Source organism: Pseudomonas sp. B6001 (genome assembly GCF_013386015.1).
In the GTDB taxonomy this organism is placed as follows: Bacteria; Pseudomonadota; Gammaproteobacteria; order Pseudomonadales; family Pseudomonadaceae; genus Aquipseudomonas.
Map to the genome: position 1 here is coordinate 172,297 of NZ_JACAOX010000007.1, position 49,012 is coordinate 221,308.

At 61.5% G+C, this 49,012-nt stretch carries 46 protein-coding genes (1 of these 46 cut by a window edge); 24 read left to right on the forward strand and 22 right to left on the reverse strand.

What is annotated here, in order from left to right:
- The 6 genes from ptsP to HX821_RS09880 all read right to left on the reverse strand — a co-directional run.
- Positions 1-1,159 carry the 5' end (the start) of a phosphoenolpyruvate--protein phosphotransferase gene (ptsP, locus tag HX821_RS09855; protein ID WP_177035680.1) on the reverse strand. It extends 1,349 nt beyond the left edge of the window, so the window shows 1,159 of its 2,508 coding nt (coding positions 1-1,159); it begins with the start codon at positions 1,157-1,159; the stop codon falls past the left edge of the window.
- 36 nt (positions 1,160-1,195) lie between these two features.
- Positions 1,196-2,218: an SIS domain-containing protein gene (locus HX821_RS09860; protein WP_023659131.1), complete on the reverse strand. Its 1,023-nt coding sequence runs from the start codon at positions 2,216-2,218 to the stop codon at positions 1,196-1,198.
- On the reverse strand, positions 2,199-3,305 hold the full coding sequence (gene nagA, locus HX821_RS09865; RefSeq protein WP_087695120.1) for an N-acetylglucosamine-6-phosphate deacetylase: 1,107 nt from the start codon (positions 3,303-3,305) through the stop codon (positions 2,199-2,201). Before nagA ends, HX821_RS09860 begins: the two co-directional genes overlap by 20 nt.
- A 10-nt stretch (positions 3,306-3,315) precedes the next feature.
- Complete coding sequence (locus HX821_RS09870; RefSeq protein WP_003209609.1) at positions 3,316-4,074, reverse strand: GntR family transcriptional regulator; 759 nt, start codon at positions 4,072-4,074, stop codon at positions 3,316-3,318.
- 263 nt (positions 4,075-4,337) lie between these two features.
- The gene (locus HX821_RS09875) at positions 4,338-4,841 is read right to left on the reverse strand and encodes a murein L,D-transpeptidase family protein (RefSeq protein WP_003209608.1); all 504 of its coding nucleotides are present in this window, start codon (positions 4,839-4,841) and stop codon (positions 4,338-4,340) included.
- 42 nt (positions 4,842-4,883) lie between these two features.
- The gene (locus tag HX821_RS09880) at positions 4,884-5,432 is read right to left on the reverse strand and encodes an NUDIX hydrolase (protein WP_003209606.1); all 549 of its coding nucleotides are present in this window, start codon (positions 5,430-5,432) and stop codon (positions 4,884-4,886) included.
- A gap of 146 nt (positions 5,433-5,578) precedes the next feature.
- Between HX821_RS09880 and HX821_RS09885 the strand changes: the two genes are divergently transcribed.
- The 5 genes from HX821_RS09885 to purT all read left to right on the forward strand — a co-directional run bounded on the left by HX821_RS09885 (position 5,579) and on the right by purT (position 8,840).
- Positions 5,579-6,181, forward strand: a complete 603-nt coding sequence (locus HX821_RS09885) for a CoA pyrophosphatase (protein WP_076017515.1) — start codon at positions 5,579-5,581, stop codon at positions 6,179-6,181.
- 39 nt (positions 6,182-6,220) lie between these two features.
- Positions 6,221-6,745 (forward strand): gamma carbonic anhydrase family protein, encoded by a 525-nt coding sequence (locus HX821_RS09890; protein WP_177035681.1) that lies wholly within the window; start codon positions 6,221-6,223, stop codon positions 6,743-6,745.
- The gene (locus HX821_RS09895; protein WP_087695119.1) at positions 6,742-6,957 is read left to right on the forward strand and encodes a DUF1289 domain-containing protein; all 216 of its coding nucleotides are present in this window, start codon (positions 6,742-6,744) and stop codon (positions 6,955-6,957) included. The genes HX821_RS09890 and HX821_RS09895 overlap by 4 nt, the downstream gene beginning before the upstream one ends.
- Before the next feature lie 164 nt (positions 6,958-7,121).
- A complete protein-coding gene (locus HX821_RS09900; RefSeq protein WP_003209599.1) occupies positions 7,122-7,589 on the forward strand; it encodes a hypothetical protein in 468 nt (155 codons plus the stop codon).
- A gap of 69 nt (positions 7,590-7,658) precedes the next feature.
- A complete protein-coding gene (purT, locus tag HX821_RS09905) occupies positions 7,659-8,840 on the forward strand; it encodes a formate-dependent phosphoribosylglycinamide formyltransferase (RefSeq protein ID WP_023659130.1) in 1,182 nt (393 codons plus the stop codon).
- Between the two features lie 94 nt (positions 8,841-8,934).
- On the opposite strand, the gene HX821_RS09910 is transcribed toward purT, so the two are convergent.
- The 3 genes from HX821_RS09910 to HX821_RS09920 form a co-directional block, all read right to left on the reverse strand.
- Positions 8,935-10,245, reverse strand: a complete 1,311-nt coding sequence (locus tag HX821_RS09910) for an MFS transporter (RefSeq protein ID WP_003209595.1) — start codon at positions 10,243-10,245, stop codon at positions 8,935-8,937.
- A 221-nt stretch (positions 10,246-10,466) separates the two neighbouring features.
- On the reverse strand, positions 10,467-11,705 hold the full coding sequence (locus HX821_RS09915) for a transporter associated domain-containing protein (RefSeq protein WP_008438241.1): 1,239 nt from the start codon (positions 11,703-11,705) through the stop codon (positions 10,467-10,469).
- 12 nt (positions 11,706-11,717) lie between these two features.
- Positions 11,718-12,530, reverse strand: a complete 813-nt coding sequence (locus HX821_RS09920; protein ID WP_010176828.1) for an inner membrane protein YpjD — start codon at positions 12,528-12,530, stop codon at positions 11,718-11,720.
- Between the two features lie 234 nt (positions 12,531-12,764).
- On the opposite strand from HX821_RS09920, the gene ffh reads away from it, so the two are divergent.
- The 11 genes from ffh to HX821_RS09975 all read left to right on the forward strand — a co-directional run bounded on the left by ffh (position 12,765) and on the right by HX821_RS09975 (position 26,397).
- A complete protein-coding gene (ffh, locus tag HX821_RS09925; RefSeq protein ID WP_003209589.1) occupies positions 12,765-14,141 on the forward strand; it encodes a signal recognition particle protein in 1,377 nt (458 codons plus the stop codon).
- A gap of 250 nt (positions 14,142-14,391) precedes the next feature.
- The gene (gene rpsP, locus HX821_RS09930; RefSeq protein ID WP_003209587.1) at positions 14,392-14,643 is read left to right on the forward strand and encodes a 30S ribosomal protein S16; all 252 of its coding nucleotides are present in this window, start codon (positions 14,392-14,394) and stop codon (positions 14,641-14,643) included.
- A gap of 5 nt (positions 14,644-14,648) precedes the next feature.
- The gene (gene rimM / locus HX821_RS09935) at positions 14,649-15,185 is read left to right on the forward strand and encodes a ribosome maturation factor RimM (RefSeq protein ID WP_003175898.1); all 537 of its coding nucleotides are present in this window, start codon (positions 14,649-14,651) and stop codon (positions 15,183-15,185) included.
- 43 nt (positions 15,186-15,228) lie between these two features.
- On the forward strand, positions 15,229-15,939 hold the full coding sequence (gene trmD / locus HX821_RS09940) for a tRNA (guanosine(37)-N1)-methyltransferase TrmD (RefSeq protein ID WP_256344226.1): 711 nt from the start codon (positions 15,229-15,231) through the stop codon (positions 15,937-15,939).
- 45 nt (positions 15,940-15,984) lie between these two features.
- Complete coding sequence (gene rplS, locus HX821_RS09945; protein ID WP_003175895.1) at positions 15,985-16,335, forward strand: 50S ribosomal protein L19; 351 nt, start codon at positions 15,985-15,987, stop codon at positions 16,333-16,335.
- Positions 16,336-16,697: 362 nt separating this feature from the next.
- Positions 16,698-17,594 (forward strand): site-specific tyrosine recombinase XerD, encoded by an 897-nt coding sequence (gene xerD, locus HX821_RS09950; RefSeq protein WP_003209584.1) that lies wholly within the window; start codon positions 16,698-16,700, stop codon positions 17,592-17,594.
- 154 nt (positions 17,595-17,748) lie between these two features.
- On the forward strand, positions 17,749-18,480 hold the full coding sequence (dsbC, locus tag HX821_RS09955) for a bifunctional protein-disulfide isomerase/oxidoreductase DsbC (RefSeq protein ID WP_003209582.1): 732 nt from the start codon (positions 17,749-17,751) through the stop codon (positions 18,478-18,480).
- Between the two features lie 126 nt (positions 18,481-18,606).
- Positions 18,607-19,911: a homoserine dehydrogenase gene (locus tag HX821_RS09960; protein ID WP_003209580.1), complete on the forward strand. Its 1,305-nt coding sequence runs from the start codon at positions 18,607-18,609 to the stop codon at positions 19,909-19,911.
- Between the two features lie 67 nt (positions 19,912-19,978).
- Positions 19,979-21,388, forward strand: a complete 1,410-nt coding sequence (gene thrC / locus HX821_RS09965) for a threonine synthase (protein WP_003209579.1) — start codon at positions 19,979-19,981, stop codon at positions 21,386-21,388.
- Positions 21,389-21,497: 109 nt separating this feature from the next.
- Positions 21,498-25,079, forward strand: a complete 3,582-nt coding sequence (locus HX821_RS09970; RefSeq protein WP_177035682.1) for a transporter substrate-binding domain-containing protein — start codon at positions 21,498-21,500, stop codon at positions 25,077-25,079.
- A gap of 73 nt (positions 25,080-25,152) precedes the next feature.
- A complete protein-coding gene (locus HX821_RS09975; RefSeq protein WP_102605533.1) occupies positions 25,153-26,397 on the forward strand; it encodes an EAL domain-containing protein in 1,245 nt (414 codons plus the stop codon).
- On the opposite strand, the gene HX821_RS09980 is transcribed toward HX821_RS09975, so the two are convergent.
- Both HX821_RS09980 and HX821_RS09985 read right to left on the reverse strand, forming a co-directional pair.
- Entirely contained in the window at positions 26,366-27,019 is a 654-nt protein-coding gene (locus HX821_RS09980) for a response regulator transcription factor (protein WP_003209573.1), read from the reverse strand. The two genes, HX821_RS09975 and HX821_RS09980, sit on opposite strands and share 32 nt — an antisense overlap.
- A gap of 150 nt (positions 27,020-27,169) precedes the next feature.
- The gene (locus tag HX821_RS09985; RefSeq protein WP_003209572.1) at positions 27,170-27,370 is read right to left on the reverse strand and encodes a hypothetical protein; all 201 of its coding nucleotides are present in this window, start codon (positions 27,368-27,370) and stop codon (positions 27,170-27,172) included.
- A gap of 302 nt (positions 27,371-27,672) precedes the next feature.
- On the opposite strand from HX821_RS09985, the gene HX821_RS09990 reads away from it, so the two are divergent.
- Positions 27,673-27,957 carry a DUF3509 domain-containing protein gene (locus HX821_RS09990; protein ID WP_003209570.1) on the forward strand — a complete coding sequence of 95 codons (285 nt, stop codon included), beginning with the start codon at positions 27,673-27,675 and terminating at the stop codon, positions 27,955-27,957.
- 171 nt (positions 27,958-28,128) lie between these two features.
- Here the strand turns inward: HX821_RS09990 and HX821_RS09995 are convergent, their stop codons facing one another.
- Both HX821_RS09995 and HX821_RS10000 read right to left on the reverse strand, forming a co-directional pair.
- Positions 28,129-29,007, reverse strand: coding sequence for a TIGR02285 family protein (locus HX821_RS09995; protein ID WP_134325815.1), 879 nt, complete (start codon positions 29,005-29,007; stop codon positions 28,129-28,131).
- On the reverse strand, positions 29,007-30,206 hold the full coding sequence (locus HX821_RS10000; protein ID WP_003209568.1) for a CaiB/BaiF CoA-transferase family protein: 1,200 nt from the start codon (positions 30,204-30,206) through the stop codon (positions 29,007-29,009). The genes HX821_RS09995 and HX821_RS10000 overlap by 1 nt, the downstream gene beginning before the upstream one ends.
- A 145-nt stretch (positions 30,207-30,351) precedes the next feature.
- Here HX821_RS10000 and HX821_RS10005 point away from each other — a divergent pair, with 145 nt between their 5' ends.
- The 6 genes from HX821_RS10005 (at position 30,352) to HX821_RS10030 (ending at position 35,644) form a co-directional block, all read left to right on the forward strand.
- Entirely contained in the window at positions 30,352-30,894 is a 543-nt protein-coding gene (locus HX821_RS10005) for a YaeQ family protein (RefSeq protein WP_003209567.1), read from the forward strand.
- A gap of 186 nt (positions 30,895-31,080) precedes the next feature.
- Positions 31,081-32,790: a single-stranded-DNA-specific exonuclease RecJ gene (gene recJ, locus HX821_RS10010; RefSeq protein ID WP_008438230.1), complete on the forward strand. Its 1,710-nt coding sequence runs from the start codon at positions 31,081-31,083 to the stop codon at positions 32,788-32,790.
- Positions 32,791-32,941: 151 nt separating this feature from the next.
- Positions 32,942-34,048 (forward strand): NADH:flavin oxidoreductase/NADH oxidase, encoded by a 1,107-nt coding sequence (locus HX821_RS10015; protein WP_003209564.1) that lies wholly within the window; start codon positions 32,942-32,944, stop codon positions 34,046-34,048.
- A gap of 192 nt (positions 34,049-34,240) precedes the next feature.
- On the forward strand, positions 34,241-34,741 hold the full coding sequence (locus HX821_RS10020) for an ATP-binding protein (RefSeq protein WP_177035683.1): 501 nt from the start codon (positions 34,241-34,243) through the stop codon (positions 34,739-34,741).
- Positions 34,725-35,261, forward strand: a complete 537-nt coding sequence (locus tag HX821_RS10025) for a GNAT family N-acetyltransferase (RefSeq protein ID WP_102605530.1) — start codon at positions 34,725-34,727, stop codon at positions 35,259-35,261. Before HX821_RS10020 ends, HX821_RS10025 begins: the two co-directional genes overlap by 17 nt.
- A 197-nt stretch (positions 35,262-35,458) precedes the next feature.
- On the forward strand, positions 35,459-35,644 hold the full coding sequence (locus HX821_RS10030) for a hypothetical protein (RefSeq protein WP_003209560.1): 186 nt from the start codon (positions 35,459-35,461) through the stop codon (positions 35,642-35,644).
- Positions 35,645-35,689: 45 nt separating this feature from the next.
- Here the strand turns inward: HX821_RS10030 and HX821_RS10035 are convergent, their stop codons facing one another.
- The 9 genes from HX821_RS10035 to HX821_RS10075 all read right to left on the reverse strand — a co-directional run bounded on the left by HX821_RS10035 (position 35,690) and on the right by HX821_RS10075 (position 47,988).
- Positions 35,690-37,315, reverse strand: coding sequence for a glucan biosynthesis protein D (locus tag HX821_RS10035; RefSeq protein WP_008438223.1), 1,626 nt, complete (start codon positions 37,313-37,315; stop codon positions 35,690-35,692).
- Between the two features lie 361 nt (positions 37,316-37,676).
- Complete coding sequence (locus HX821_RS10040) at positions 37,677-39,539, reverse strand: FAD/NAD(P)-binding protein (RefSeq protein ID WP_177035684.1); 1,863 nt, start codon at positions 39,537-39,539, stop codon at positions 37,677-37,679.
- Between the two features lie 174 nt (positions 39,540-39,713).
- A complete protein-coding gene (locus HX821_RS10045) occupies positions 39,714-41,138 on the reverse strand; it encodes a gamma-aminobutyraldehyde dehydrogenase (RefSeq protein ID WP_003209554.1) in 1,425 nt (474 codons plus the stop codon).
- 178 nt (positions 41,139-41,316) lie between these two features.
- A complete protein-coding gene (locus HX821_RS10050; protein WP_003209553.1) occupies positions 41,317-42,126 on the reverse strand; it encodes an ABC transporter permease in 810 nt (269 codons plus the stop codon).
- A complete protein-coding gene (locus HX821_RS10055; protein WP_177035685.1) occupies positions 42,116-43,045 on the reverse strand; it encodes an ABC transporter permease in 930 nt (309 codons plus the stop codon). Before HX821_RS10055 ends, HX821_RS10050 begins: the two co-directional genes overlap by 11 nt.
- A 1-nt stretch (position 43,046) precedes the next feature.
- Entirely contained in the window at positions 43,047-44,081 is a 1,035-nt protein-coding gene (locus HX821_RS10060) for an ABC transporter ATP-binding protein (RefSeq protein ID WP_003209551.1), read from the reverse strand.
- 180 nt (positions 44,082-44,261) lie between these two features.
- Positions 44,262-45,413 carry a putative ABC transporter substrate-binding protein YdcS gene (gene ydcS / locus HX821_RS10065; RefSeq protein ID WP_003209550.1) on the reverse strand — a complete coding sequence of 384 codons (1,152 nt, stop codon included), beginning with the start codon at positions 45,411-45,413 and terminating at the stop codon, positions 44,262-44,264.
- Between the two features lie 72 nt (positions 45,414-45,485).
- Positions 45,486-46,943, reverse strand: coding sequence for a gamma-aminobutyraldehyde dehydrogenase (locus tag HX821_RS10070; protein ID WP_003209549.1), 1,458 nt, complete (start codon positions 46,941-46,943; stop codon positions 45,486-45,488).
- A gap of 133 nt (positions 46,944-47,076) precedes the next feature.
- Entirely contained in the window at positions 47,077-47,988 is a 912-nt protein-coding gene (locus HX821_RS10075) for a LysR family transcriptional regulator (RefSeq protein ID WP_003209548.1), read from the reverse strand.
- A gap of 168 nt (positions 47,989-48,156) precedes the next feature.
- Here HX821_RS10075 and HX821_RS10080 point away from each other — a divergent pair, with 168 nt between their 5' ends.
- Positions 48,157-48,870, forward strand: coding sequence for a tellurite resistance TerB family protein (locus HX821_RS10080; RefSeq protein ID WP_177035686.1), 714 nt, complete (start codon positions 48,157-48,159; stop codon positions 48,868-48,870).
- The last annotated feature ends 142 nt before the right edge of the window (positions 48,871-49,012 follow it).

The window sequence follows — 49,012 nt, forward strand, 5'->3', positions numbered from 1 at the left end:
CGAGCAGCACCGCGCATTGGGCCTGGATCGCATCACGCCAGGCGTGAGTGGCGGCGCTGCCCTGTTCGATGGCGGCGGTGGCGGCCTCCAGCAACGTAGGGTCTTCCAGCAGGGCCAGGTGGGCGGCGAAGATCTCTTCTTCCTCCACATCCTTGCGCTGACGGGCCTGGTCCAGGGTGTGGCGGATTTCGCTACGCACCTGTTCCAGGGCGCTGTCCAGGTGCTGCAATTGTTCATCCGGCACGTTGTTGCCCGGGTCCACCGGCAGCTCGATTCCGTTCAGGCGGAACAACGGGCCGCAGACCAACCCCGGCGCGGCACACACGCCTTGCAGTACTCCGGCTTCGGTATTCGCGCGGCGTGGGGCGACGGCCACTGGAGCGTGATGCGCTTCGCCAACTTCCACCGACAGCGCAGCGATCAGTGCTTGCAGCGCCGCTTCACAATCCTTGCCACGACAGGTGACCTGCACCTCGTCCTGCTCACCAATCCCCAGGCCCATCAAGCCGATCAGGCTGTCGCACGAAGCCGACTTGCCAGCGAAATGCAGCTGCGACTGGCTGCTGAATGCCTGTGCAGTCTTGCGGATCAAGGCAGCGGGGCGCGCATGCAGGCCGCCACGATGGGTGATGCGAATAGTCGCGCTGGCTTCGGTGACCGACTCATCAATCACTTTCGCTGCACCGGCCAACCGTGCAACCACATGCAGCAGCGGCTCGCCGACCTTCACTGTTTTCAAGGTGATCGGCCGTAGCTCAAACAGCTCGCTGTTGGTCAGGATGATCAAGCTGACCAGGCTTTTGCACTGGCGCGCAATCAGGTCCAGGTCAAACTGGACCAGTGCCTGGCCCTTGCTGACCCGCGCACCTTGCTTGACCAGCAGCGCAAAGCCTTCGCCATTCAATTCCACCGTGTCGATGCCCACGTGCATCAGCAATTCAGCGCCGTTATCGGCGCGAATGGTCAGCGCATGCCCGGTGCGGGCGACGTGGATGATCACGCCATCACACGGCGCGTGCAGGCAATCGTTGAGCGGGTCGATGGCAATGCCGTCGCCCATGGCGCCACTGGCGAACACTTCGTCGGGAACGTCGCCCAGGGTCAGCACCGGCCCACTGAGGGGAGCGCTGAGGGTGAGGTCTTTATTATTGTGGGACATGGGCACGGTACTCATCAGGAAAACGCTGCAATCAACTCAGTGGGTGCGGGTCACTTTGCTCAAGTGACGCGGTTGGTCCGGGTCCATGCCCCGGGCCTCTGCCAAACCGGCGGCCATCACGTAGAAACTCTGGATCGCCAGGATCGGGTCCAGGGCCGGGTGTTCGGCGCGGCTCAGGGTCAGGTCGCGCTCGGCGATGTCATCGGGAGCGGCCAGCAGCACGCGGGCACCGCGCTGGCGCATATCGGCGGCCAGGCTCAGCAGGCCGGCTTGTTCGGCGCCGCGTGGGGCGAAGACCAGCAGCGGGTAGTTGTCATCGATCAGGGCCATCGGGCCATGGCGCACTTCGGCGCTGCTGAAGGCTTCGGCCTGGATCGCCGAGGTTTCCTTGAGCTTGAGCGCGGCTTCCTGGGCGATGGCAAAACCGGCGCCACGGCCGATCACCATCAGTTGCTGGCAGTCGCGCAGGGCGTCGATGGCCAGGCTCCAGTCTTGCCTGGCGGCTTCACGCAAACCTTCGGGCAGTGCCTTACAGGCTTGCAGCAACTCGTCTTCCTGATTCCAGTGGCCGATCAGCTGGGCGCTGGCGCTCAGGGTCGCGATAAAGCTTTTGGTGGCGGCGACGCTGCGTTCCGGCCCGGCGCACAGCGGCACATGGAATTCGCAGGCGGCTTCCAGTGGCGAGTCTTCGGCGTTGACCATCGAGATGCTCAAGGCGCCGCGCTTGCGCAACAGGCGCAGGCTGTTGACCAGGTCCGGGCTCTGTCCCGACTGGGAGAAACCGAACGCCACTTGCCCGCTGACCTTGAGCGGCGATTGCAGCATGGTCACCACCGACATCGGCAGCGACGCCACCGGAATCCCCAGGTGTTGCATGGTCAGGTAGGCGAAGTAACTGGCGGCGTGGTCCGAGCTGCCACGGGCGATGGTCATCGCCACTTGCGGTGGCTGGCGACGCAGGCGGCCGGCGACTTCCACCAGCAGCGGGTCCAGGCGTTGCAGTTGAGCCTCGACGGCCTCACAGGAGGCCAGGGCCTCTTCAAGCATTTTTGAAGTCAATGGTTTCTCCTTCGACCATTACGTCGGTGAGGTGCAGGGAGCGGTCCAGGCGCACGCAGTCGGCAAAGCTGCCGGGTTGCAGGCGACCGCGTTCTTCGAGGCCCAGGTAGTCCGCAGGAAATTGCGACAGGCGTTGTGAGGCTTCGCTGATCGGCAGGCCGATCTTCACCAGGTTGCGCAGCGCCTGGTCCATGGTCAGGGTGCTGCCGGCCAGCGTTCCATCGGCCAGGCGGACGCCGCCCAGGCACTTGGTCACGGTGTGGCTGCCCAGCTTGTATTCGCCGTCGGGCATGCCGGCGGCGGCGGTGGAATCGGTGACGCAGTACAGGCACGGGATCGAGCGCAGCGCCACGCGCATGGCACCGGGGTGCACGTGCAGCAGGTCGGGAATCAACTCGGCGTATTTGGCGTGGGCCAGGGCCGCGCCGACGATGCCGGGCTCGCGGTGATGCAGCGGGCTCATGGCGTTGTACAAGTGGGTAAAGCTGGTGGCCCCGGCGGCGAGGGCGGCGACACCTTCTTCATAGCTGCCCAGGGTGTGGCCGATCTGCATGCGCACGCCACGTTCGCTGAGGGCGCGGATCAGGCCGTCATGGCCGGCGATTTCCGGAGCAATGGTGATCACCCGGATCGGCGCCAGGCGCAGGTATTCTTCGACTTCGGCCATCAAGGCGGTGTGAGCGAAGTTCGGTTGTGCGCCGAGTTTTCCCGGATTGATGTAGGGACCTTCCAGGTGCACGCCCAGGACACGAGCGGTGCCGGTCGGGCGGCTTTCGCAATAGGTGCCGATTTCGCCGAGCACGCGGGAAATCTCATCCACCGGCGCGGTCATGGTGGTGGCCAGCAGCGAGGTGGTGCCAAACCGCACGTGGGTGCGGGTGATGGTGTGGAAGGCGTCGGTGCCTTCCATGATGTCTTTGCCGCCACCGCCGTGCACGTGCAGGTCGATAAAGCCTGGCAGCAGGTACGGCAGGTCGTTGTCAGCCGGGTTGCACGGGCTGCCTTCTACGGCAGTGACCTTGCCGTGCTGGTGCACCAGGCGGCCGCGAATCCAGCCGTGTGGCGTGAGGATATTGTCTTCGGACATGGGCAGTTCTCTAAATTCGCAGTTCAGCGGAATAGTCGTGGCGGCGCAGTTCTGCGACGAAGTCGTAGTAGTCGTTGCGGCAGTAGGTGTCGGTGATTTCAATCGGGGTGTTGTCGGCGGTGTAGCCCACCCGGGTCATCAGCAGCATGGCGGTGCCGGGGGCGATGCCCACCAGGGCTGCGAACTCGTCCGAGGCGTTGATCGCCTGGATGTGTTGCAGGGCGCGCACGATGGGTTTGCCGATGCTTTCCAGGTATTCGTAGAGCGAGTTGCCGATGGCCTGCGGGTGGGGCAGGACGGAGGCGGGCATGGCGGTCATTTCAATCGCCATCACCGTGTCGTCGGCCTTACGCAAACGCTTGAGCCGCGCGACCTTGTCGCTCGGCGACAGGCCCAGGCGGATCAGCTCTTCATGGGTCGGCGGGGTGATGTCGCGCTCCAGCCACTGGGACGTCGGTACAAACCCCTTGAGCCGGAGCATTTCGCTGAAGCCCGAGAGGCGCGACAGCGGTTGTTCCAGGCGTGGCGTGATGAAGGTTCCGGAGCCTTGGCTGCGACGGATCAGGCCTTGTTCGAACAGCACTTCCAGCGCCTTGCGGGCGGTCACCCGGGAAATGCTCAGTTGCTCGCTGAGGGCACGTTCCGACGGCAATGCCTGCTCGGATTTCCACTGGCCGGCATGAATCGCGGCTTCGAGGTTGCGGGCCAGTTGCAGGTACAGCGGCGTCGATTGTTTATCGTCGGGGCGCAGGGCCAGGATGGGGTTCATCGTGTCGGTTTCCGATGCGGTTATTGGAGTGTTGTCGCCCGGTAGTGATCGCAAGCTAATACCACTTAAATACCATGTCAATGCAGCGAAAACGGTGCAGGCGAGCGTTTACGGGCGCCTTAATAGTGCGCCAGTTCAAGTGGTATTAGAGAGGTCTTTGTGTCGGGCAGAAGCACGCAGCTTGCCGGGGTGAACTGGTATTCACCGGCAAGCGCCGTGTGGGGCGGGATTTTTTTTCGAATTATTTTACGAGCGGCAGGAAATTACGGACGAATCTCGATCATCGTGCCGTCTTTCACCAGGTTCCAGACTTCGCGCATGTCGACATTGCGCATGCCGATGCAGCCGTCGGTCCAGTCCAGGGTGTGGAACAGCTCTTCGGGGTAGTCCTCGGCGTCGGGGGTGCCGTGGATCATGATCATGCTGCCGGGCTTGACCCCTTCGCGGCGGGCGCGCGCGGAATCGCTGATATTGGGGTAGGAGATGTGCATGGCCAGGTTGAAGCGGTCGCTGGTCTTGCGCCAGTCGATCCAGTAGAAACCTTCCGGGGTGCGGCGGTCGCCTTCCATCAGCTTGGTGCCCTTGGGGTTCTTCCCCAGGGAAATGCGGTAGGTCCTGAGGGGCTTGCCGTCATTAATCAGTTGCAACTGATGGGCAGACTTGAGCACCAGGATTTTCTCGACGGGTTTGCCCCCCAGGATCACTTGGGTGGAGGCTGGCGACAGCGTGGCAAACGACAGGCAGATCAGAGCAAGCAACCAACGCATTGAAACGGTATCCCCTGAAAAGACTACGTGCCGCCTGGATTGTTATTTGGCCAACTGGGTCAGCGGCGGCACCGATTCGCTGCGCACCGGATACGACTGTTGCCGGCGGTCAGCAAAAAAGCATTCTAAGGTACGCCCGACCGTGCGGAAAGCCAGCTCGGACCAAGGGATGTCGGCTTCATCGAATAAGCGCACTTCAAGGCTTTCGGGACCGGCGGCAAAATCCAGGTCGATCAGTTCGGCCCGGTAGAAGATGTGCACCTGGCTGATGTGCGGCACGTCGATCAGGGTGTAGATGCTCAGGTTGCGCACCCGGGCGCAGGCTTCTTCCAGGGTTTCGCGCATCGCGGCCTGCTCGACGGTCTCGCCGTTCTCCATAAAGCCGGCGGGCAAGGTCCAGAAACCCAGGCGCGGCTCGATGGCGCGCCGGCACAGCAGCACCTGGTCGCCCCACACCGGTACGGTGCCCGCGACGATATTGGGGTTCTGGTAGTGAATGGTCTGACAGTGATCGCAGACATAACGCAAGCGTGCGTCGCCTTCGGGAATGCGCTGGGTGACCGGTTTACCGCACTGGCTGCAGAAGTTCATGCTGGGGTTCCTGGAGAGTGCGCCTATCTTGGCGTGACCGGGTATGGGCTGCAAGTTGTCGTTTAGCGACATGGCCAGGGTTTTGGGGTTGGGCGTGCGCAAGGTTTGGTGCATGATGCAAGGTAGCCAACAGACCGAGATGACTCATGCTGGACGAGCTACTTCGCCGGGTAAGCAATCATACGCCACGCACGCTGGAGACCGACGGTCGTTTCCCGGAAGCGGCGGTACTGGTGCCGATCACCCGCAGTGACGAACCCGAGCTGATCCTGACCTTGCGCGCCAGCGGGTTATCCACCCATGGCGGCGAAGTGGCATTCCCTGGCGGGCGCCGCGACCCGGAAGACCCGGACCTGATCTTCACCGCGCTGCGCGAAGCCGAAGAAGAAATCGGCCTGCCGCCGGGCCTGGTGGAAGTCATCGGCCCGTTGAGCCCGCTGATTTCCCTGCACGGTATCCGTGTCACGCCTTATGTAGGCGTTATCCCCGATTACGTCGAATACCTGGCCAATGACGCCGAGATCGCCGCTGTGTTCAGCGTGCCCCTGGAGTTTTTTCGCCAGGACCCGCGCGAACATACCCACCGTATCGATTACCAGGGCCGCAGTTGGTACGTGCCCAGTTACCGGTTTGGCGAATACAAGATCTGGGGCCTGACGGCGATCATGATCGTCGAGCTGATCAATCTGCTCTATGACGATGCCGACATCAGCCTGCATCGACCGCCGAAAAGCTTCATCAATACCTAAGAGCCAGATGGCCATCGTTCCTGCCGTGAGGATCCACCTATGAAATACCGCCTGGGCGACGCCCGAGTCGAAACCCATCCCAACAGCTGGGTGGCCCCCAATGCCACGCTGGTGGGCAAGGTCAAACTGGAGGAGGGCGCCAACGTCTGGTTCAACGCGGTGTTGCGCGGCGACAACGAGCTGATCCTGATCGGCAAGAACAGCAACGTGCAGGACGGCAGCGTGATGCACACCGACATGGGTTACCCGCTGATCCTCGGCACCGGCGTGACCATCGGCCATAACGCCATGTTGCATGGCTGCACCGTCGACGATTACAGCCTGATTGGCATCAATGCGGTGATTCTTAACGGGGCGAAGATCGGCAAGCACTGCATCATCGGCGCCAATTCGCTGATCGGCGAGGGCAAGGAAATTCCCGATGGTTCGTTGGTGATGGGCTCGCCGGGCAAGGTGGTGCGGGAACTGACCGACGTGCAGAAGAAAATGCTCGAGGCCAGCGCTGCGCACTATGTGCATAACGCCCAGCGGTATGCCCGTGATCTGGTTGAGCAGGAAGAATGAACCCGGTAGAACGACCCGTCGCCTCGCCGTGCGTGAGCATTTGTGCGCTGGATGACGATGATATCTGCACGGGATGCCAGCGGACGGTGGATGAAATCACCCGCTGGAGTCGCATGGACAACGCCGAGCGCCGGGTAGTGCTGGGGTTGTGCCATGAGCGGGCGAAGGCGAGTGGGCTGGTGTGGATGATTCCGGGGAAGTCCGGCGCCTGATAGACCGCTTTCGCGAGCAAGCCCGCTCCCACATTTGATTGCGTTTATCTTGGAGGAATGCGTTCAAAATGTGGGAGCGGGCTTGCTCGCGAAAGGGCCCGCCCAGACGACATATTTCCAAATGTGAAGTACCCTGTGCCCCTTGTTCACAGGTCCCTCGCCCCATGTTCTTCCTGATTGCCTACATCAGCAGCGTCGTGCTGATCAACTTCGCCTTTTCTACCGCTCCGCACCTGGATGTGATCTGGTCTGCCTGGGGCGGTCTGGTATTTGTCCTGCGGGACATGGTGCAAACCCGTTTCGGCCATGGCGCGATCATCGCCATGCTGGCGGCGCTGGTGCTGTCCTATATCACCTCCGATCCGTCCATCGCCCTGGCCAGCGCCACGGCGTTCGCGGTGTCCGAATGCATTGACTGGCTGGTGTTCAGCATCACCAAGCGCCCACTCCACGACCGCCTGTGGATAAGTTCGGCGCTGAGTATCCCCCTCGATACCTTCATCTTTTTCGGCCTGATCGGCGCCTTGACGCCCGCGGTCGCCGGCACTGCCCTGGTGTCGAAATTCGCCGGCGTTACCGTGGTGTGGCTGGCCATGGCCTGGCGTTTGCGCCGGCAGCGCGTCGCCAACTGAAGCCAATCCTTACAGTTCATGTAAAATGCCGGCCTTTCTCCCCACGATCCGCTCCCCTGAGGACCTGAGATGACCCGAATCGGAACTCCATTGTCGCCAACCGCGACCCGCGTAATGCTGTGTGGCTGCGGTGAGCTGGGCAAGGAAGTGGTAATCGAACTGCAACGCCTGGGCGTTGAAGTGATTGCCGTGGATCGCTACGCCAACGCGCCGGCCATGCAGGTTGCCCACCGCAGCCATGTGATCAACATGCTCGATGGCGCCGCCCTGCGTGCCGTGATCGAAGCCGAAAAGCCGCACTTCATCGTGCCGGAAATCGAAGCGATCGCCACCGCCACCCTCGTGGAGCTGGAAGCCGAAGGCTTCACCGTGATCCCGACCGCCCGCGCGACGTTGCTGACCATGAACCGCGAAGGCATCCGTCGCCTGGCCGCCGAAGAGCTGGACCTGCCGACCTCGCCGTACCACTTCGCCGACACCTTCGAGGACTACAGCAAGGCCGTCACCGACCTGGGCTTCCCGTGTGTGGTCAAGCCGGTGATGAGTTCGTCGGGCAAGGGCCAGAGCCTGCTGCGCAGCGCCGATGACGTGCAGAAGGCCTGGGATTACGCCCAGGAAGGCGGGCGTGCCGGCAAGGGCCGCGTGATCATCGAAGGCTTTATCGACTTCGACTACGAAATCACCCTGCTGACCGTGCGCCACATTGGCGGCACTACCTTCTGTGCGCCTGTCGGTCACCGTCAGGAGAAGGGCGACTATCAGGAATCCTGGCAGCCACAGGCCATGAGCCCGATTGCACTGGCGGAATCCGAGCGCGTTGCCAAGGCGGTAACCGAAGCGTTGGGTGGTCGTGGTCTGTTTGGCGTCGAGCTGTTTATCAAAGGCGATCAGGTGTGGTTCAGCGAAGTGTCGCCGCGCCCCCATGACACTGGCCTGGTGACCCTGATTTCCCAGGACTTGTCGCAGTTCGCCCTGCATGCGCGGGCAATTCTCGGCCTGCCGATCCCGTTGATCCGTCAGTTCGGGCCTTCGGCTTCGGCAGTGATCCTGGTGGAAGGCAAGTCGACCCAGACGGCGTTTTCCAACCTGGGTGCAGCCTTGAGCGAGCCGGATACGGCGTTGCGTCTGTTCGGCAAGCCGGAAGTGAATGGCCAGCGCCGTATGGGCGTGGCGCTGGCGCGGGATGAGTCGATTGAGGCAGCGCGGGCTAAAGCCACTCGTGCTTCGAAGGCTGTTGTTGTAGAGCTGTAACCGAGTCGCGCCCATCGCGAGCAAGCCCGCTCCCACATTTGAATGTATTCGCAAATCAAAATGTGGGAGGGGGCTTGCTCCCGAAGGCGGTTTATCAGGCGACCTTGTTCAAATCGTTATTGCGCGTCTCTTTCAGGCACAACACAGCAATCAAGCTGATCACCGCTGCCGCCGACACATACCCGCCGACATAACTCAAACCGCCCATCGCCACCAGCTTGGTCGCGAAGAACGGTGCCGCCGACGCACCCACGATCCCACCCAGGTTATACGCCGCCGAAGCACCGGTATAACGCACGCGGGTCGGGAACAGTTCCGGCAACATCGCGCCCATCGGGGCAAACGTCACGCCCATCAGGAACAGCTCCAGCGCCAGGAACAGTGCCACGGCCCAGGTTGAACCGTGGGTCAGCAACGGCTCCATGGTGAAGCCGGAAAGGATGGTCAGGATCGCACCGACAATCAGCACCGGCTTACGCCCGTAACGGTCGCTGGCCCACGCCGCCAGCGGCGTTGCCGCGCCCATGAACAGCACCGCGAAGCACAACAGCCCGAGGAAGGTTTCACGGCTGTAACCCAGCGTAGACACGCCGTAGCTCAGGGAAAACGCGGTGGTGATATAGAACAGCGCATAACACACCACCATCGAGGCCGCACCCAGCAGGACCGGCAGCCAATGCTGGCTGAACAGTTCCACCAGCGGCACCTTCACCGGCGCTTCCTTGGCCACGGCGTTCGCGAACACCGGCGTTTCATGCAGTTTGAGCCGCGCATACAGCCCCACCATTACCAGCGCCGCGCTGAGAATGAACGGAATGCGCCAGCCCCAGCTGCGGAACTGTTCGTCGCTCAGGCTCATGGCCAGGATCAGGAACAGCCCGTTGGCCGCCAGAAAGCCAATCGACGGGCCCAGTTGCGGGAACATGCCGAACCAGGCGCGTTTGCCCTTCGGGGCGTTCTCGGTGGCCAGCAACGCCGCGCCGCCCCATTCGCCGCCAAGCCCGAGGCCCTGGCCGAAGCGCAGTACGCAGAGCAGGATCGGTGCCCAGGCCCCGATGCTGTCATAACCGGGCAGCAAGCCGATCAGCGTGGTGCACACGCCCATCAGCAGCAGTGACGCCACCAACGTCGATTTACGGCCAATCCGGTCGCCAAAGTGGCCGAACAGCGCCGAACCCAACGGCCGCGCGATAAACGCGATACCGAAGGTCAGGAACGAGGCGAGCATCTGCGCCGTGCCGGAGGTTTGCGGGAAGAACACCGGGCCGATCACCAGCGCGGCGGCAGTTGCGTAGATATAGAAGTCGTAGAACTCGATGGCGGTGCCGATGATGCTCGCGGTGGCGACCCGGGCCGTCGAGTTGGTCGGGGCGGCGGTCGCCGTCTCGTTATAGGTGGTGCTCATTGAGGTATCCCTGACGGTCATTGCGCGTTTGGACGCGGATTATTATTGGTCGAACACCCATGGATCAGGGTTGTGCGCGGGGCGGCTCGGGATGGGAGCAAACACCGGTCAGACACGGTAAAGCGGTGCCTGGACGCGCTCAGTGCGGGTAGCACGCGGTCGGGCGGGGCTTGGGTAAGCCGCCCGATTATAGGAAGGGGTTTGCGGATCCAACAAGGGGCTTAAGCGGCGACCGGCACCGTGCTGGTGTGCCAGATCAGTACCTTGGCGACGCGGTTGTCCTCGGTCTCGAGGATTTCCAGGCGATAACGGCCGATTTTCAGGCACACGGCGCAGTCCGGGATGGTCTCCAGCGCTTCGGTCACCAGGCCGTTGAGGGTCTTGGGGCCGTCGCTGGGCAGGTGCCAGCCGAGGGTTTTGTTCAAGTCACGGATCGAGGCGGCGCCGTCGATCACGTAGCGGCCATCCAGTTGGGGCTGGATGTGCGGGTTGTCGAGGTGCTGCTCGTTTTCGAACTCACCGACGATTTCTTCAAGAATGTCTTCCAGGGTCACAATGCCCAGCACTTCGCCGTATTCATCCACCACCATGCCGAGGCGGCGCTGTTGCTTGTGGAAGTTCAGCAATTGCAGTTGCAGCGGTGTGCTTTCCGGGACGAAGTAGGGCTCGTGACAGGCCTCCAGCAGCGCTTCCTTGGTCAGGCTGGCGTCCGGCAGCAGGTGGCGGATCTGCCGGGTGTTGAGCACCGCCTCGACCTGGTTGATGTCGCTGTGGAACACCGGCAGCCGGGTTCGGGTGGAAACCCGCAGTTGCTCGATGATTTCCTCTACCGGGTCATCCAGGTTGATGCCGTCCACTTCGCTGCGGGGCACCAGGATGTCGTTGACGGTGATGTTGTCCAGGGCGTGGATGCCCGGCATGCCCGGCGCGCGGGTGTTGGGGATTTCGGCTTCCGGCTCGTCGTCCTGGTCCGGCTGCGGCTCGTCGCTCTTCTTGACCAGCCCGGGCTTGCGGGTGAACGGGCGCAGCAGCAACAGGCTGACACCGTTGAGCAGCCAGGCCAGTGGATAAAGGATTTTCAGCGGCACGCTCAGCAAGGTATTGCCGAAGCCAAGGATGGTTTGCGGGTGGCGAGTGGCCAGGGCGCGCGGCAGATAGTCGGCCAGCACCAGCAGCACCGCGCTGGAGATCACCCAGCCGAGCCACGGGCCGTTTTGCGCCCAGGCGTAGATCGCCAGCAGGGTGCAGAGAATCACCACCACGGCGCGGCACAGGGTGTTGCAGAGGATCAGGCTGTTGCGCGGGAAGTTCAGGCGGGCGGCGGCTTTGTCACCCTGGCGGGTGCCGGGGCGCAGGGCCAGCAAATGTTGCTGGGCGGCTTCGATGGCGGTAAACAGCGCCGACCATAAAACCAGCAAGGCTACTACCGCAAGCATCGGCCCCAAGGGCAAGTTGTCCATGTCGGCTGCCCGTCAGATATGCAGGATGTATTCGCGAACCAGCTTGCTGCCGAAATAGGCCAGCATCAGCAGGCAGAAACCGGCCAGGGTCCAGCGGATCGCCTTGTGCCCGCGCCAGCCGAGACGGTTGCGGCCCCACAGCAGCACGCTGAACACCACCCAGGCCAGGCAGGCCAGCAGGGTTTTATGCACAAGGTGCTGGGCAAACAGGTTCTCGACGAACAGCCAGCCGGAGATCAGCGACAGCGACAGCAGCGTCCAGCCGGCCCAGAGGAAGCCGAACAGCAGGCTTTCCATGGTTTGCAGCGGCGGGAAGTTCTTGATCAGCCCGGACGGGTGCTTGTGCTTGAGCTGGTGGTCTTGCAACAGCAGCAGCAAGGCCTGGAACACCGCGATGGTGAACATGCCGTAGGCGAGGATCGACAGCAGGATGTGGGCGAGGATGCCCGGCTCTTCATCAATGACCTGCACGGTGCCGGTCGGTGTGAATTGCGCCAGCAGCACCGTCAGCATCCCGAGCGGGAACAACAGCACCAGCAGGTTCTCCACCGGGATCCGGTAGCAGGCCATCAGGGTCAGCGCGATCACCGCGGCGGCAATCAGGCTGGCAGCGCTGAAGAAATCCAGGCCCAGGCCGACCGGCGTCATCAAGTGCGTGAACAGGCTGGCGGCGTGAGCCAGCAGGGCGAGGACGCCAAGGCCTACCAGCAGGCGTTTGTCGGCCTTGGCGCCTTGGGCCAGACGAGTGCCCTGATAGAGGGTCGCAGCGGCATACAAGATGGCGGCGGCGAGGCTGGGTAGCAAACTGGGTGACAAAGGGAGCATAAATCCTGTTAAGCAGGCCCGAAAGGCGCTGAGTTTGGCATACACCTGCGTAACACGAAAGACTCTCAGGCCAGACAGCGGGTGTGCATGGCGACAGTCTTCGCTATAATCCGCGACCTGCCCACGCCGCAGGCTCGCCGAGCGCTGTTTTTAATAGCGATTTACCACAGCCTGGGCCGCCATTACCTCGGTCTAACAATGCATTTCGATGAATAGGGCCTGAAAGGATCGCGCATGTTTGAAAATCTGACTGACCGTCTCTCGCAGACGCTGCGCCATGTCACCGGCAAGGCCAAGCTGACCGAGGACAATATTAAAGACACCCTGCGTGAAGTGCGCATGGCGTTGCTGGAAGCCGACGTCGCCTTGCCGGTGGTGAAGGACTTCGTCAACTCGGTCAAAGAGCGCGCGGTCGGCACCGAAGTGTCCCGCAGCCTGACGCCGGGCCAGGCCTTTGTGAAGATCGTCCAGGCCGAACTCGAAAGCCTGATGGGCGCGGCCAACGAAGATTTGAACCTCAGCGCCGTGCCGCCAGCCGTTGTGCTGATGGCCGGTCTGCAAGGTGCGGGCAAGACCACCACCGCCGGCAAACTGGCGCGCTTCCTTAAAGAGCGCAAGAAGAAGTCGGTGATGGTGGTGTCTGCCGACGTTTACCGTCCGGCGGCTATTAAACAGCTGGAAATGCTCGCGGGCGAAGTGGGCGTGACCTTCTTCCCGTCCGACCTGAGCCAGAAGCCGGTCGATATCGCCCAGGCGGCTATTAAAGAAGCCAAGCTGAAATTCATCGACGTGGTCATCGTCGATACCGCCGGTCGCCTGCACATCGACGAAGAGATGATGGGCGAGATCAAGGCGCTGCATGCCGCGATCAACCCGGTAGAAACCCTGTTCGTGGTCGATGCCATGACCGGCCAGGATGCGGCCAATACCGCCAAGGCCTTTGGTGATGCACTGCCGCTGACCGGTGTGATCCTGACCAAGGTCGACGGCGATGCCCGTGGCGGTGCCGCCTTGTCGGTACGCGCCATTACCGGCAAGCCGATCAAGTTCATCGGTATGGGCGAGAAGAGCGAAGCGCTCGAGCCGTTCCACCCTGAGCGGATCGCCTCGCGTATCCTCGGCATGGGCGACGTGCTCAGCCTGATCGAGCAAGCGGAAGCGACCCTCGACAAGGACAAGGCCGACAAGCTGGCTAAAAAGCTGAAGAAGGGCAAGGGCTTCGACCTCGAAGACTTCCGCGACCAGTTGCAACAGATGAAGAACATGGGCGGCCTCGGCGGCCTGATGGACAAGCTGCCGAACATCGGCGGCGTGAACCTGGCGCAAATGGGCAATGCCCAGGGCGCGGCAGAGAAGCAATTCAAGCAGATGGAAGCCATCATCAATTCCATGACCCCGGCCGAGCGCCGCGACCCTGAGCTGATCAGCGGTTCGCGCAAACGTCGGATCGCCATGGGTTCCGGCACCCAGGTGCAGGACATCGGTCGCTTGATCAAGCAGCACAAGCAGATGCAGAAGATGATGAAGAAATTCTCCGCAAAAGGCGGGATGGCCAAGATGATGCGCGGCATGGGCGGTATGTTGCCCGGCGGCGGCATGCCGAAAATGTAAAGAATTCGAGCAGAAGTTCGCTTCTGCTCCGACCCGCAGGGATGCGGGATCTCCAGCAAACCCGCCATTGGCGGGAGCTGACTTGCCGTTTTAACCGACGGCTCTATAGCAGATCTGAATGGCACGCTGATAGGCGCCAGAAAAAGACATTTGCAAAAGTCCGGATATTCCTTAGAATATGCGGCCTTTCGGGCACCTATGCCCGCTGTGCATTTAGATTTGCAGCACCGACTACAGGAACGATGTTCACATGCTAACAATCCGTCTTGCCCTTGGCGGCTCCAAAAAGCGCCCGTTTTACCACTTGACCGTAACTGACAGCCGCAACCCACGTGACGGCTCTCACAAGGAACAAGTTGGCTTCTTCAACCCGATCGCTCGTGGTCAAGAAGTCCGTCTGTCCGTGAACCAAGAGCGCGTAGCCTACTGGCTGAGCGTTGGTGCACAACCTTCTGAGCGCGTTGCTCAGTTGTTGAAGGATGCATCTAAGGCTGCGGCCTGAGCAATATGAACGCGACGCCAGCGGTAGCTGATGATTTGATCGTTATCGGCAAGATTTATTCTGTTCATGGCGTTCGCGGCGAAGTGAAGGTGTATTCCTTTACTGATCCGACTGAAAACCTGTTGCAGTACAAGACCTGGACGCTCAAGCGCGAAGGTAGTGTGAAACAGGTAGAGCTGGTCAGTGGACGCGGGAGCGATAAGTTCCTGGTCGCAAAGCTCAAGGGTCTTGATGATCGTGAAGAAGCTCGTCTTCTGGCCGGTTATGAGATCTGCGTGCCGCGCAACCTGTTCCCTGAATTGACCGACGGCGAGTACTACTGGTACCAGCTGGAAGGTCTGAAGGTTATTGATCAACTCGGGCAATTGCTCGGGAAAATCGATCATCTTCTGGAAACCGGCGCCAATGATGTAATGGTGGTCAAGCCTTGCGCTGGCAGCCTGGATGATCGCGAACGCCTGTTGCCCTATACCGAGCAATGCGTGTTGGCCGTCGACCTGGCAGCGGGCGAGATGAAGGTGGAATGGGACGCGGACTTCTAACGTGGCTAACCTGCGCGTTGAAGTGATCAGTTTGTTTCCCGAGATGTTTTCCGCCATCAGCGAGTACGGCATCACCAGTCGGGCGGTGAAACAGGGGCTCTTGCAGCTCACCTGTTGGAACCCGCGAGACTACACGACGGATCGACATCACACTGTGGACGATCGCCCATTTGGCGGTGGCCCGGGCATGGTGATGAAGATCAAGCCCCTGGAAGATGCGTTGGTTCAGGCCAAGGCAGCCGCCGGGGAGAAGGCGAAGGTAATTTACCTGTCCCCTCAAGGCCGTCAGCTGAATCAGTCGGCGGTACGCGAGTTGGCGAATCTGGAAGCATTAATCCTGATTGCCGGTCGCTATGAAGGCATTGACGAGCGGTTTATTGAAGCTCATGTCGATGAAGAGTGGTCGATTGGGGACTATGTCCTGTCTGGCGGCGAGCTGCCGGCGATGGTCCTGATAGATGCGGTTACACGACTGCTGCCTGGAGCTTTAGGGCATGCGGACTCCGCGGAGGAAGATTCCTTCACGGATGGTTTGCTGGATTGCCCGCACTACACCCGACCGGAGGTGTATGCGGATCAGCGTGTTCCCGACGTATTGCTAAGTGGCAATCACGCACACATCCGGCGTTGGCGTTTACAGCAGTCCCTCGGGCGGACCTATGAACGACGCGCCGATCTTCTGGAAAGCCGCTCGCTTTCTGGAGAAGAGAAGAAGCTGCTCGAGGAATACATCCTCGCGCGGGACGATAGTTAACAACGTATCGATGGTAGGTCCGACGACTTACCTTAGGAGCACAGCATGACTAACAAAATCATCCTTGCACTCGAAGCAGAGCAGATGACCAAAGAGATCCCTACCTTTGCCCCGGGCGACACCATTGTCGTTCAGGTGAAAGTGAAGGAAGGCGACCGTTCGCGTCTGCAAGCGTTCGAAGGCGTGGTAATTGCCAAGCGTAACCGTGGTGTGAACAGTGCTTTCACTGTTCGTAAAATCTCCAACGGTGTTGGCGTAGAGCGTACTTTCCAGACCTACAGCCCGCAAATCGACAGCATGGCCGTTAAACGTCGCGGTGACGTACGTAAAGCCAAGCTGTACTACCTGCGTGACCTGTCCGGTAAAGCAGCTCGCATCAAGGAAAAACTGGCTTAAGTCCAGCTTCCCGATGCAGAAAAAAGCAGCCTACGGGCTGCTTTTTTGTTGCCTGAAATTTGTCCATTTCCCCGGTATCTATTCATGACTCCCCGCCTCGAAGAAATTCAGCGTCGCACTGACCTTAAAGCCGTTTTCCGCTTTTGTGGCGAGGGAGCTTGCTCCCGTTGGGCTGCGCAGCGGCCCTGAAACCGGCAATAGAAGTCTCTCTGTTGGACCTCAATGGTCAATCAGGGCCGCTTCGCGCCCCAGCGGGAGCAAGCTCCCTTGCCACAGATTATTTGCCCGCTTTCATTGATGTGTAGCGGCCCGTGCTGCGATAGGATCTACCCGACATCGCCATTTTCCCTGCTTGAGCCCTCATGTCCGCCATCGACCACCCGCAGATAGACCGCTTCCTCGACGCCCTTTGGCTGGAAAAAGGCCTGTCGGACAACACCCGCCAGGCTTACCGCAGCGACCTCGCGTTGTTCAATGGCTGGCTGCAGGAGAAAAACCTCGAGCTGCTCGACGCCGGTCGCGAGCTGATTCTCGACCACCTGGCCTGGCGCCTGGAGCAAAACTACAAGCCTCGCTCTACTGCGCGTTTTCTCTCAGGCGTGCGTGGCTTCTATCGCTACCTGCTGCGGGAAAAGCTGATCGCTGTCGACCCAACCCTGCAAATCGACATGCCACAGTTGGGCCGGCCACTGCCCAAATCCCTGTCGGAAGCCGACGTCGAAGCCCTGCTCGCAGCTCCCGACCTGAGCGAAGCCATCGGCCAGCGCGACCGTGCCATGCTGGAAGTGCTGTATGCCTGCGGCCTGCGCGTCACCGAGTTGATCAGCCTGACCCTGGAACAGGTCAACCTGCGCCAGGGCGTATTGCGCGTAATGGGCAAGGGCAGCAAGGAGCGCCTGGTGCCCATGGGTGAAGAGGCGATCGTGTGGATCGAACGCTACATGCGCGACGCCCGAGCCGAATTGCTCAACGGTCGGCCCAGCGATGTGCTGTTTCCCAGCCAGCGCGGCGAACAGATGACCCGCCAGACCTTCTGGCATCGCATCAAGCACCAGGCCAAGGTTGCCGGCATCGGCAAGTCGCTGTCGCCCCACACCCTGCGTCACGCGTTCGCCACGCATTTGCTCAACCACGGCGCGGATTTGCGCGTGGTTCAAATGCTCCTGGGCCACAGCGACTTATCCACCACCCAGATCTACACCCACGTGGCGCGGGCACGTTTGCAGGAGATGCACGCCAAGCACCATCCCCGTGGATGAAAAACACTTCGGAAAAAGCCCAATTTCCCCGCGACTGGCTGCCCTGCGGCCCAACTGTGGTAGGCTTTGCCGGTTCGCAAAGGGGACGGCCCAAACCCGTGTTTGAAGATCGGTGTTCCTGCTCCCGTCCCTGCATCTGCCTTCAGGAGTTCCCATGCGCTTGACCCAGATTTTTGCCATCGCAGCCATTGCGTTGGTCTCAACCTTTGCCGTCGCCGACGACGCCGCAGAGAAGACAATCCGCAAGAGCCTGGAAGCCCTCCAGCTCGACACCCCGATTGAAAGCATCAACGCCAGCCCAATGGCCGGCCTGTACGAAGTCAAGCTCAAGGGCAGCCGCGTGCTGTACGCCAGTGCCGATGGCCAGTACATCGTCCAGGGCTACCTGTTCCAGCTCAAAGACGGCAAGCCGGTGAACCTCACCGAGAAAGCCGAGCGCCTGGGCGTGTCCAAGCTGATCAACGGTATTCCGGTGGCTGAAACCGTGGTTTACCCGGCCATCGGCGAAACCAAGACTCACATCACCGTGTTCACCGACACCACCTGCCCGTACTGCCACAAGCTGCATGCCGAAGTGCCTGAGCTGAACAAGCTCGGCGTTGAAGTGCGCTACGTGGCGTTCCCGCGCCAGGGCCTGGGTTCGCCGGGTGACGAGCAGTTGCAAGCCGTCTGGTGTTCGGCCGACAAGAAAGCGGCCATGGACAAGATGGTCGATGGCAAGGAAATCAAGGCCGCCAAGTGCGCCAACCCGGTTTCCAAGCAGTTCGCCCTCGGCCAGTCGATTGGTGTGAACGGTACGCCGGCCATCGTTTTGGCTGACGGCCAGGTGATTCCGGGCTACCAGCCTGCGCCGCAAGTTGCCAAACTGGCACTGAACGCAAAGTAAGCATTATCGTCGAGCCTTGACGATCATGATCCGCCGACAGTTCGGCGGGTCATTAATAGAGAGCCGCAGTTGTGCGGCTGTTTTCACGGCCGACCTTGAGTCGGCCGTTTCATGGGGAGTTCTTCAGTGAAACCGGTCAAAGTAGGCATCTGTGGGTTAGGGACCGTCGGTGGCGGCACCTTCAACGTACTTCAGCGTAACGCTGAAGAAATTTCCCGCCGTGCAGGGCGTGGGATTGAAGTGGCACAAATTGCCACGCGTACGCCAAAGCCTCAGTTCCAAACGACCGGTATTGCGATTACCAACGATGTCTTCGAAGTCGCCACCAACCCTGAAATCGATATCGTCATCGAGCTGGTAGGCGGCTACACCGTGGCCCGCGAGCTGGTGCTCAAGGCCATCGAAAACGGCAAGCATGTGGTCACTGCCAACAAGGCGCTGATTGCCGTGCACGGTAACGAAATCTTCGCCAAGGCCCGCGAGAAGGGCGTGATCGTGGCATTCGAAGCCGCCGTGGCCGGTGGTATCCCGGTGATCAAGGCGATCCGTGAAGGCCTGTCCGCCAACCGTATCAACTGGGTGGCCGGCATCATCAACGGCACCGGTAACTTCATCCTCACCGAAATGCGCGAGAAGGGCCGTACCTTCGAAGACGTGCTGGCCGAAGCCCAGGCCCTGGGTTACGCCGAAGCCGATCCGACCTTCGACGTGGAAGGCATCGACGCTGCCCACAAGCTGACCATCCTGGCGTCCATCGCCTTTGGTATCCCGCTGCAGTTCGACAAGGCCTACACCGAAGGCATCACCAAGCTGACCACCGCCGACGTGAACTATGCCGAAGCCCTGGGCTACCGCATCAAGCACCTCGGTGTGGCGCGCAGCACCCCGGCCGGTATCGAGCTGCGTGTGCACCCGACACTGATCCCGGCCGACCGCCTGATCGCCAACGTCAATGGCGTGATGAACGCCGTGATGGTCAACGGTGACGCTGCCGGTTCCACCCTGTTCTACGGCGCCGGCGCCGGCATGGAGCCGACCGCTTCGTCTGTGATCGCCGACCTGGTGGACGTGGTGCGTGCCATGACCAGCGACCCGGAAAACCGCGTACCGCACCTGGCCTTCCAGCCGGATTCGCTGTCGGCCCACCCGATCCTGCCGATCGAAGCCTGCGAAAGTGCCTACTACCTGCGCATCCAGGCCAAGGATCATCCGGGCGTGCTCGCCCAGGTGGCCAGCATCCTGTCGGAGCGCGGCATCAATATTGAATCGATCATGCAGAAGGAAGTCGAAGAACAGGACGGCCTGGTGCCCATGATCCTGCTGACTCACCGTGTGCTGGAGCAGCACATCAACGACGCCATCGCCGCGCTTGAAGCGTTGCAGGGCGTGGTTGGGCCGGTGGTGCGGATTCGCGTCGAACACCTGAACTAATCGTTTTGCGGCAAGGGCCCCACGCGTTCGGCGGCCCTTGTTCAAGCATGCTCTAGAGGAGCCAGTCATGCGTTATATCAGCACCCGCGGCCAGGCACCGGCCCTGAATTTCGAAGACGTTCTGCTGGCCGGTCTGGCCACTGACGGCGGCCTGTACGTGCCGGAAAACCTGCCACGCTTCACCCAGGAAGAAATCGCTTCGTGGGCCGGCCTGCCGTACCACGAGCTGGCGTTCCGGGTCATGCGCCCGTTCGTCACCGGCAGCATCCCGGATGCGGATTTCAAGAAGATCCTGGAAGAAACCTACGGCGTGTTTTCCCACAGCGCCATTGCCCCGTTGCGCCAACTGAACGGCAACGAATGGGTCCTGGAGCTGTTCCACGGCCCGACCCTGGCGTTCAAGGATTTCGCCCTGCAACTGCTGGGTCGCCTGCTGGACTATGTGTTGGAAAAACGCGGTGAGCGCGTGGTGATCATCGGCGCTACTTCCGGTGATACCGGCTCGGCGGCGATCGAAGGCTGCAAGCACTGCGAAAACGTCGACATCTTCATCCTGCACCCGCACAACCGCGTGTCGGAAGTGCAGCGTCGGCAGATGACCACGATCTTCGGCGAGAACATCCACAACATCGCCATCGAAGGCAACTTCGATGACTGCCAGGAAATGGTCAAGGCCAGCTTCGCCGACCAGAGCTTCCTCAAGGGCACCCGCCTGGTAGCGGTGAACTCGATCAACTGGGCGCGGATCATGGCCCAGATCGTCTACTACTTCCATGCTTCCCTGCAGTTGGGCGGCCCGGCGCGTTCGGTGTCGTTCTCGGTGCCAACCGGCAACTTCGGCGACATCTTCGCCGGTTACCTGGCACGCAACATGGGCCTGCCGATCAACCAGCTGATCGTCGCCACCAACCGCAACGACATCCTGCACCGCTTCATGAGCGGCAACCAGTACGTCAAGGAAACCCTGCACGCCACACTGTCGCCGTCGATGGACATCATGGTCTCGTCGAACTTCGAACGCCTGCTGTTCGACATGCACGGTCGCAACGGTGCTGCCCTGGCCGGCCTGATGGACAGCTTCAAGCAAGGTGGCGGTTTCAGCGTCGAGCAGGAGCGCTGGACCGAAACCCGCAAGCTGTTCGACTCCCTGGCGGTGGACGACGCAGAAACCTGCGAGACCATCGCCGAAGTCTACGCCCAGACCGGCGAGCTGCTGGACCCGCACACCGCCATTGGTGTCAAGGCCGCGCGTGAATGCCGCCGCAGCCTGGACATCCCGATGGTGATTCTCGGCACCGCGCACCCGGTCAAATTCCCGGAAGCGGTAGAGAAGGCCGGGGTTGGCAAGGCGCTGGAATTGCCGCCGCACCTCACCGACCTGTTTGAGCGTGAAGAGCGTTGCACGGTATTGGCCAATGACCTGAAAGCGGTACAGGCGTTTGTCAGCCAGCATGGCAATCGCGGCAAGCCACTCTGAGCCAACGGCTTTGCGTGGTGGATCAAGCCCGTCTTCGTGACGGGCTTTTTCATTCTGGCGAGCCATACTTGCGCGGCGACCAACAAGAATAATCAAGGAAACCCAACCGGTGTATTTATCGACCCGAGCACACGCGTGGCTGGCATGTGTGCTGCTGCTTGGCCATGGTTCGGCAAGCCTCGCGGCTGTCAGCCTGCCGTTCAAGCTGGTGCCGGCGTTCATTGCCCTGGAGCCCATGCCCCTGACGGTCAGCGAGCAGCAATGGCTGGCGGCCCATCGGCCACTGAGAGTGGGCATTTCGATTGATGACTATCAGCCGATCGATATCACCCGCGACCGCAATCGCTACCAGGGCATCAGCGCCGATTACCTGAGCCTGATCGGCGCGCGTCTGCATGCACCGATGCAAGTCCTGGGTTTTGCCGAGCGGGCGCAGGCGGTGGAGGCCCTGCGGAGCGGCGCCATCGATATTCTCACCAGTGCCAACGGTTACGAGCGTGATGTGTCGGGGTTGCGCTTTACCGAAGACTACATGCCGGACCGCTCGGTGGTGGTCGTGCGCCGGGATGACAGCACCCAGAACGAGGACCTCAAGGACAAGAAGCTGGTGTTGCTGGACGGTTACGCCAACGTCAAGAACGTCCATCAGGCGTATCCCGGCAGCCACATCATGCTGGCACCGAATCTCTACAGTGGCCTCGAAGCGCTGAAGCAAGGTGATGCCGATGCGTTTATCGGCAACGAAGTGATCGTGCGCGCCTATAAATCGCTACGGCCCTACCTGGGCTTGCAGATCAAGGTGGAAAGCCGGCTGGCGCCCATCGGCTTTGCCTTTGCCACGCGGGAGGCCGACCCGTTGTTGGGGACGCTGATGGACCGGGCGCTGGCGAGTATTGATGAGTCTGTGCGGCGGGAGATCCTTGCGCGCTGGACCACCGGACTGGGGGTGGGCATTGCCGCCGAGCGCATCGCCTTGTCGGCCCCGGAGCGGGCCTGGGTACTTCAGCATCCGCATGTGGTGGTGGCGTCCCAGCAACTGTCTCCCTATGTATTCAAGGACAAGGACGGCCAGTGGGTGGGGCTGAATGTGGACTTGCTCAACCGCATTTCACGCATGACCGGCCTGCAGTTCGTGATGGAGGAAGTGTCTTCCACGGCACAGACCCTGGGGTTGCTGGAAACGGGCAGGGCGGACATGAACACCACCCTGGCCGAGAATCAGGAGCGCAAGGCCTTTCTCGATTTCAGCCATGGGGTCGGGGGCTCAGGCTGGGTGTTTATCCAGCGCGCTGACGCACCGCCAGTGGCCAGTTTGAGCGAGCTTTCAGGCAAGGTGCTGGCGCTGCCGGCACGCCATGTCCTGGAGGGATATATTCGTCGCGAGCACCCCGGGATCAAGCTGCAATCGGTGGATAACTACGTCCAGGCCCGTGAGCTGGTAACGCAGGGTCGCGCGGCGGCGACTATCCAGAGTGAAGTGGAAGTACAGAGTTACCCGGCCGATGAGTTGCGCATCGGCCGCAGTGTCGAGGGCAAGTGGTCGGCCAACAGCCTGTCGGTGCGCAAGGATCAACCGGAACTGCTGAGCATTTTGAACAAGGCGCTGGAAGCGCTGCCGGTCGCGGAATTGAGCGCCCTGCGTTTGCGTTGGCTGGGTAGCGTACCCGTCCCGGTGCCGGCCTGGCAGCGGGTGCCGCCATGGGCCTACTGGACGGTCGCCATGGCGCTGCTGTTTGTGCTGGTGTCCCTGGCCTGGAACAGCCGGCTCAAGCGCCAGATTCGCCAGCGCCTCCAGGCCGAGCAGCGGCTCAACGACCAGTTGGCGTTCAAGCGCGCGCTGCTGGACGGCATGCCCAACCCGGTATTCGTGCGTGATCTGGAAGGACGCCTGGTGACCTGCAACACCAGCTATGAACAACAGTTGAACACCCGGCGCGAGCAGATCCAGGGCCTGACGCTGATGGAAAGCGGGCTGATGCCTGACGCTACGGCCGCGCGCCTGCATGCCGGCCACATGGAGCAATTGGCGAGCCAGCAGTCGCTGTTCGTCGACCGGCAGCTGGAGTTCAATGGCGGGGCGTTTCATGTGTATCAGTGGACGGTGCCGTTCTTCGACGCCAAGGGCCAGCTCCAGGGTTTGCTCGGTGGCTGGGTCGATATCAACGAGCGCAAGGTCCTGGAGCTCCAGCTGATGGATGCGCGGCAGGCCGCTGACGAAGCGAACTACGCAAAAAGCGCGTTTCTCTCGACCCTGAGCCACGAGATTCGCACGCCGATGACCGCCATTATCGGTCTGCTTGAGCTGGAGCAGGAGCGTGCCCAGGCTGAAGGCAAGACAGTGTCTGAAGCCCTTCGAGTGGCCCATCGCTCGGCGCGTGAGTTGATTGCCCTGATGGGTGACAGCCTCGACCTGGCCAAGATTGAAGCCGGTCATCTGCAACTGGCGCCGCAGGCCACTGACTTGAAAGGTTTCTTCGAGGGCATACAGCGCTTGTTCGAACCCATGGCGCAGAAAAAGGGCCTTCACCTGACCCTGGCATTCGACCCGAGCGCGCAAGGGTATTACTGGTTCGACCCGCTGCGCCTGCGTCAGGTTATCCATAACCTGTTGGGCAACGCGCTCAAGTTCACCTCGCGCGGCGAGGTTCGGGTCAGTGTTGCGCGCAAGCTTGACCCGGCGGGGGCCGAATATTTGCACCTGTGTGTGGAGGACAGCGGGCCGGGCATTGGCGTCGAGCAGCAGGCGCGAGTGTTCAAGCCGTTTATCCAGGTCAGCGCGCGGACGGCTGCCGAGCACGGCGGCACAGGACTGGGCTTGAGCATCTGCCAGCAACTGGTGGAATTGATGGGAGGCAGCATCACCCTGAGCAGCGTGGTGGGAGAGGGCACGGTGGTGTGCATCGACCTGTACCTGGATCGGGTCATCAGTGACGACGTGCCGGCATCTGCCGGTGTACCGCTGCTGGTCGCCGGCCGCAACCTGTCGGTGTTGGTGGTGGATGACCTGCCGGCCAATCGGCTGGTGCTGGTTCAGCAGTTGCAGTTCCTGGGTCATCAAGTAGTGGCCGTCGACTCGGCCGAAGCGGCCTTGCAGCGTTGGCACCATGAGGTGTTTGACGTCCTGGTCACCGATTGCAATATGCCGGGCATGTCCGGCTACGCCTTGAGTGAGGCCATCCGCCGGCTTGAAGCCCAGGAGCAACGGCCACGCCTGGCGCTGGTGGGGTGCACGGCGAATGCCCAGGATGACGAACAGCAGCGCTGCCGGGAGGCGGGAATGGATGAACTGCTGGTCAAGCCCGTGACCCTTGAGCACTGGACGCGTGTGCTCGCCCGCGTTGTGCCTGCACGCTCTTTCAGCATCCAGACCCTGCGCACCATGACCCAGGCCGACGGACCGATTTTGCAGCGGATGCTGCAGGAGCTGGCGAGGAGCCTTGAGCAGGAGCATAGCCTGATGGCCTCCGCCATGGCGGACCACGACCAGGTCCGGCTGGCCGCCTCGCTGCACCGCCTGAAGGGCATATGCTGCCTGGTGGATGCGTTGCCGCTGGCCAAGGCCTGTGTGGCGCTGGAAGGGTGTATTCGGGAGCAGCGCAACGCTGAGATTGAAATGCATTGGTTAGCGCTGCGCGAAGCATTGATCGAATTTCAGGTCGAGCTTGAGGCTTATCTGGACCCGTCCGAATAAGACATGTCCTATGGGGAAGGCGCGGGGTTTTTATTAGTCTGTGCACCCTCGCTTCTCCCCGGTAACGTTTTTCATGCGCTCCCTCAACGTCCTGATCCTCGAAGATAACCCGTTCCAACTGATGGCCCTGCATCAGATGCTCAACGCCAACGGCGTATTCAATGTACGCACGGCCGAAACGGTCGACGCCGCTCGCCAGTCACTGGAGAGCAAGGGCGCGGTGGACATCGCGATTTGCGATCTGTACCTGGAGCAGGGTGATGGCCTTGAGCTGATTCGGGAAATGGCCGAGCGCCGCCAGGCTCAGGTGTTGATCCTGCTGAGCAACGCCGAGCCGGATGTGCTGGAAGGCGTGGCGCACATGGCCCGACAGTTGGGGCTCAACGTGCTCGGCTGCCTGCCCAAGCCGGCGTCGGCAACGCTGATCGGGAAAGTCCTCGAGGCGTGCCGGGAGCGCTTGCGGCCCGGGCCGCCGGTGGTGTCCTGGGAGCGGGTGCGCCAGCTGCTGGACTTGAGCGAATCCGAGCAGTTGCCGCCTTCGGCGGATCTGAGCCAGGCCGCTATCGCCCGCTGCGGCGCGGTCTGGTATCAGCCCATTGTCAGCCAGGCGGGCGCGTTGCAAGGTGTTGAAGCGCTGGCCCGCTGGCAGCTTCCTGACGGCGAGTTGCTGTTGCCTGACGCGTTTCTGCCGGTGCTGGAGTTTGCCGGAATGGAAGAGGCGTTTACCTGGCACGTGCTGGAACAAGCGCTGGGCCAGGCGGCACACGTCATGCGCGAAACCGGGCAGGTGCTGCCGGTGGCGGTGAATATCCCGGGGCGGATGCTGGAGCGTCCGCACTTTCCCCAAGTGCTGCAAGGCTTGCTGCAACTTCACGGCGTGCCCGCCCGTGGCCTGACCCTGGAACTGGTGGAAACCTCGCGCCTGAACACCGACAGCGCCCACGTCACCGGCTTGCTGCGTTTGCGGATGATGGGGTGCAAGCTGTCCATCGGTGATTTCGGCGTGGGCGGCACCAGCCTGCAACGCTTGCTGGAATTGCCCTTCAGCGAATTGAAGATCCCGCCGGCGTTTGCCAGCGGCATGGCCAGGGACGATCGCAAGGCGGCAGTGGTTGCCGGCGCCATGAGCATGGCGAGGCGACTGGGTGTGGGTGTGGTGGTGACCGGGGTTGAAAGCGCCGCCGACTATCACGCGGTGAGTGAACTGGGGGCTGCGTGGTTGCAAGGCTGCTTTATCGCCGGCCCCATGGACGCCGAGGCGCTCAAGCAGTGGATCGCGTTTCAGGCTAGGCCAGCCCGTGTTCCTGCACATAGATAAACAGCGCGGCGTCGTTGCTCAGGCCCAGCTTGCGCATGGCGCTGACCTTTTGTGCACTGACGGTTTGCTTGCTGCGATGAAGATTCGCGGCGATCTCGCCTACCGTCAGGCCGCCGGCCAGCAGGCGGATGACTTCCAGTTCACGGGGTGATAGTTGATCCTGGGAGTGCACACGCTCGACGCCTGCCAGGTTCAGTGACTGACTGATGGTCTGGGCCACATAACGTCGCTGCTGGCGCACCTGACGGATTGCTTCAGGCAATTCGTCTGCGAGACTGGCCTTGCTCAGCAGGCCCATGACACCCAACTCCAGGATGGCGTGGAACAGGCCGGCGTTGTTCAGCATGGTCACCACCACGATGGGCAGGCCCGGGTGATGCCGGCGCAGTTGTTCGATCAGGCGCAAGCCGTCGGCCTGGGGCTCGGCGGGCATCATGAAGTCGGTCACCAGAATGTCGCAGGCACAACGTTGCAGCAGTTCGCCAAGGGCCTGGGGTGAGTTGGCTTCACCGACGATGGTTAGCCTCTCGTCACGTTCCAGGACTGCCCGCAGACCGATGAGGAAAATCGGGTGGTCGTCGGCGAGGACGATGCGCAATGGCTTGTCAGACGTTTCGTTCAATACAGGCTCCCGGGGTAATTCGGGGATTCTAGCCTGTTAACGCAGGAGAGGGTCTGAAGGTGCGGTTTACAAAGGTGTAAAAAACGCCGCGTCCCCGTCCGTGGGGCAGCGGCGTTTTTCGTTTCTGGCAGGCCCGGTCGGAGTGATCGTTTAGGCGAGTAGTTTCTGAGCCACTGCCATTACGGTTCCGACAGCCGTGAAGAAGCCGATGGCGATACCAACGGGATACCAGAAATTCTCTCGGGTTATCTTGTGGGATTCTGCGTTTAGCTTGCGTTGCTCGGCATAAATTCTGGATATGTCGGCGTGAATCTTCTCTAGTATTGCCTGCTCTTTTTCGTGTTCCAGCATGGTCTTCGTCCTTCGCAACGGGGCCTTTTGGTATGCGCTGTTTATCGATGTGCCGGCATGATCAGCACTCACCGAGTATAGGATTCACCCTCGGCATCAGCGCCAAAACGGCAACTCATTGAGTAAGCAGTTATGTGCTGCCGTTTTTTGCTTGTCATGTTGCAAGCGCATGCTGGACACGTCATCCCCCGGCAACCCTTGAAAGACGAAAAAGCGAACTTTCCTACGACGCAAATAGTCACTTAGGATAGATGCAGCTCCCGTTTACACGATTGTTTCCGAACTATTGAGTGGTGATCGAGATGGAAAGTATCAGCCTATTGCTCGGTGAAGCACTGAGCCCTTATCAGGTCACGCTGACCACCTCGGGTGTGCAGGGCGAATGCCTGGTGACCGTAAAGAATCCGGCCGGTGCCATCGTGGTCGAACGAGAAGTCGACCAGGCACAATTGACCGACAAGCGTGCATTGGTGGATGTGGTGGACTGTTTGCACCGCGACTTGATGATTGCCGAAGGACGCCTGGAACCCTCGGTCATGGCGGCGCTGCGCAATGCGGCCCTGACGCGGCCGATTGCCTGCGCATGAAGATTTATTTTTGTTGGGAACCTTCCTACGGCAAGGTGAGTCAGATTTTGTAACAGCGAGATCAAGCATTGTGCTCCGGTGCTTGTGGCTCGTTGTTACTGGTCTTTTTAGGCCCTTATTAACCCCGAGTTGTCTCCCCACTGCTCGGGGTTTCTTTTTGCCTGCGATTTGTCATGGGCTCGGGGCATCCTGGAAAAACGTCGGGTGGTCTTGCAGGTATTGCTCACGCATGACCGGGTCGAGCCATGAGGCGTAGGACTGTCGCAGTTGCTCCTGCGGGATCTCGCGCAGCACCTGATTGATCCGCTCGATAGCCGTGCGGCCTGAGGCGTTATCCGTGCAGGCAATCCGGGTCAGTTGATAGGGCGGGGTGCCTTTGATGGGGTAGAAGATCAGCTCTTGTGGATCAATGCCTTGTTGCAGCGCCTGGTAGCGCACTTCTGTCCAGTAACCCAGCACCGCTTCCAGCCGCCCCTTTCGTTGCATCTGCAGCAGGCTGCCGAGGGCGTCATTGCCGTAATGTGGCGCCAGTTTGTGAGCACTGGTGTGCTTCAGCGCTTCATCGATGATGGCGCCGTAGCTGCGTTCGGCGATGATGCCAAGGCGCGCATCCCGTGCATTCAAAAATGCCTCCAGGTCGAACAGTCCATCCACCACAAACGGCGCCAGCAGCGCCCGCTGACCCTGGCGGATCGTCACCCCGTTGCTCACGGCCGCGAAGGCCTGGGCGGAAAACACGATGGTTTTAGCGCGCTCCGCCGTCCACAGCAGGGACGGGTCGCAGGTAAGCGTGCCGGGGTCGCGGAGCATCTGCATGCCGCGCGCGCGGTTCACGTGGAGGATCTGATGTCGATACTCCGGCATGTGTTCGGCGAGTATCGGCAGCAGTTGGTCGAGGGCGCCCTGGCCTTTTTGCGGGCCTTCGAAAATCGTCACTGGCGGCAGGTCACGCAACAGCCAGGTCAGGGTTTCCTGGGCCTGGCTCGACAGTGGCCAAGTCCCGAGCAGTGAACCCAGGAGGCAGAGTCGAATGATGAAGCGCCGGCCCATCAGATCGCGCCGTTCTCACGCAGGCGGGCAACGGCGGCCGCGTCGTAGCCCAATTCAGCGAGCACCACGCTGTTATGCTCGCCCAACTGCGGTCCGACCCACTCACAACTGCCCGGTGTGTCCGACAGTTTGGGCACGATGCCGGGCATCTTGAAGTCCTTGCCGCCTGGGAGCTGCGCCTTGAGGAACATCTCGCGGGCGAGAAATTGCGGGTCTCCCAGCATGTCTTGCGCGCTGTAGATACGGCTGGCGGGCACTTCGGCCTTGTTCAACTGTTCCACCACTTGCTCAAGCGGCAGCGAGTTGACCCAGCGATCAATCACCCCGTACAACTCATCGCGCCGGCTGTCGCGGCCATCGTTGCTGGCCAGTGCCGGGTCGTTGGCCAGGTCGTCGCGACCAATGGCTGACATGAAGCGCTTGAAGATCGCGTCGCCATTGGCGCCGATCTGCACATGCTTGCCATCTTTGCTGGTGTGGATCGAGGAGGGCGTGATGCCGGGCATGATGTTGCCGGTGCGCTCGCGGATAAAGCCGAACACGTCGAACTCCGGGATCATGCTCTCCATCATCGCGAAGATCGCTTCATACAGCGCCACATCCACCACCTGGCCGAGCCCGCCATTCACTTCACGATGACGCAGGGCCATCAGCGCCCCGATCACGGCCCACAACGCCGCGATCGAGTCCCCGATGGAAATCCCGGTGCGCACCGGCGGGCGGTCCTCGAAACCGGTGATGTAACGCAGGCCCCCCATGGATTCGCCCACCGCGCCAAACCCTGGCTGGTCCTTCATCGGCCCGGTCTGGCCAAAGCCCGAGAGGCGTACCATCACCAGTTTCGGGTTCAGGGCGTGCAAGGTTTCCCAGCTCAGGCCGAGCTTTTCCAGCACGCCAGGGCGAAAGTTCTCAATCAAAATGTCGGCATCCGCCAACAGTTGCTTGAGGATCGCCAGGCCGTCCGGGTGTTTCAGGTTCAGGGTCAGGGATTTCTTGTTGCGCGCCTGCACAAACCACCACAGCGAGGTGCCTTCATACAGCTTGCGCCACTTGCGCAGCGGGTCGCCGCCATCCGGGGATTCGACCTTGATCACCTCGGCGCCGAACTCGGCGCAGATGCGCGACGCAAACGGGCCGGCGATCAAGGTGCCGAGTTCGATGACTTTCAGGCCGGCAAGTGGTTTGGCGGTAAACGACATGAGGAACCTTTCGGGCAGGGCAGGGATGTGAGCCTTTTAACATAGGCGAGTGGCGCAGTGATAAGGATGATGCAGCGCAGTATTCGTTGAATCACCTCGCCATCGGTTAGACTTGCCGCCTTTCCCTGTCTCTAGAAGTCCGTTCATGGCCCAGCCGTCCACGACCTACAAGTTTGAACTCAACCTCACCGACCTTGACCGTTCGGTGTACGAGAGCGTCAAGCAGACCATCGCCCGCCACCCTTCGGAAACCGAAGAGCGCATGACCGTGCGTTTGCTGGCCTACGCGCTTTTCTACAACGAGCAGCTGTCTTTCGGTCGTGGCCTGTCAGATGTAGACGAGCCGGCGCTGTGGGAAAAAAGCCTGGATGATCGCGTCCTGCACTGGATCGAAGTCGGCCAGCCGGATGCGGACCGTCTGACCTGGTGTTCCCGTCGTACCGAACGCACCACCTTGCTGGCCTATGGCAGCTTGCGCGTCTGGGAAGGCAAAGTGGTGCCGGTGGCGAAGAACCTGAAAAACGTGAGCATCGCCGCCGTACCCCAGGAAATCCTGGAAGTGCTGGCCAAGGACATGCCCCGGGTGATCAAGTGGGACGTGATGATCAGCGAAGGCACGATCTTCGTGACCGATGACCGTGGGCAGCACGAAGTCCAGCTGGAATGGCTGGCTGGCGAGCGCGGCTGAAACGTCGATAACTGATTGGACGCTGGTCGAGTGTGGGAGCTGTCGAGCTTCAGCGAGGCTGCGATGCAGGCGCTGCGGTCTGACAGGTACACCGAGGTGATCCCATCGCAGCCTCGCTGGGGCTCGACAGCTCCTGCAAGGGATCACCGCTAATTTTCAACATTAAAGAGAAGCTTCCGTCACCCCATGCGTATCGATCCTCGCCCGTTGCCCGCCGTCCTGCCATTCCTCGGTGAATTGCCACCGTTGTTGACCCGTCTCTACGCCGCACGCGGGGTGCAATCGGAAGCCGAGCTGGATAAAAGCCTGGCGCGGCTGATCCCGTATCAGCAGCTCAAGGGCATCGATGCCGCGGTGGACTTGCTGGTGACGGCCCTGGAGCAGCGCCAGCGGATCCTGATCGTGGGTGACTTCGACGCCGACGGCGCCACCGCCAGCACCGTGGGCACCCTGGGCCTGCGCTTGTTGGGCGCCGCCCATGTCGACTACCTGGTGCCCAACCGTTTCGAATACGGCTACGGCCTGACCCCGGAAATCGTCGCCGTGGCCCTGCAGCGCCAGCCACAGCTGCTGATCACCGTGGACAACGGTATCTCCAGCGTCGAAGGCGTGGCGGCCGCGAAAGCGGCGGGGCTCAAGGTGCTGGTTACCGACCACCACTTGCCGGGCGACGAACTGCCCGCAGCCGACGCCATCGTCAACCCGAACCAGCCGGGCTGTGAATTCCCCAGCAAGGCCCTGGCCGGTGTGGGCGTGATCTTCTACGTGCTGATGGCCCTGCGTGCGCGCTTGCGCAGTTTGGGTTGGTACGAGAACAAGCCGCAGCCGAATATCGGCGAACTGCTGGACCTGGTGGCCTTGGGCAGCGTGGCCGACGTGGTCCCGCTGGACGCCAACAATCGCATCCTGGTCTACCAGGGCCTGGAACGCATTCGCGCCGGTCGTGCCCGGCCGGGGATCAAGGCGATCCTCGAAGTGGCCAAGCGCGATCACGCCCGCATCACCTCCACCGACCTTGGTTTTATCCTCGGCCCGCGCCTGAACGCCGCCGGGCGCCTGGATGACATGAGCCTGGGTATCGAGTGCCTGCTCACCTCGGATTTCGCCGCCGCCCGGGAAATGGCCGCGCAACTGGACGGCATGAACCAGGACCGCAAGTCCATCGAACAAGGCATGCAGCGCGAGGCCCTGGCCCAGCTCAAGGACTTGCCGGTGGAGTCGATGCCGTATGGCTTGTGCCTGTTCGACCCGGAATGGCACCAGGGCGTGATCGGCATCCTTGCCTCGCGCATGAAAGAGCGTTACTTCCGCCCGACCATCGCCTTTGCCGACGCCGGTGACGGCCTGCTCAAGGGCTCCGGGCGCTCCGTGCCGGGTTTTCATATTCGTGACGCGCTGGCCGTGGTGGCCAGCCAGCACCCAACGCTGATCGCCAAGTACGGCGGCCACGCCATGGCGGCAGGTCTTACCTTGCCCGAGGCCAACTTCCCACTGTTCGCCGAGGCCTTTGACGCCGAAGTGCGTCGGCAACTGCGCGAAGAAGACCTGACGGGCCGGCTGCTGTCCGACGGCACCCTCGCGGTTGAAGAGTTTCACCTGGAACTGGCCCGCGCCCTGCGCAACGCCGGGCCGTGGGGCCAGCATTTCCCAGAGCCGTTGTTTCACGGGGTGTTCCAACTGGTGGAGCAGCGCGTCGTCGGCGAGCGCCATCTGAAGGTGGTGCTCAAGAGCGAGTGTGGATCGGTGAAGCTCGATGGCATTGCTTTCGGCATCGACCGCGAGATCTGGCCCAACCCCACCATTCGCTGGGTGGAACTGGCCTACAAGCTCGACGTGAACGAGTTCCGTGGCCAGGAAACCGTGCAACTGATGATCGCGCATATCGAGCCGCGCTGAACCCTGTGCAATCCTCTGTTGTCGACTAGTCTCTAAGCACTGTGTGATCGGTCTTGTGACCTTGTCTTATTTCAGCCCGCCGGGGACGGGTTTTTCGTCGACCTTTCAAACAGAACCCTGGAGCCTGCCCACTGCATAAAAGAGGTGCCCCATGAGTCTGCTGCTTGAACCCTATACCCTGCGCCAACTGACCCTGCTCAACCGCATCGCCGTGTCACCAATGTGCCAGTATTCCAGCGTCGATGGCCTGGCCAATGACTGGCACCTGGTGCACCTCGGCAGCCGTGCCGTCGGTGGCGCCGGGCTGATCTTTACCGAAGCCACCGCCGTGACTGCCGATGGCCGCATCACCGCCCAGGACCTGGGCCTGTGGAACGACGAACAGATCGAACCGCTGCAACGCATCACGCGCTTTATCAATGCCCAGGGCGCGGTGGCGGGCATTCAACTGGCCCACGCCGGGCGCAAAGCCAGCACGCACCGGCCATGGATCGGCAAGCACGGCAGCGTCAAGCCGGAAGATGGCGGCTGGGTGCCGGTGGGCCCCTCGCCGATTGCCTTCGATCCGCAGCACACTTCCCCCAAGCAACTCGATGAAGGGCAGATCCAGCAAGTGATCGCTGACTTCGTCGCTGCCGCCAAGCGCGCGTTGACCGCCGGTTTCAAAGTGGCGGAAATCCATGCCGCCCATGGCTACCTGTTGCATCAATTTCTTTCGCCCCTGAGCAACCAGCGCCAGGACCAGTACGGCGGCTCGTTCGAAAACCGCATCCGCCTGGTGCTGCAAGTGACCACGGCGGTGCGTGAGGCCTGGCCGCAGGAGCTGCCGCTGTTTGTGCGGGTCTCGGCCACCGATTGGGTCGAGGACGGCTGGAACCCGGATGAAACCGTCGAACTGGCGCGCCGCCTGAAAGACCTGGGCGTCGACCTGATCGACGTCTCCTCGGGTGGCACCGCGGCCAATGCGGAAATTCCTACCGGGCCCGGCTACCAGACCCGCTTTGCCGAGCGTGTGCGCAAAGAGTCGGGAATCGCCACCGGCACCGTGGGCATGATTACCGAGCCCGCCCAGGCCGAGCACATCTTGCGCACCTGCCAGGCCGATATCATTTTCCTCGCCCGTGAACTGTTGCGTGACCCGTACTGGCCACTGCATGCCGACGATGACCTGGGTGGGCGCAAAGCCACCTGGCCGGCGCAGTATCAGCGGGCTACGCATCGCGACCAGCCGATTCATGAGTCGGATTTGCGGGATTAACCTTGCGTAGGAAAACGCCTGAAGCTAATGTCGAAACTATGACTCTATTACTGAACGCCTCGATTATTCCCACCCTCCAGGAGAGGGTGGGCTGACGCGTGCTGGAAAAGCATGAAAAACCCGCCCTTGATCCGGCGGGTTTTTTATTGCCCGCCGATCACCGGCCAAGCCCTGCGACCCAAGGAGAAGCTCATGTTGCACCTGATCTGCGGCAAAATCGCATCCGGTAAATCGACCCTGACCCAACAGTTGTCGCAGGGCTCCCAGGCGATCCTGATCAGTGAGGATGAGTGGCTGTCACGCCTCTACCCCGGACAAATTCACGCCCTGGGCGACTACGTGCGCTGCACCGGCCACCTGCGTGATGCGTTGACGGCGCATATCATCGCGTTGCTCGGGGCCGGCCTGTCGGTGGTGCTGGATTTTCCGGCGAACACGTTGGCCAGTCGCCGCTGGATGCGCTCACTGTTCGAAGGCGCAGGCGCTGACCACCAATTGCATTACCTGGACGTACCGGACGAGGTCTGCAAGGCACGCCTGCGTGCGCGCAACGCGGAGGGTACCCACGCGTTCGAAACCAGTGACGCCCAGTTCGACTTGATCACCGGCTATTTCGAAGCACCGACACCTGCGGAAGGCTTCAACCTTGTTCACCATCAACCCTTGGAAGCACAGCATGTTGATCAAGCGTGACCTGACCGAAAAGGACCTGCCGTTGCTGGCGCTGATTGACCGTACCGAAAGGATCGAGGCGTGCTATCGCGTGGAGCACGGGGAGTTGCTGCTGTACCCCGAGCACCACGACATGCGCGGCTGGCCCGAAGGCGAAGCCGAGCAGGATGCCGTGGCCTTGCAGGCGTGCCTGAAGCGCGGCGGGTGGCTGCACGGTGTGTTTGACGATGCAAAGCTGCTGGCGGCCGTGGTAGTGGACAACCGGGTTATCCTCAACCAGGGCCTGCGTATGCGCCAGCTCAAATTCCTGCATGTGAGCCATGGGGCCCGTGGCCTGGGCCTGGGTGGCCAGCTGTTTGCCCTGGCCTGTGAACACGCCCGCGCAGCCGGGGCCGAGGCGTTGTACGTATCGGCCACGGAATCGCGCAATACGGTGGAGTTCTATCTGCGGCTCGGCTGCCGGTTGCTCAAGCAGCCGGATCCCGAGCTGTTTCAACAGGAGCCGCACGACATCCACCTGTACCGGCCGCTTGTGGGATAACGCTGTAGGTCATTGCCCTGCAAGCATTTTTTTAAGTGATTACTCTAAAAAAGTCCCACGCCCTGCAAGATAGTTTCTACGCTTAAGGTAAGCATGATTTCTGGCCCAGGAAATCAGCTTGTTGATCCTCGCAGGTCGCATCGCGGGATGGGGTTATGGGCAACCAGGAGCAGTTGATTGATACGAGGAGACAGTCCATGGCCAAGTCTTATGGTGTAGCGGGGGTGTTGTCGTCTTTTCTGGCCCGCAGGATGTCGCTGCGCAGCCGACGCCTGAGTTCGGACGAAGAGCAATTGCTGGAACAGTACCGCGCCCTGACCGAGAGTGATCAGGTGGCGATGCGGTACTTGATCGGGGCGATGAAGAGTATTTCGCGGTTCTGAAGATCCCGAAGGGGCGTTCCCACGCGAGCGTGGGAACGTTCGGTATCAGGTGTACTTGCGCTTGTCTGGTGCAGGTGGGAAGTATTGGTACAGCCAGGTTTCGCTCAAAGTGCGGTCCTGGGTGCGGATGAACAGCCGCAGTTCAACCGGCTCGACGCTGTCGCTGGTCGGGTACCAGTCAAACAGAATTCGATAGCCCTTGATGGCATCCAGTACCAACACGCTGAAGTCTTTGACCTCACCATGGGAGCAGGTCACCACCGGCTCGATCCCGGTGCCTTCAGGCAAACGATCCAGCCCGCCGCCGTTGAAGTCCACGGCAAAACGCCGCGCCCAGACATCGGGGTAGTGCTCGCCCGGCGCCCAACCTTCGGTGAAACCGCCCATGCCCGAACGGGTGGCATTGACCTGCGCCAGTGGCGTGCTGACCGGCGGCAGGGCGCTCCAGTAGAGCTTGTAGCCGTAGTTCAGGGATTCGCCGGCAGCGACGGGCTTCTTCGGGGTCCAGAAGGCCACGATGTTGTCCAGGGTCTCGCCGGTTGTAGGAATTTCCAGCAGATCGATAGAGCCTTCACCCCACGCAGTAGTAGGTTCTACCCACAGGCTTGGGCGTTTGCTGTACCAGTCCACCGTGTCCTGATAGCTGGCGAACTCATGATCGGTCTGCACCAGGCCGAAGCCTTTCGGGTCGGTGTCGGCAAACGCGTTGAATTGCAGGGTAGCCGGGTTGTTCAGCGGGCGGCAGATCCACTCGCCATTGCCGCGCCACATGGCCAGGCGATCCGAGTCGTGGATTTGCGGGTGAATGGTGTCGCACATCCGCCGCTCAACGGTGCCGCAGCTGAACATGCTGGTCATCGGTGCGATGCCCAGTTGCTCGATGGCGGTACGCGCATTGATATGGGCGTCGATGGCCATTACCACCTGGTTGGCCTGGCAGTCGATATCGAAGCGATAGGCACCAGTGGCGCTCGGCGAATCCAGCAGGGCGTAGACCACGAAGCGGGTGCTGTCCTTGTCCGGGGTTTCGAACCAGAACTTGGTGAAGTCCGGGAATTCCTCGCGCTTTTTCGCGTAGGTGTCGATGGCCAGGCCGCGTGCGGAAAGGCCGTACTGGCCGGTGGAATCCACCGCACGGAAGTAGCTGGCGCCGAGGAAGGACAGCACGTCGTGGCGGTCCAGTTCCGGGGCCTTGAACAGCTTGAAGCCGGAGAAACCCAGGTCGCCGGTCAACTGCTTGGTGTCTACCGTGGTTTTTTCATAGTTGAACAGCGAAGGGCGGAAGTGCACCTCGCGGGCCTGGCGGGTTTTCGGGTCGACGCTGTACATGCGCACCGGCGTCTTGAAGCCCATGCCGACGTGGAAGAACTGCACGTCCAACTGGCCGTTCAATTCTTTCCACAGCGAATGCTTGCCGTCGTAGCCGATGGCGTTGAAATTCTGCGGGGTCATGGTCGCCAGGGTCGGCGGCAATACCTGCTTGGTGTCCTGGTAGCGATTGCTTGCCAACTGCTTGGCCTGGATCTTCAGGGCCTCGAAATCGAAGGCCTGGGCCTCGCCATCAGCGGCGCGGTTGCCCGCCCAGGCCTGGGCGGCCAGCAGGCCACTGGCCGACAGACCGGTGTAAGCCGCGATGGCCATGGACGCTTTGAGCAAATTCCTGCGGTGCATAAATACAACCTGTCGTGAACAATCCCGCGCCGTTCCTGGCACGTGCTGGATCAAGGAAAACGGTTCGGACATGCCTTCGGCCAAACGCAACGGACATTAAACAGATGCCAAATAGCTTAAGCGGTTCGGTGCGCAAGGAAAAATGATTGATGGCGGGTTGATGGCGCTGCATATGAAACAAGACGTTTCTGTGGAAACCGTGTGGTGAGGGAGCTTGCTCCCGTTGGGGCGCGAAGCGACCCCAGCTCAGGCGATGGAGATCCTTCAGGGATATCTCGATCGCCTGGTTTGGGGCTGCTGCGCAGCCCAGCGGGAGCAAGCTCCCTCGCCACAATAATCTCTTCCTTCAGGAATGCCGGGATCAGCCCACTTCGCCTACCGCTCGATATGCCTCATCAATCGCCGCATGGGCATACGCGCTCCATGCGGCATCCGAGTTGGCGATGCTCACATGTCCCACCGGCTGGCGCGCCAGGTCCTTCAGTTTTTCGCTTTCATCGGCATCGTCAAACAAGCTGTTGGAGAAGGTCGCATAGCCGTGTGACCAACGGTTGACAGTGATCGCCAGAATGTCGGTCTGGTGGTTGAAACCGCCCGGGCCGAGCATGCGCTGCAGCTGATCCCGCAGTTGCGCTTCCAGTTGTTCAAATGTCTGCCCATACAACTTGCCCCGCCCGGCGCGGGCCTGGTCGCGGCCGTTCATGCCGCTGTTGGGGCTGGTGGGCACGTACACCATGTGCAAACCAATCGGCTGCGTCGGGTCGCGCGGGTGCTCGTAGCCGCCCATGCTCACCGGGTAATCCAGCTTGATCCGGCTGTAAGGCTGGGTCGCTGCATAAATCTCGTGCACCCCCAGCTTCTGGAACGAGATCCAGTTGCGCACCACCACTTTGGTGTAGACCAGCGGGTACTTCACGTTCTGGCTCAGGGCCTGGGCTTGTTCTGCCGGCAGATCGCGCAGCAGGTACGGGATCATCATGTTGTAGCAGGCCAGGATGCAGCGTTTGCCGCGGACCTGTGCGAGTTGGCCGCCACGGCTGTAGCCGATGTGCACACCTTCACCGACGTTACGCACACTGACCGCAGTGCTGTTCAAACGCACCCGCACCGGCGTCCTGGGCTGATCAAGCCTGGCGTAGTCAAACGGCGCCAGCACGATGTCATCCATGGTGTGCCCCGGTGCCACTGCCGGAATCAGGCTGCGCACCAGCAAGCGTGCCAGCGAGGCGTTGCCGTCGGGGAAGTGGTAGATGTAGGGTTCTTCCATTTCTGCGGCGGCTTCTTCGCTGATCGGTGCCAGGTTCATTCCGCCGAAGCCAGGGAAACCCACGCTGTAGGCATCAGCCGACGCCACCGCGTCGATACTCAAGGCCATGAAGTCGTTGGTGCGGCTTTGGAAGTACTTCACCGCGCCTTCCGAGAGTCCTACGTTCTTGAGCAGGAAATCGCGGTAGCTGGTGGTCGCGAGGTACTCGGCCTTTTCCTCGGCAGTCTTGCCCGGCAGGTAATCCTTGGGCGCGACGTGCAAGGCAATCAGCGCCTGACGGTCGGTTTCCGGCAGCGGGAAATCATTGATGAAGTCGCTGATGGAGCGCGCATGCAACTGGTCCGGGGCGATGTCGTCGGCGACCATCGGCGTCGGGTCGCCGGTCACCAGTTTGTCTTCGCCAAAGTTTTCCTTGTCGAAGAACACCCCACGGGACAAACCCAGGCCCGGGTAGAACTGGCGGTCGAAGGCGGTCTCGAAGCGCTTGATGTTCACCCCGAGTTTTTTCAACAGCCCGTTTACTTCCTTGCTGTAAAGATGATTCGGTGACTGGAACGCTTCGCTGCCGCCGTAGCCGATGATCAGCCGGCCACCGGCCTGGAACTCATTGCGCTTGGCATGGCCGCCGAAGTCGTCGTGGTTCTCCAGGATCAGGATCTTCGCCTTCGGGTGCTTCTCACGGTAGAACCACGCCGCCGACAAACCGCTCAAGCCACCGCCGACCACCACCAGGTCGTAGTCTTCGGTGATCGGCAGTTTATCGGTGTCGAAGGCCTTCTTTTCCCAGCCCATCTGGTGGGCAACTTCGAATGAGCCGACATGGCTGCCGCGCAAGCCGGTGAGGGCGGGCGGGTAGTAGCGGCCATCGGGAGCGGCCTGGAGGATTTGCAGCGGGGTCATACCGGCGGCAATCGTGATAGCGACGCCGTTGAGGAAGTCGCGGCGGGTGATGTCCATGGGAACCTGCGAATTATTTATTGTTATGAGATCCCTGCAGGAGCCGGCTGTTGTGGCGAGGGAGCTTGCTCCCGCTGGGCTGCGTAGCGGCCCCAAAAAACCTGGGAGCACCTCGCACTACAGCGGGAGCAAGCTCCCTCGCCACAGTGAGCTCGCTTCGACAGGGGTAAAGGGTCAGTGCTTGAACATCACATGGCGAACGGTGGTGTAGTCCTCCAGGCCGTACATGGACATGTCCTTGCCGTAGCCGGACAGTTTCTGACCGCCATGGGGCATTTCGCTGACCAGCATGAAGTGGGTGTTCACCCAGGTGCAGCCGTACTGCAACCGTGCAGCCAGGCGATGGGCGCGGCCGACATCGGCGGTCCACACGGAAGAGGCCAGGCCGTAGTCCGAATCGTTGGCCCAGGCCAATACCTGGGCCTCGTCGTTGAATTTGGTTACCGACACTACTGGCCCGAACACTTCGCGGCGCACGATTTCATCGTCCTGCTGCGCGTCGGCCAACACCGTCGGTTCGAAGAAGAACCCGTTGCCTTCCACCGCCTTGCCACCCGTGATCAGGCGGATATGGGATTGCGCCACGGCACGCTCCACAAACCCGGCCACACGGTCACGGTGCTGTGCGGTGATCAGCGGGCCCAGCTCGGTGGCCGGGTCATCCTGCAAACCGTATTTGATGCTGGCAACCGCCGCGCCGAGCTTCTCGACGAACGCGTCGTAGATATCGGCCTGTGCATAAATCCGGCACGCAGCGGTGCAATCCTGCCCGGCGTTGTAGAAGCCGAAGGTGCGAATGCCTTCCACCGCCGCGTCGATATCGGCGTCGTTGAAGATGATCACCGGCGCCTTGCCGCCCAGTTCCATGTGCATGCGTTTGACGCTGTCGGCAGTGCTGGAAATGATATTGGCCCCGGTGGCAATCGAACCGGTCAGCGACACCATGCGCACTTTCGGGTGATTCACCAGCGGGCTGCCCACGGTTGGCCCACGGCCAAACACCAGGTTGAGTACACCGGCCGGGAAAATCTCAGCGGCCAGTTCCACCAGGCGCAGCGCGGTCAGCGGGGTTTGTTCCGAAGGCTTGAGCACCACGGTATTACCGGCGGCCAAGGCCGGGGCGATTTTCCAGGCGACCATCATCAGCGGGTAGTTCCACGGCGCGATGGAGGCAATTACGCCCACCGGGTCACGGCGGATCATCGAGGTGTGGCCCGGCAGGTACTCGCCGCCGGCCGAACCGCTCATGCAGCGGCTGGCGCCGGCGAAGAAGCGGAACACATCGGCCACCGCCGGGATCTCGTCGTTCAGCGCCGCGCTGTAGGGTTTTCCGCAGTTGTCCGACTCAAGCTTTGCCAGCTCTGCGCCGTGGGCTTCGATGGCGTCGGCGAGTTTGAGCAGCAGCAGCGAGCGATCCTTCGGTGGCGTTTGCGACCAGCCTTCAAAAGCGCTGTCGGCAGCACGCACGGCGGCGTCGACCTGGGCTTCGCTGGCTTCCTTGATTTCCACCAGTACCCGACCCAACGCCGGGTTGAACACCGGCTGCGCCGGGCCTTCGCCTTCGACCAGATGGCCGTTGATCAGCAGTTTGGTTTGCATGGTTCATTCCTCTTAAAGCTGCATCGTTTCCCCTGCCGAAACCGGTTCAAGTGTGGGAGCGGGCTTGCTCGCGAATACGGTCTTTCAGTTGATACATCACCTGACTGATACACCGCTTTCGCGAGCAAGCCCGCTCCCACATTTGAATCTCATTCCTTCAGTGGCAATGTGTTGTCAGTTATTTACCGCCACTACCGGCCACGCTTTCGCCGCCGCGGGTCAGGTAATAGGCACCCAGGATCGGGAACATCGTCACGATCATCACCAGCATCGCCACCACGTTGGTCACCGGCACATCCCGTGGCCGGCTCAACTGGTTGAGCAGCCACAGCGGCAAGGTGCGCTCGTGGCCGGCGGTGAAGGTGGTGACGATGATTTCGTCGAACGACAGCGCGAACGCCAGCATGCCGCCGGCCAGCAACGCCGAGCCGAGGTTGGGCATGATGATGTAGCGGAAGGTCTGCCAGCCGTCGGCGCCCAGGTCCATCGAGGCTTCGATCAGGCTGTGGGAGGTGCGGCGCAGGCGGGCGATCACGTTGTTGTAGACGATCACCACGCAGAAGGTCGCGTGGCCGACGATGATGGTGAACATCCCCGGCTCAATCCCCAGGGTCTTGAAGGTCGCCAGCAACGCGATACCGGTGATGATCCCCGGCAGTGCAATCGGCAGGATCAGCATCAGCGAGATGCCTTGCTTGCCGAAGAACTCCCGGCGATACAACGCCGCCGAGGCCAGGGTGCCGAGCACCATCGCAATCAGCGTGGCGATGGCCGCGATTTGCAGCGACAGCTTGATCGCTTCCAATACGTCCGGCCGCGAGAAGGCCACGCTGAACCACTTCAGGGTGAAGCCCTGGGGTGGAAAGCTGAACGCCGCCTCTTCGGTGTTGAAGGCGTAGAGGAAGATGATCAGGATCGGGAAGTGCAGGAAAACCAACCCGCCCCAGGCCGCGATTTTTAGACTGAGTGAGGCTTTTTCAGAGTGCATCGAAGGCCCCCAGACGTTTGACGATGGACAGGTAAACCGCGATCAGCACGATCGGCACCAGAGTGAACGCCGCGGCCATGGGCATGTTGCCGATAGCGCCTTGTTGCGCGTACACCATGCCGCCGACGAAGTAACCCGGCGGGCCCACCAATTGCGGCACGATGAAGTCGCCCAGGGTCAGCGAGAACGTAAAGATCGAACCCGCCGCAATCCCCGGCACCGACAGCGGCAGAACCACCTGCATGAAGGTCTGGCGCGGCTTGGCGCCGAGGTCTGCCGAGGCCTGCAGCAACGATGGCGGCAAACGCTCCAGCGAGGCCTGGATCGGCAGAATCATGAACGGCAGCCAGATGTACACAAACACCATGAACCGCCCCAGGTGCGAGGTGCTCAAGGTGCTGCCGCCCACGCCGGGAATGCCCATGATGAATTGCAGCGCCGGCTCCAGGCCCAGGTGCTGCACGAACCACTGCGCCACGCCGCCCTTGGCCAGCAGCAGGGTCCAGGCGTAGGCCTTGACGATGTAGCTGGCCCACATCGGCATCATCACCGCGATGTAGAAAAACGCCTTGGTCTTGCCGGTGGTGTAGCGCGCCATGTAGTAGGCGATCGGGAACGCGACGATGGCACTGGCGATGGACACCACCACCGCCATGCTCAAGGTGCGCACGATGATGTCGAAGTTCGACGGCTGGAACAGCGCGGCGAAGTTGGCCAGGGTCAGGTCCGGGGTGACCGCCATGGTGAAGTCATCGAACGTATAGAAGCCTTGCCACAGCAAGGTCAGCAGCGAACCCAAATAGATCGCGCCGAACCAGATCAGCGGCGGCACCAGCAGCAGCGACAGGTACAGGTTGGGCTTCTTGTACAGCAGGTTGGAAAACCTGCGCATCGGGGGTTGGGACAGGGCCAGGCTCATGTCACACCTCGCCTGCGATGTCGGTCAACGGCGTCATGGCTTCCCGCGCCCAGCGCGCGGTGATGGACTGGCCGACTTGATGCCCGGCGGTGGTGTCCAGCCATTGGTTGTTGGCCTGGCTGATGTTCAGGGCCTGGCCGTTTTCCAGTTTCAGTTCGTAGCGGGTGGCACTGCCCTGGTACTGGATGTCATGCAGCAGGCCGCTGACTTCCACCTCGCCGCTGCCCAGCGGGCCTTCGGCGAAACGCACGTGTTCCGGGCGGATCGAGAACGGCTGCGGGTTACCGCTCAAGCGTTGCGCCAATTCGCCGCGAATCACGTTGGAGGTGCCGACGAATTCCGCGACGAAGGTGGTGGCGGGCTTCATGTACAGGTTGCGCGGGGTGTCGACCTGTTCGATGCGGCCCTTGTTGAATACGGCCACACGGTCGGACATCGACAGTGCTTCGGTCTGGTCGTGGGTGACGAAGATGAAGGTGATGCCAAGTTGGCGTTGCAGTTTCTTCAGCTCGCTTTGCATCTGTTCGCGCAGCTTCAGGTCGAGAGCGCCGAGGGGCTCATCCAGCAGCAATACGCGCGGACGATTGACCAGTGCGCGGGCCAGGGCCACACGTTGACGCTGGCCGCCGGAGAGTTGCACCGGCTTGCGGTCGCCGTAACCGCCGAGGGCGACCATACCCAGGGCTTCTTCGGCGCGGTTGAGGCGTTCGGTCTTGCCCACGCCTTTGACTTTCAGGCCGTAGGCCACGTTGTCCCGCACGTTCATGTGGGGGAACAGCGCGTAATCCTGGAACACAGTGTTCACGTCGCGCTGATACGGCGGCAAGCCGGCGGCTTCCTCACCGTGGATGCGGATGGAGCCGGCACTGGGTTGCTCGAACCCGGCGATCAGGCGCAGGCACGTGGTTTTGCCCGAGCCGGAAGGGCCGAGCATGGAAAAGAACTCGCCGTCCTGGATATCGATGGAAACCCGGTCAACGGCTTTCACTTCGCCGAACTGACGGGAAACGTGGGTGAATTGGACTGCAAGCGTCATGGTGCGGTGCTCCAAAAAGGCGCGTCTTGTAAAAATTAAATCGGAGGTAGAGGTGATCGTTCCCACGCTCTGCGTGGGAATGCAGCGCTGGACGCTCCGCGTCCGCCCTTAAAGTCGTGACGCGGAGCGTCACAGGAGGCATTCCCACGCGGAGCGTGGGAACGATCAACTAGGGAGTGCTTAGCGCCCGCCCATGATCGCGATGTAATCCTGGGTCCAGCGGCTGTACGGCACGAACTTGCCGCCTTCAGCCTGCGGGGTTTTCCAGAAGGCGATCTTCTCGAACTGGTCGAAACCGTTGGTCTTGCAACCCTCGGCGCCCAGCAGTTCGCTTTCCTTGCACGCCGCGGGAACCGCCGGCAACGAACCGAACCACGAGGCCACATCACCCTGGACCTTCGGCTGCAGCGACCAGTCCATCCACTTGTAGGCGCAGTTCGGGTGCTTGGCATCGGTGTGCAGCATGGTGGTATCCGCCCAGCCGGTGGCGCCTTCCTTCGGAATGGTCGAGGCAATCGGCTGTTTCTCGTTCACCAGGCCGTTGACCTGATACGGCCATGCGCTGGAGGCCACCACGCCTTCGTTCTTGAAGTCGCTCATTTGCACGGTGGTGTCATGCCAGTAGCGGTGGATCAACGGCTGCTGGGCGCGCAACAGGTCGAGCACGGCCTTGTACTGGGTTTCGGTCAGCTCGTACGGGCTCTGGATGCCCAGTTCCGGCTTGGTGGCCTTGAGGTACAGCGCCGCATCGGCGATGTAGATCGGGCCGTCATAGGCCTGCACGCGGCCTTTGTTCGGCTTGCCGTCCGGCAGGTTCTGCGCATCGAACACTACGTTCCAGCTGGTGGGCGCGGTCTTGAACACGTTGGTGTTGTACATCAACACGTTCGGGCCCCACTGGTACGGCGTGCCGTACGTTTGCTGGCCGACCACGTACCACGGCGCATCTTTCAGGCGCGGGTCGATGTTCTTCCAGTTGGGAATCAGCGAGGTGTTGATCGGCTGTACGCGCTTGCCGACGATCAACCGCAGCGAGGCATCGCCCGACGCGGTGACCAGGTCGTAGCCGCCCTTGGCCATCAAGCTCACCATCTCGTCGGAGGTGGCGGCGGTCTTGACGTTGACCTTGCAGCCGGTCTCTTTCTCGAAACCGGTGACCCAGTCGTAGTTCTTGTCGCTTTCGCCACGTTCGATATAGCCGGGCCAGGCCACGATATCCAACTGGCCTTCACCGGCACCCACCGCCTTCAGCGGTTCGGCGGCCTGGATGCTGACACTGGCCAGCAGCGCGGTGGTCAGGGCACTGAGCAGTGCGGTCTTGTGCGCAGACATGGGGGTTCCCTCTTCTTTAATTATGGTCGGGGCAGTTTTTGCAGCAGGTGGTGCGTGAGCGTAGTTGTTGTTTTAAAGATGCTGGCCGTGGCGCGCCATGATGTGCCGCACCACGCTGTAGTCCTGTAGCGAATCGCTGGACAGATCTTTGCCATACCCCGAGCGCTTCAAGCCGCCGTGGGGCATTTCGCTGACCAGCATGAAATGACTGTTGATCCAGGTGCAGCCGTATTGCAGGCGCGACGCCACTTGCATCGCCTTGTCCAGGTTCTGGGTCCACACGGAGGAGGCCAGGCCGTATTCCGAGTCGTTGGCCCAGTCCACCGCCTGTTCCAGCTCGTCGAAGCGGGTCACGGTGACCACCGGGCCGAACACTTCGCGCTGCACGATTTCATCATTCTGTTTACAACCGGCCAGCAAGGTTGGCTGGTAGAAGAAGCCAGCACCGGAATGCACGGCGGCGCCGGTGATGCGTTCGATATGCGGCTGGCCGAGGGCGCGTTCGACAAAACTGGCGACGCGGTCGCGCTGGCGGGTGCTGATCAGCGGGCCGAGTTCGTTGTCGGCATCGCGCTTGCCGGCAAACCGCAGGCTGCTGACGGCGGCGCCGAGCTCGGCCACCAATTTGTCGTGGATGCCGGCCTGGGCGTAGATGCGGCACGCGGCGGTGCAGTCCTGGCCGGCGTTGTAGTAACCGTAGGCGCGCACGCCTTCGACCACGGCTTGCAGGTCGGCGTCGTTGCACACGATCACCGGGGCCTTGCCGCCCAGCTCCAGGTGCGTGCGCTTGAGTGTCTTGGAGGCGGCCTGGAGGATCTTCTGCCCGGTGACGATATCGCCGGTCAACGAGACCATGCGCACCTTCGGGTGGCTGACCAAATGGCTGCCGACCCCTTCGCCGCCGCCACACAGGATGTTGATCACCCCGCGCGGCAACAACTGGCTCAGTACGGGCGCCAGGGCCAGGATCGACAGCGGGGTATGTTCCGACGGCTTGAACACCAGGGTATTACCGGCCGCCAGGGCCGGGGCGATTTTCCAGGCGGCCATCATCAGCGGGTAATTCCACGGCGCAATGGAGGCCACCACGCCAATCGGATCGCGACGCACCATGCTGGTGTAGCCCGGCAGGTATTCACCGCTCAGTTGCCCGGTCTGGCAGCGCACGGCGCCGGCGAAGAAACGGAACACATCGACGGTCGCGCTCAAATCGTCCTGACGTGCCAGGTGCAGCGGCTTGCCGCAATTCAGCGATTCCAGGCGGGCGAGGTAGTCGGCTTGTTTTTCGATTGTCTCGGCGATGCCCAGGAGGATGTTCGAACGCTGCTGGGGCGTGGTCCGCGACCAACCGGCAAAGGCCCGGTGGGCGGCGAGGATTGCGGCTTCGACCTGCTCGGTACTGGCTTCGGCGATATGGGTGAGGATTTCACCGGTGGCCGGGTTGATGATCGGCTCGACAAACCCCTGGCCCGGGACCAGTTCGCCGTCGATCAGCAACGCAGTGAGCAGCGGTGTGGGCGCGCCAGACATTTTTCGCGATCTCTTTTCTTGTGTGGTCATGGCTGTTCTCGTGCGAGGCGCCTGACCTTCTCTTATGGGATGAGCAGAGACTAGAGGTCAGGCGCGAGGTCAACAAATACTAAATACTGAAAGCAGCATTCGATTAAATAGATGGCTTGCGTGGGTGGGGTTGTTCGCGGGCCACCGTCAGGAATGGGTCCACCAGCGCCGGGCGCGCCGTGCCTCGGCGCCAGGCCAGGCCCACGTCGAGGGTCTGGCTGAGGTCGGCAATCGGCCGGGCCTCGATGATGTCGCCTTCCAGGGACCAGGGGCGGTAGGTCATGTCCGGCTGGATCGACACGCCCAGGCCGGCGGCGACCAGGCTTCGCACGGCTTCCGTCGAGGCGGTGCGCAAGGTGACGCGGGGTTGCAGCCCGGCGCCGGTCCACATGCGTTGGGCGTTGTGGCCCATTTCGTCGACGTTCAGCTGAATCAGCGGCTCGCGCGCCACATCCGCCAGGTTGATGCTGTCGTGTTCCAGCAGCGGGTGCTGGGCGGGCAGCCATAAACGGTGGGGCGAGTGGGTGAGCACTTCGGTTTGCAGGGCGTGGCGGTCTTCGAGGTTGGAGAGGATCAGCACGCCGACGTCGATTTCACCGCTGACCAGCAGGTGTTCGATGTAGGGGCGTTCGTCCTCCATCACGCGGATTTCGACATTGGGGTAGGCGCGCTGGAAGCGGGTAAGCAAGTCCGCCAGGTAGTAGCCGGCGACCAGGCTGGTCACGCCGATGATCAACTGCCCGGCCACCTGGTCGGTGCTCTGTTGCAGGCTGCGCTTGGCGTTGTCGACGGTGGCGAGGATGAGGTGCGCCTGGCGCAGGAACTGGTGGCCCTGGTGGGTCAGGGTCATGCCCTTGGCGTGGCGGTTGAACAGGTTGACGCCGATTTCCTGTTCCAGTTGCTGGATCGCCAGGGTCAGGGTGGACTGGGAGATGAAGGCGGTCTGGGCAGCGGCGGAGATCGAACCGGTCTCGGCCACGGCGATGAAGTGACGGATCTGACGCAAGGTCATCATGCTGGAATTACCAGTGGGGTGTTTTTATAGATTTGTTCGAGTGTATATCGTTTTAATTGAGGGGTAAGCGCGTTACATCTGGAAGCACTCTAGATCGGGGGTTTTTGGCATTTAGTTTTACGCTGGGGGCCTATTGGTCCTGTGAACTTGAGTTTCTGGAGGTTGTGAATGAATGCCCGTGGATTGCTCGATCAACTGCTCAAATCCGGCCAGGACATGTTGCAGAACAAGGCTGGCGGGCAGCGCAAGTCAGATGACAAGGGTGCCCTTGGCGGACTGCTGGGTGGCGGCGGGTTGGGTAGCTTGCTTGGCGGTGCCGGTGGTGGGGCCCTCGCGGCCGGCGCCATGGGTCTGTTGCTGGGCAACAAGAAGGCCCGCAAGTTTGGCGGCAAGGCGCTGACCTATGGTGGGTTGGCTGCTTTGGGGGTGATTGCCTACAAGGCCTACGGTAATTGGCAGGCGCAGCAGGCGAGTGCGCCTCAAGGGGAGCCGCAGACCATTGATCGGTTGCCACCGGCCCAGGTCGAACAGCACAGCCAGGGGATTTTGAAGGCGCTGGTGGCTGCGGCCAAGGCTGACGGGCATGTGGATGAGCGTGAGCGGGCGTTGATCGAAGGGGAGTTTGTGAAGCTGGATAACGATCGTGAGTTGCAGCAGTGGCTACATGCCGAGCTGAACAAGCCGCTTGATCCGGCAGATGTGGCTCGGGCTGCCAGTACTCCGGAGTTGGCTGCCGAGATGTATATCGCCAGTGTGATGTTGGTGGATGAGGAGAACTTCATGGAGAAGGCTTACCTCGATGAGTTGGCGCGGCAGCTTAAGTTGGAGCCAGGGTTGAAGGCTGAACTGGAGAAGCAGGTGCGGCAGGCTGAGGTGGTTTGATTGTGTACATATCCGTTTCTGCGGTAACGGCTACTTATGGTAAAAGCAAAGACCAGAACGAAAGCAGAGCCGCTTTTCTGTAGGAGCTGGCTTGCCGGCGATGCAGGCACCTCGGTCTTCCAGACACACCGAGGTGATGCTA

Coding starts and splice junctions, on each gene's coding strand:
- HX821_RS09915 (WP_008438241.1), bottom strand. CDS start 11,705: ATGGACAACTTGCCCTTGGGGCCGATGCTTGCGGTAGTAGCCTTGCTG.
- HX821_RS09890 (WP_177035681.1), top strand. CDS start 6,221: ATGAAATACCGCCTGGGCGACGCCCGAGTCGAAACCCATCCCAACAGC.
- ffh (WP_003209589.1), top strand. CDS start 12,765: ATGTTTGAAAATCTGACTGACCGTCTCTCGCAGACGCTGCGCCATGTC.
- HX821_RS09875 (WP_003209608.1), bottom strand. CDS start 4,841: ATGCGTTGGTTGCTTGCTCTGATCTGCCTGTCGTTTGCCACGCTGTCG.
- HX821_RS09870 (WP_003209609.1), bottom strand. CDS start 4,074: ATGAACCCCATCCTGGCCCTGCGCCCCGACGATAAACAATCGACGCCG.
- HX821_RS10005 (WP_003209567.1), top strand. CDS start 30,352: ATGGCCCAGCCGTCCACGACCTACAAGTTTGAACTCAACCTCACCGAC.
- HX821_RS10030 (WP_003209560.1), top strand. CDS start 35,459: ATGGCCAAGTCTTATGGTGTAGCGGGGGTGTTGTCGTCTTTTCTGGCC.
- HX821_RS09885 (WP_076017515.1), top strand. CDS start 5,579: ATGCTGGACGAGCTACTTCGCCGGGTAAGCAATCATACGCCACGCACG.
- HX821_RS09990 (WP_003209570.1), top strand. CDS start 27,673: ATGGAAAGTATCAGCCTATTGCTCGGTGAAGCACTGAGCCCTTATCAG.
- HX821_RS09900 (WP_003209599.1), top strand. CDS start 7,122: ATGTTCTTCCTGATTGCCTACATCAGCAGCGTCGTGCTGATCAACTTC.
- HX821_RS10050 (WP_003209553.1), bottom strand. CDS start 42,126: ATGCACTCTGAAAAAGCCTCACTCAGTCTAAAAATCGCGGCCTGGGGC.
- HX821_RS10060 (WP_003209551.1), bottom strand. CDS start 44,081: ATGACGCTTGCAGTCCAATTCACCCACGTTTCCCGTCAGTTCGGCGAA.
- HX821_RS09975 (WP_102605533.1), top strand. CDS start 25,153: ATGCGCTCCCTCAACGTCCTGATCCTCGAAGATAACCCGTTCCAACTG.
- rpsP (WP_003209587.1), top strand. CDS start 14,392: ATGCTAACAATCCGTCTTGCCCTTGGCGGCTCCAAAAAGCGCCCGTTT.
- HX821_RS10015 (WP_003209564.1), top strand. CDS start 32,942: ATGAGTCTGCTGCTTGAACCCTATACCCTGCGCCAACTGACCCTGCTC.
- ydcS (WP_003209550.1), bottom strand. CDS start 45,413: ATGTCTGCGCACAAGACCGCACTGCTCAGTGCCCTGACCACCGCGCTG.
- HX821_RS10040 (WP_177035684.1), bottom strand. CDS start 39,539: ATGGACATCACCCGCCGCGACTTCCTCAACGGCGTCGCTATCACGATT.
- HX821_RS09895 (WP_087695119.1), top strand. CDS start 6,742: ATGAACCCGGTAGAACGACCCGTCGCCTCGCCGTGCGTGAGCATTTGT.
- HX821_RS10070 (WP_003209549.1), bottom strand. CDS start 46,943: ATGTCTGGCGCGCCCACACCGCTGCTCACTGCGTTGCTGATCGACGGC.
- HX821_RS10055 (WP_177035685.1), bottom strand. CDS start 43,045: ATGAGCCTGGCCCTGTCCCAACCCCCGATGCGCAGGTTTTCCAACCTG.
- HX821_RS10020 (WP_177035683.1), top strand. CDS start 34,241: ATGTTGCACCTGATCTGCGGCAAAATCGCATCCGGTAAATCGACCCTG.
- HX821_RS09910 (WP_003209595.1), bottom strand. CDS start 10,245: ATGAGCACCACCTATAACGAGACGGCGACCGCCGCCCCGACCAACTCG.
- HX821_RS10075 (WP_003209548.1), bottom strand. CDS start 47,988: ATGATGACCTTGCGTCAGATCCGTCACTTCATCGCCGTGGCCGAGACC.
- HX821_RS10025 (WP_102605530.1), top strand. CDS start 34,725: ATGTTGATCAAGCGTGACCTGACCGAAAAGGACCTGCCGTTGCTGGCG.
- HX821_RS10080 (WP_177035686.1), top strand. CDS start 48,157: ATGAATGCCCGTGGATTGCTCGATCAACTGCTCAAATCCGGCCAGGAC.
- HX821_RS10045 (WP_003209554.1), bottom strand. CDS start 41,138: ATGCAAACCAAACTGCTGATCAACGGCCATCTGGTCGAAGGCGAAGGC.
- rplS (WP_003175895.1), top strand. CDS start 15,985: ATGACTAACAAAATCATCCTTGCACTCGAAGCAGAGCAGATGACCAAA.
- thrC (WP_003209579.1), top strand. CDS start 19,979: ATGCGTTATATCAGCACCCGCGGCCAGGCACCGGCCCTGAATTTCGAA.
- HX821_RS09995 (WP_134325815.1), bottom strand. CDS start 29,007: ATGGGCCGGCGCTTCATCATTCGACTCTGCCTCCTGGGTTCACTGCTC.
- rimM (WP_003175898.1), top strand. CDS start 14,649: ATGAACGCGACGCCAGCGGTAGCTGATGATTTGATCGTTATCGGCAAG.
- dsbC (WP_003209582.1), top strand. CDS start 17,749: ATGCGCTTGACCCAGATTTTTGCCATCGCAGCCATTGCGTTGGTCTCA.
- HX821_RS09920 (WP_010176828.1), bottom strand. CDS start 12,530: ATGCTCCCTTTGTCACCCAGTTTGCTACCCAGCCTCGCCGCCGCCATC.
- xerD (WP_003209584.1), top strand. CDS start 16,698: ATGTCCGCCATCGACCACCCGCAGATAGACCGCTTCCTCGACGCCCTT.
- nagA (WP_087695120.1), bottom strand. CDS start 3,305: ATGTCCGAAGACAATATCCTCACGCCACACGGCTGGATTCGCGGCCGC.
- trmD (WP_256344226.1), top strand. CDS start 15,229: ATGTTTTCCGCCATCAGCGAGTACGGCATCACCAGTCGGGCGGTGAAA.
- HX821_RS09985 (WP_003209572.1), bottom strand. CDS start 27,370: ATGCTGGAACACGAAAAAGAGCAGGCAATACTAGAGAAGATTCACGCC.
- HX821_RS10000 (WP_003209568.1), bottom strand. CDS start 30,206: ATGTCGTTTACCGCCAAACCACTTGCCGGCCTGAAAGTCATCGAACTC.
- HX821_RS09880 (WP_003209606.1), bottom strand. CDS start 5,432: ATGAACTTCTGCAGCCAGTGCGGTAAACCGGTCACCCAGCGCATTCCC.
- recJ (WP_008438230.1), top strand. CDS start 31,081: ATGCGTATCGATCCTCGCCCGTTGCCCGCCGTCCTGCCATTCCTCGGT.
- HX821_RS10035 (WP_008438223.1), bottom strand. CDS start 37,315: ATGCACCGCAGGAATTTGCTCAAAGCGTCCATGGCCATCGCGGCTTAC.
- purT (WP_023659130.1), top strand. CDS start 7,659: ATGACCCGAATCGGAACTCCATTGTCGCCAACCGCGACCCGCGTAATG.